Here is a 57671-nt window from a genome sequence, read left to right on the forward strand (position 1 = left end):
TTGAATACCCCATTTTCAACCCTAAACTGTTTCAATGCACCTAATTTCTGTTGATTCTACTTGCTCGTCTAAAAGATATCAAATGGGTTCTATAAATCTGTTATGGAAAAAACCGAAAAACAGAAAATGCTCGCAGGCGAATTATATCTTGCCGAAGATCCAGAATTGGCTGCCGAGAGTAAGCGAGCTAGTCATCTGTTGCGAAGATACAATTCTACAACTGAAGAACAGCAAGAGCAACGACAGCAAATTTTGCAAGCATTATTTGGAAAGATAGGCGACAAAGTATCAATTGTGCCACCCTTTCACTGTGACTATGGGAGTAATATTTTCGCTGGCGATAAATTGTATATGAACTATGGCTGTGTAATTTTAGATTGTAATCCAGTTCACATTGGTGAAAATGTCTTATGCGCTCCTTATGTGCAAATTTATACTGCTTATCATCCTGTAGAGCCGGAAATTCGTCTTTCTGGTAGAGAATTAGCTGCCCCAATTAACATTGGTAATAATGTCTGGATTGGTGGCAGTGCAATTATTTGTCCAGGTGTAACTATTGCTGATAACACAACTATTGGTGCTGGCAGTGTAGTTGTCAAAGATATACCTGAGAATGTTGTCGCTGCTGGCAATCCCTGCCGCGTCATTCGGTATCTGTCCTAGAAATTTAAAACTTATAACCTCTAGCAATCCAATAAAGCCAGTCTGCGATCGCTTCTTGAGTTTCACTGTCAGCATCAATGGCTGCTATTTCAGACAATTTTGCAGAATATACATCTTCATCCTTACCATTAATATAAGCCACTTCTACAAACATATCTTTTAAGCACTCCTCATCTGGGGCCATTCCCAGCACTTCCACTTGCTTCTCTTCGACAGAACCTGATTTGCGTCCCTTCTTAGTCCATTTAGCCACAAAGGGAAAATTCAGAGTTTCTTCGAGGTAGTAGTACCAACCCATAGCGCGGTCTTCTTTGTCTTCAGCATCTACAATAATCTCTGTTTTAATGCGATGCTCTCGGTTTTCGTCGGCTTCAACACTAGGCATAAGATAACGCTTTACGTATAATGCATTTTGATAATATTACCAAAGTCTAGGCTAGGAATTATTTTTCTAAAACATAGTTAAGTATATCTAAGATCGCGTCTGCTTGATTGCTTATTAAAACTGGAGAACCCCAAAGAGCCGAAGCTACGCTTTGTCTCCCTTAAGAGCTTGTAGGAAGGGAATTAAGAGGTGGAGTGTAATGAGTGTGGAAATCATAGCCAATTATTTGGAGATGATATCAACTCTACAAAAAACCGCTTGTCATTGACAAGCGGTTTTTTAGTTATTGCACTCAAGAGATAACTTATTTATTGCACCGAGACGCAAAGTTTTTTCTTAGTGCTTTAACGCGAAATTTTTTAAAGATCAAACAAGTCTCAAATCAGGATAATTTGCCAACACATCATCAGATGTCAGGGTATCATTTTCAGCTTGCGGAGTCCAAAGAACTTCAATTGCCAGAAGTTTCTCACTGGGGATACTACCAATTTGCCGCAAAGCTTGACGCAAATCATCAGCACTGTTAATCGCTGTGGGGATTTCAAATTTACCTAGTGTCGCCGCCAGCAAGGTAACGATAATGTATTCACCAGGGCCTTCGGTAAATAGGCGGGTGGGGTTGTCGAGTTCACCAGGCGCAGGTAAAGCATCTTTAGCAAGGGCTGCTTTTAGCTGGTTGTTGACATTAGAAAGAGTTTCTTCGCTAAACTTACTGCGTTCTGCCAGTGACAACCGATTAAACTGACCTTCAGCTGAATTCAAACTGGCTTGTTGAGTGCCACCACCTGCATATACAAAGTATTCAGGATGGCGGAGTAAAGCTAAGCTGGCTTCTTGGAGGATTTCTGCTCTCCCCTCTGGGGTGTTAGTATCAGCAGTTTCAGCAATGTGATTGAGTTCATTTTGCAATTCACGGGCTTGAGCTAACAAACCTACTTGCAAACGAGTTACAGAAACAGGAGAGTTACTGCTGTAATCTGCTTCTCCAGTTTCACCGCTAGAGACACGGCGGAAAGTTTGCAATAAGAAATTAGCGATCGCCAAGAAAATTAAGATGGAAAATATACCACCAAATCCTCCCCCAATACCCCAGAAGGGAATTAGGAAGGGAAAGCCAAAGCCACCACCAAAACCACCACCAGGATAGTATCCGCCCCCGCCAGGAGGTGCATAGGTGCGCGGTGTATAGGTGCGGCTGGAAGGTGCTCTAAAGGAGCCACCACCAATGCGACCTCCACTGCGGGCTGCTAATGCGCCATCGGCGTGACCAAGAGCCAAAGCTAACACCAAGGTTAGGGCTAAGAAGGTTTTTAACAGCGGTTTGATGGTTTGTTGTAGTTTTTTACGCATAAGACAATCGCTTGAAAAACAGAATTATTTATGATTTTTTCCCATGCTCTTAGGGGTGTTGCGGTATCTCCCTAACGCCAGCCCATAACAAGCAAGCGAGTTTCTAGCATTCACGTAGCATTTTTTTTGAGAGGCTACATATTCAATTTACCGCGTCTTATCTTTGGTTAGCAGCGATCGCAGGGGGGATTTCTCGACTGGGGAACCGTACCTGAAGACATGTTCATCATTACAGAAATTTGCGAAGGAGCAATTCTTGCTAGGTCATTGGACTAGCACTATCAGACTACAGTTTTGAATTATACAGACGATTTGATTTTTTAGTGATTATTTTGACTAATTTTTTTAATACTTCACTGAAATAGTGCTGAGTGGGAATATTTATAAGTACTACTCCTTAATCAGTATCCAACACTCCTAAACCTATTTGTTTTGTTACAATATGAGAGAATATTTCTTTAATATGAACAGTATTTACTACATCTAGCGGCTTTAAATTTACGTATACATAGCCAGCTAGTAAGTCTCCGTAATGCCTATCAGTAGAGCCAGCCAGACACAAGATAACCATCAACTACTTATCCAAGGTTCTGGCATTTTGGCACAACAGTAGAGAATATTTAATATATTCTATTGAAGGTAGTCAAATTTCGTAATTTTTGTCACAGTTGTTCACTGAGTAATTTGGCTACAAGTGCCAACTTTTATTTATTGTTCATCATGCACAGAAATTCTCAACTAGTGAGAATTTTTCAGCAAAAATCAAATCAACACAATAAAAAAATCATCTGGCTGGCTAATCTTCTAAAATAAGCTTCAAATTTGTCTACACATTCGTTTTAAAAGAAATAAAATAATAATTATGGCTTTGAAAGTAATCCTAATTGTAAATAAATTAAAAATTATTTGAAATATAGTTATCAAATTTATTATGGAACATATTTCTCAATTAACAGCCGAAATCAGAGACAAAGCTGCATACCCAGATATCCTAGTCATATCCCGGATATTTCTCCCGAAAGAAGCTGTAATTGGGGAATATATCTACAATCGCTGTCTCCAAGATCCAGAACGAGTTATTGTGCTGGCGGCTAGTTGCTCAGGAGATAAAGTATTTGATGAAGGTCAAAAATTTCCTGTATATCGTTGGTCTTATCCTAGATACTGGCAAAGTGGTTGTCTGGGAAATATCCTGAAGCCTTTCCTCAATATCGTCTGCTCATTTGTCCTAGCAATTAAACTCTATTTTCGCTATCACTACCGTTATATAGAGTGGGGCCACGGCTATGATTTTCCTTCACTGTTGCTATTGAGCTATTTCTTACCTATTCGCTTTTTTATCTATCTGCACGGCAACGATCTTCTTTGTACTTTACACAATCCCGTGCTGCGATCGCTATTTAAATTAACACTCAAACGCGCTGAAGGCATTGTTTGTAACAGTTCTTATACACGAGACTATCTTAGAACTGCTTTCCGATTAGATACTCCTACCCACGTCATTAACCCAGTAATCAGACCAGAAAAATTTGGTAATAATGTAGCGAGTCCCAGTAGTCTTGATGATTTACGTGTTCGCGTGCGTCAGACGTACAACATTCCCGAATCAGCAATAGTTATTCTCTCCATCGGTAGGCTAGTAAAACATAAAGGTTTCGACCGAGTAATTGATAACATCCCACTATTACTAACTTTTGGCGTCGATGTTCACTATATAGTCTGCGGCCAAGGGCCAAGTGAATCGGAACTGAAATCTCTGGCGCATCGTTTGCGGGTAGATAAGTGCGTCCACTTTGCCGGATATGTGCCAGAGCGGGAATTAGCAGGTTATTATGCAGCTTGTGACATATTTGCTATGCTGACTTTATTAGATACTAAACCTAATAGTATGGAAGGTTTTGGTGTCGTTTACCTAGAAGCAAGTTACTTCGGGAAGCCTGTAATTGCCCCTCGTTTAGGCGGTGTTTTAGACACAGTTCAGCATGAGGAAAATGGCATACTGGTTAATCCTAATTCTGGTTATGAAGTTTTTCAAGCTTTCAATCGGTTGTGCAAAGATCAGCAACTACGTGAGCAACTCGGACGCAAAGGTAAAGAATTAGCCAAGCGTAGAACCCTTCATCGATCGCTTTACAAATCAGAGGGAAAAAACGCAATTTTGTGAGATGAATGCAAATCTAGTAATTGCCAAAAGCTAATGCCATTAATATATCGCAATCCTAAATGATGAGATTCAAAAAATACTAATAATGGCAATTTATTATCAGTCCTATTTTTCAATAGCCTTTAATATCAAGTTCGGGTGATTACTGATAATAAAACTTATTAATGTAGGTTGGGTTGAACGGTAGTGAAACCCAACATGAACAAGGATCAAGCGTTGGGTTTCGTTCCTCAACCCAACCGATAGATGTTATAAGTATTTAACCGAACCTGACATAACAAATGGCTTCGTAAATGAGCAAGATTGCAGTGTACAATCTCGCTTGTGATGTGATGAAATGTGTAATGGAAACTATCTGGTTTGACATAGGGCAATTCTTTCGGCATTACGCGAAGCGCCGAATACAATCTTTTGTATTTACAGTCATTGGATGTCTTGCTGTAGTGAGCGTGATTACCTTTGGGACAATGTATGTTTTGGCTCAACCTGCTTCAACCTCATCGGAACGTCCTGCTGTTAAAGCGCCAAATTTGGGGCGACACTTTCAGGAATTTGGGCGTGAAGGCTCTATCTTGATTTACGACTCAAAAAACAACCGCATCTATGAACACAATCCTCAACGTAATGTAACTGCAATTGCTCCAGCTTCAACATTCAAGATTTTTAACGCGCTGGTGGCACTAGAAACAGGTGTAATTCCTGATGATGTGGCGGTTCTCACTTGGGATGGAATTCACCGAGAAATTGATGCTTGGAATCATGATACAAATTTGCGTCAAGCCTTTAAGGATTCAACTGTTTGGTTCTATCAAGTACTGGCACGTAGAGCTGGATATGAACGAATGCAGCAATTTATTAACAAAGTAGGCTACGGAAACCGTCAGATTGGCACTGCCGCAGACATTGATCGTTTTTGGCTACAACAGCAGCTATTACAAATTACACCCAAAGAGCAAATTAAGTTTTTGCAACGATTATATCAAGGCGATTTGCCTTTCTCGCAACGGACAATAAATCTTGTCAAAGACATTATGGTACGTGAACAAACTCCAGAATACACATTACGGGGAAAGACGGGATGGTTAACGAGTACTAAACCAAATATTGGTTGGTTCGTGGGTTATTTAGAGCAAAACAAAAACGTCTACTTTTTCGCTACAACTCTTGATATGCAAAAACCAGAAGATGCACCTACCCGCATCGAGATTACACGACGCAGCCTTACAGATTTGGGCTTGCTGACTCATATCAACTAACCACCGCCAACAATAGTTACCACTTCTAATTGATCGCCTGGTTGCACTTTTGTTTCCGACCAAAACTGGCGGTGTAAAATTTCGCCATTATACTCCACAGCCACCAATCGAGGGTTAAAACCCAACTGTTGCAGTAAGTCGGGTAAAGAAGTTTGCAACGAACAGCTATGGGTTTCCCCATTTACCTGAATCGTAATCTCATTAGACATAATATATGTGTGGGGCATTGGGAATTGGAAATTGGGTATTGGTTACTCTACTTTGGGCAAATGACTAATGACTAATGACTCTTTTAAGGTTCTGGTTTAATGCGATTGAGTTGGGAGAGCAAATATTGTGTTACAAGGGTAGGCTGTTCGGCTTGCATGAGCGATCGCACCACTGCTACACGTTCGGCTCCAGCATCGATCACATCATTGATATTGTTGGCATCGATTCCCCCAATGGCAAACCAGGGAATTGAGCAATTTTTGGCAGCATACCTGACATATTCTAGCCCTGTTGCTGCTTTACCTACTTTCGTAGGAGTTTCATAAACTGGCCCCACACCAATGTAATCGACACCTTCAGCAATTGCTACTTGCATTTCTTCTTTATTTGTGGTAGAGAGACCGATCAGACGCTGGGAACCCAGTAATTGCCGAACGATGGCAATAGGCATATCTTGTTGTCCCAGATGCACCCCATCTGCATCGACAGCCAAGGCTAGATCCACGCGATCGTTAACGATGAACAAAGCGCCGTAGATGTGGCATAACTGCCGTAATTTTCTAGCTTGTTCCAGACGCAAAGAATCATCTGTGGTTTTGTCGCGGTATTGTAAAAGCGTTAATCCCCCTTTGAGTGCAGCTTCGACATTGTTCAACAAAGTTTCACTAGGGGAAGTAACAAGATACAAACGCGATCGCCATAACAATTGATGGCGCTGATGTCCCATTAAACTACTTTCTAGGGTATAAACTTGATAGCGCATCTGCTTACAAGCTTTAGCCATATTTGGCTGGTAAAGCTTACTGTATTCTTCCAACACCCGTAATGCTTCTTCTATGCGGCAAAAGTTAGCTTGCAACACCGATTTGATACTAGCTCGTTCTTCTTCCTGAGGATGGGTTAACTCAGTCCCCGGATCGCCTGGTGTATCTCGCGCCGCCCGCAATTCAGAGGTATGCCACTTGGCTACATCTTGTCGCAAGCGCTTGCATTCAAGAGCCAACTGGGCATTATTCAATCCAAACCGACACCATTCCTCGATAATTCGCAAGCCCTCACGAGCCCGATCTAAATTGGCATCTAAAATGCGGTAAACAACTTGCTGTATTTGCTCTTTTTGGCTGTATGGCTCGACCATTACAACAACCCCATTAGTGCTTTCATCAAAGTGTGAATTATCATAAGTCCTAGTAACCATAGTTAAATAATTTGCTTTTTTTTACTAGATTTTTGCTGAATCTACGCAAAACAACGTAGTAGTGAGGGTTACGGTAAATTATCCCATGTTCCTATAGACAGTGATAAGGGTAGTTTGAGGCTACAGTTTCCCACTAAGCTTAGTCAAGTATTTTACGGTAAACGACAAGCTGACAAAGGACTGAGAAGAGGAAATCCACAATAGAGATATGAGTGAAAAATGAATGTAGAGATGTAGCACTGCTACGTCTCTACAAGGGTTCTGGATAACGCATATTTAATTTCATTCCTACATCTAATAGATATAGGCGTGAAAATGACGTAGGCACAATTCATCAATTGTACTTACCAAGGATTTTGGGCAACACATAATTAATTTCTGAAGAAGTCTAATATCATTTATTACTCTGTATGAAATATCGCCAATCAGTCAATATGTGAGTAATATTATCGACATAATCCTCTCTAAGAGTATAAGAATTTATTATTACTTCTAAGGAGTCGTGTTAAATATGATTCTCCCTCGTGTTTTTCCTAAGTACAGTAAAGTAGATGTTTTGCTTGCAAAGCTGAAGTTTCTGAAATCAGCAAGGCTTTTATTATTTAGTTTGTCAGTATTATCTTTTACCCTAGGTATAGGATTGGCAAGTATAGCGTTCCTGGATAGTGCGTTAGCGCAGCTCGCCGTTGGCATTCGCGTTAGCGTCTCTGAAAGAGAAGCCTCTCGCATCGCTCAGATTCCATCGACACCAGATTCAGCACCTCTGAATGAGAAAACACCTTCTCTGGCTAACGTGTTATTTGTCAACCCTAATGTTGGAGATGACAAGGCAGGCAACGGCAGCGAATCTGCTCCTGTAAAAACGATTACCCAAGCGTTGCGATTAGCTAACGCCAACACTGTGATTATGCTCTCCACAGGCACTTATAGCGCTGAGACAGGAGAAGAATTTCCCTTAATGCTGAAATCGGGTGTTTCAATTCAAGGCAACCCTAGCAATCAAGGTAAGGACATTATTATTCAAGGAGGCGGTGATTACCTGAGTCGGAGTTTTGCCGGTCAAAACGTGACAATTGTGGGGGCAAACCAAGCGGTACTGACTGGTGTGACGGTGACAAACCCTAATCGCCGTGGTTACGGTTTATGGATTGAATCTAGCAATCCGGTAGTCGCAGAAAATACATTTAGTGGCAGTACCCAAGATGGGATTTCTGTCAGTGGTAATGCTACACCCACCATTAGCAAGAATTACTTCGATCGCAATGGAGCCAATGGCATCACAATTGCTGGTAACTCCAGTCCCCAAGTGAAGGAAAACGTCTTTCACCAAACGGGTTTTGGGATTAATATTGCCCAAAATTCCACTCCTATAGTCATCGGCAATCAAATTCAGAACAATAGATCGGGAATTGTGGTACAAGCAAATGCCCGCCCGATTTTGCGGAATAATTCTATTCAAGATAATAAAGAAGATGGTTTAGTTGCGATCGCTCAAGCAATGCCAGATTTGGGTAGTGCATCCGAACCTGGGGGTAATACATTTCAAAATAATGGCCGCTACGACATTAACGCCAGCGCTGCTAAACAGGTAATTTCTGCTGCTGGTAACAATCTTGTGAGCGATCGCATCACTGGCAAAGTAGACATTAACGGGACAACAGCACTAGCAACCCAAAATTCTCAATCTGTTCCTGCTTCCAATAATGTTTTACGAGAAATCCCAGCAAACGCCGAAATCACCTTTTCAGCTCCCGAAATCTCTGAAACTACCAATAGGCAAACCAGCAACAGTATTTCAGCAAATAATCCTGTTTCTACACAATTAAACAGTCAATTGCTGCCATTAGTACCAGCCAATGTACAACTTTCCCCACCTATATCCAATCAACAACTGTCCACCCCTAGAGTCGCTGGATTTCCGACTCCTAGCAGTTTGTCTGCTAGACAAATCCCAACTAACACTCAAGTTGCACAGTTGTCTAATACAGCACAGTTAAATTATGTGCGGATTGATCCTAATACGATTGAGTTTACTGCCCCTGAGTATCCATCCAATGCAGTTGTACAGCCACCAGTTCCAAGTATGAGGGAGCAAACACAGCAGTCATTACCAATATTAGAAGCTACTGCCCCAAATGCTTCAGCAGTTTTACCACTTCCTGATAATAATATCCCCATTGCTAATACTGGCAATATACGAACAAGTTCTGCAAGTATTCCATATCGTAGTAATGCAACACAGTTCGGTATCCGTTATCGCGTAGTAGTGACACTCTTCAGTGATAAGGATAAAGATTTAGTGCGATCGCTTGCTCCTGGTGCGTTTCCCACCGTTTGGGAAGGTCAAAGAGTTATGCAAGCAGGAGTATTTAGCAGTGAATATAACGCGAAAGAAATGCTAAAAACCCTTTCTAGTAAAGGTTTAAGAGCCATTATGGAGCCGTTGAATTAATTGGGCATTGGGCATTGGTTATTCTCCTTGCCCCCATCTCCCCACTCCTAAAAACCCTATACCGATTTATGATCCAAACGAGTCGCTTGCTCTAGGGCGGCTTTTTCTTTGGCTCGGCGGACATAGGGTTGTAATTGGGTGCGATCGCAGGCTGTGAAAATACTCAGGTTTTCTAAGGCGATCCCTCGCATTAACATTTCTACGCGCCAAGTTTGTTGTGCCTGGGCGATCGCTGGCGTTTGTCCTTGGGGAGTTAATAGTCCTTCACTCCATGCTTGCCAACGTGTCTCAAGTTCTGATTCTGAGATGGGTGTACCTATATCATTCAGAAACATGGCTGTTTGAGTATCTTTACGACTTTTCAGCCATTTGATTAAGGGATTATTGGTAAAAGAGCCGTAGCGTTTGCCCAAAATCCACTGATTCACCGGCACTTGACGGACAAATCCGGGGATTGTGATTTGTAGGAAGTGCCCTTGAGCATCGTAGATTTGGTGCGATCGCTGCAAGCTAATTATTTCTGTGACGGATAATCCAGCCCCAAATAACACGTAAGCCAAGGCATAATCTCGGATTCCCAATTTCCTAGCTTGTTGCAGAATTTCGTGAACTAAAGTAGCTGGTAAATCAGCTACTTCTGTGGTGATAAACCCTCCTTGTAAGCAGTTTGTTGCTGATTCTGCTGAGGATGACATCGCTCCATGTAAAAACAATTCCACCAAATTTTCCAGAAAATCATCTCGATCTTCCCAAAGTTCGTGAAATTCGCTGGTGAACTCAATTACGGCATATCCCAAGATCATCCCATTCAGCAAACTGGCTAATTTTTCTGCGGGTAAATAGGTATTTAAGTGTCCTTGCTGGATTACAGTAGCTAAATACTGAGCTACATAGCGGTTTGCCTCTGTTACTCCCCTGCCTAGTGCGCGGCGATTTTCTGCCGGGAATTGGTCGGCTTCACCGACCACAGACCGGACGAACTCTGGCACCCGTTCTAATGCATGTAAGCTATCACTTGCATAATCTTTAAGAGCTTGGTAAACATTGCCCGGAGGTGTTGCCCGCCGCACCAGCGATTCACCTAAATCCTTGAAGGCCGCGGACTCTTCCAGCACAGCCAAAAGCAGTCCATGCTTATTGCCAAAATTCCGAAATAGAGTCACTTCGTTGACTTCGGCTTTTTCAGCAATTTGGCGGGTTGTGGTAGCGCTAACTCCCTGAGCAGAAAACAACTCAAGTGCAGCTTGAATCAGGCGTTGACGAGTGGAAATGAGTTGAGATGACATAGAGAAATGCAAGTGGCACTTGCAGGAAGTATCAGAGTTCTGCTAGCATAACAAATGTAAGTGATACTTGCTTTATTCTACTGTAACGAACTAGTATACAGGGCGGGTAAATCCCTTGTGGGATGGCATCCGATAAAAGGCAAATCGCTTCATCATCCATCAACAGGAATTTTTATGACCGCAAATTTTGGGGCGATCGCCCCTGAGAGAGGCAACTCACCTCAACTCAGTTGGACAAATGTAGTATTTTTTGCTACATTTCATGCTTTAGCACTTCTGGCTCCTTGGTTTTTCTCCTGGCCAGCATTAGGTTTGCTAGTGTTTCTCCACTGGTTATTCGGGAGCATTGGTATTTGCTTGGGATATCACCGACTACTGAGCCATAAAAGTTTCCAGGTTCCTAAGTGGTTAGAGTATGCGATCGCCCTCATTGGAGCGTTGGCTTTGCAAGGGGGGCCAATTTTTTGGGTAGGTGGACACCGCCAGCATCACGCCCACACAGAAGATATCAATTTAGACCCCTACTCTGCTCAAAGAGGATTTTGGTGGAGCCATATATTGTGGATTTTTTACCCACGTCCAGAATTTTTTGACTATGACACCTATAAAAAATATGCCCCTGACTTAGCCAGACAACCCTTTTATTGCTGGCTGGATCGCTACTTCTTGCTATTACAAATACCCTTCGGGCTACTGCTATATGCTTTAGGAGGATGGTCTTTTGTATTCTACGGAGTGTTTCTCAGATGTGTCTTGCTTTGGCATTCAACCTGGTTTGTGAACTCAGCATCACACCTTTGGGGTTATCGCACCTTTGATGCCAATGATGGCGCTCGTAATCTTTGGTGGGTATCCCTCGTCACTTATGGAGAAGGATGGCACAACAACCATCATACTTATCCCCACATGGCAAAATCTGGGTTGTCTTGGTGGGAGATTGATGTTACTTGGTGGAGTATCTCAGTGTTGCAGACTTTGGGTTTAGCCAAAAAAGTTGTCTCGCGTCCTCCTCAAGGTGCAACTCACGGCTAAATTGCAACTAAATTATCATAAATTTGTTATGCCGATTGCTTCTCGTAGTCGGCTTACTAATTTTTACCAGTAGTATTTCACTGTAAAATCTAACGGTTAAAAATTAACCTACCCTACATTACACAGCAACTTTAAAAGACTTGTGTGTACACGGTGGCCCTTTGGGAGAAGACCGGACTACCTCATGAATTATCAATTACGAATTATTTTAAATGCCTACAAGAATTGAAATTTAAAATTCGCTGAATCAAATCGGCTTCTACAATTGGTTTTAAGATATAGTCATCTGCCCCCACAGCCAGGGCCCGGTGCAGGGTATCAGCATCGGCATGAGCCGAAAAGAAGAACACAGGTAGCCGACTCCAGCGCGGATCGCTCTTGACTACCTGGCACAATTCAATGCCGCTAAACACTGGCATAGCGACATCCAACAACAGCAGATCGGGAGTGGTGGCTTCCAATACTTGCCAAAACTGGCTTGAATCTGCCAAAGTTGTGACCTGAAAGCCCCACGGTTGCAGTTGGGCTTGTAACAGGGACAACAATACTAGATCGTCATCCACAATCAGCAGTCTGGCATTGATAGTGTCAATTCGGTAGAGGAGTTGGCTGACGGCTTGAAACACTTCGTTAGGCATGGCAGGTTTTTGCAGAAAGGCGTTGGCTCCTAAACGGCTGACTTCTAGGCGCTTGGTTAAATCGCCAAGTCCTGTCAGCACCAGCACGGGAATAGTGGGAAATTGGTGCTTCAATTGTGCCAGCAGGGTCAAGCCGCTTTCGGTAGTATTGGGAAAGGTAAGATCCAATACGATGGCATCGGGCGTGAGGTACTGAAGCCGTTGGCGGGCAAGAGTGAGGTCAGTGGCGGTTTCCAGGTGAATGCTCCAGTTTGGGGCATTTGCCTGCATTTGCTCAATCAAGTCAGTATCATCATCAATCAACAAAACCAGGCGATCGCTAGACTTCAGTACTAAAGTGGGCGATGTTGTAGCAAAAGTAGGTAACTGCTGGATAACTTGCCGGAGTTGCCCAAGCAGCGATTTTAGTTGAACCGCTTCCTCTGATTGCACAGCAGCCGTTGGTGTTTTGAAGGTGTGTTCTATCTGGCGGGCAAGTTCTGCTGCCTGCGGCATACCAAATGCCCCCAAAGAGCCAATCAGCCGATGGGCGAGGGTGTAGGCGAACTGCCGTCGGTCAGGGGTGAGAGTATTAGTAAAGAGGTGGGCGATCGCCTCCTCCAGCTTTGCTAGTTGGTTCTGCAATCGCTCCTGAGAATCCTGCCACATCTGCTGAATTGCCGCCACTGCCTCCACCTCTGCATCATATCGATTTGCATTCAGTGGGTAGGATAAGGAAGACGCAAGGATGGGAAGATGCTGTGAACCAGCACTTAAGATTGAGCCGCTTTGCGATGAGGAAGTTGGAGTATTAGATGCCACATTCTCCACTTGCAAAGACCCCATCGCCTTTGGCGTTTCCCCAACTCTTAGAGACGCTACGCGAAGGGAGAAGACCGGAGTAGCTCTGGTTCCCGTCGAGACTCCGACTTCCTCACCGTGTCCCCGCGTCCTTGCGTCCTCCGACCCCTGCTCCCGCTCTTCTGGCAAAGATTTCAGCCGATATCCCAGCCCATACAATGTTTCAATCGGATCGCAATTTAGCCCAGCCATCTGGAGTTTGCGCCGCAACCCCCGAATTTGAGTTGTTACAGCTTCTTCACCAGGACATTCATCAATCGAACAGATGCGATCGAGCAGAGTCCTTCGGTCAAAAATTCGCCGCGGATGTCGCAAAAATAGCTCCAGCAGTTTGTATTCTTTAGGTGTGAGATGCACGCCTTTTCCTTGACACATGACTTCGCAATTATTCGGATCAAGCTGCAACTGACCCCAGCAGAGTACTTTGGTTAAGACTGTGCTGCCTCGTCGCAGTAATGCCCGAATCCGAGCTAGCAGTTCTGATAGCTCATAGGGTTTGGTAATATAGTCATCTGCTCCTGCCTCAAAACCTGCTATCCTATCTGCCGGATCAATCTTCCCTGTGAGCAGCAAAATAGGCTCTTGCTGATTCTGCCTCCTTAGTTGACGACACAGGCGAATTCCATTGTCGTCGGGTAGCATGACATCTAGCACGATCAGGTCATACTCTGTTGCTTCGGCTAACTCCAGTGCCGATCGACTATCACTAGCGGTATCAACTGTAAACTGCTGTGCTACCAGAGAAGTGGTGAGAGCAGCCGCTGTATCTTTATCATCCTCAACGATAAGCAGTTTCATCTTTGAGACGGGCAAAGGATTGTCAAACTTACCTAATTAGGTAGCATCTCAGGTTAATGTAACGAAATTTTTCTGTTTATCTTTAAGTACAAAAATTTCAACACAACTACAGAAGATTAATCTTAATAACACAAAACAAGTATCCATCTGTAATACAATTAAGCTTAAATAAATTAATAGAAAGCTTCATCTATCCAATAGATTGAGAATAGTTTATGCCTAATGACATAAATTAATTCGTGTTAATTTCATTTGGATATATTCATCTGATTTAGGGTTTACTCCATTAAGTTTGTACTCATCAATGCCCGCCTATTACCCCTCTTCTGTCACTTTCTGGGTATTCTGAATAAAAGAATAAAAAAATAAAACCCTGAAAGGTAAGTAGGGCAATGGATGTAGAATTACAAATCTTGAAACATTTGGCAAGAGATGCTCACCCAACAGTTGCTACCATAGATGAATATTGTGCAGAGTATAAAGACCTGTTTAAAGAAGTAAGAAATTATGAATGCTTCAAATATTTACATCTGGGAATAATGTCACAAATTAAAAGAAAATCATTGCCAGAGATAGCGAAAGTTGTAAGTATAAACTCCGCCCAATCATTACATCATTTTCTAGCCAATTTAAATTGGTCATTAGATAAATTAAAACAACGAAGATTAAATAAACTCAAAAAAGTACTAGATGGAAATGCGATTACAGTAGTAATAGATGAAACAGGAGATAGAAAAAAAGGTAAAAAGACTGATTATGTAGCAAGACAATATCTAGGAAGTGTAGGGAAAATGGATAATGGGATAGTTTCAGTCAATGCTTATGGAGTTTACTCGAATATAACATTTCCTTTAACTGTAAAAGTATTCAAACCGAAAGGGACACTAAAAGCAGAGGATAAATATAAAACTAAAATAGAGTTGGCATCAGAAATTATTGCTGAGTTAATGGAATCAGGCTTTAATATTAAATTAGTACTAGCAGATAGCTTATATGGTGAAAGTAGCCAGTTTATTAGAAAACTAGCTGAATATAAATTAGATTATGTCGTAGCAATAAGAAGTAATCATGGAGTCTGGCTTCCAGCAGAGCAGAGCGTTAGGGCGAATAAGTGGTGTAAATTTAACAGAACATTTAGCAATGAAAAATCAGAAACTAGATACATTAGGGAAATAATTTATGGTAAAAAAAGAGCCATAACTTACTGGGAAATAACTACTGATCCAGAAACCATGCCAGAGAATTCTACTTCTTTTGTGATGACAAATCTTCAAGGTAATCTCAAGAAAATTTTAGGAGATTTATATGGATTAAGAACCTGGGTAGAATATGGTTTCCGACAGTGTAAACAGGAACTAGGTTGGACAGATTATCGTTTCACCAATTTTCAACATATTGAGAGATGGTGAGCCAGCGCGGTCTTGGGGGTTTCCCCCATCAGCGACTGGCGAACCCGAAGGGTGGGAAATTATTTTTTGTGTTTATACGATGATTAGTTTAAATTCTTCAGCCTTGTTAGGCTTAAATAAATCTCGTCAAATTGAAACTGAGGTACAAGAAAATAGTGATATTGATTTTTCTAATCATCAACAATGGAACCATGAATGCGGATGGAAGAATACCTTAAATAATCTGCGTCTCATTGCCCAACCACTCTTACTATTTTGGTTGATTTATCCCTGGATACATATTTTCCCAAATTCTAATTTATTGCTGGGATTCAATCAATTAATTAGTGAAATGAATCAATTTAAACCCTGTTATGCTTCTGGATAATTTCACTTAGTTACTACTTGCTAACACCGGAGAGTGACAGAAGAGGGTTAAACAAGAGCGATCGCGCAGTGATCAGAGTTTCTGTATGCCAAAGGTTGATATTGTGGCTCAGAGGTATAACCTGAGTATTAATCTACTTCCTACTTTTCCTAACTCGACTACTGACGATTAGCTCTTTCTTGGGGGATAATCTCCGTTACTACCCTACCGCTAGAACTGCCACCTTTGACAACAATATTTTCTGTTTGCAAATTACCAACGGCTGTTTCACCTGCAAAATTTAACGGTGGGTCAACTTGCTGATAAATCACATTTCCCTGAGCTTCAACTAACTTATTGTCTAGATACCAAGTTAGTGTATTGGATCTCAGAGACTGGCGACGCTGACCAATGGCGTTGACGTTACCTGTTAAATAAACCGTTTTTTGCGGTATTTTCATTTCACCTTGATTGGCGGTCACAGTAAGATTTTCGATCCGGTGGAACATCCGCACGGGGGAATTTGTAGTGGCAGTTTCTGCGTTCATGTTCCAGGTCATAGAGTTACTAGCTATTTGGACTGGTGGGTCTAGTAATTCTAATTGAGCATTCTTTTGAATAGTGGCAATTTTTGTTTTTAAGTTGACTTCGGCAGAATTTCCTTTGCCGCGATCGCTAATTTTATTATTTTTGTAGCGATCAATTTGTATGGGGCGATCGCCAATCAGTTTTTCTTGTTTAATATTCCAGATCAAATGCTCGGTTCTGACTTGTAACTGGGGATCAGCAGAATTTGCTACTACTCCTCCAGAAAATTCCATGCGCTGTTCGCGGGTTTTAACTCGCGCTTCCTGCGCCACTGCTTGTAGTTGTTTATGAGTACCGTTAATCTGGTTGCGGACAATCAATAAATCTTCTTTGGGACGCCATTCTAATTCATTACCTTGCAACACAATCCCATTACTAGGGTCTGTGGCAAATATCTTACCTTTAAGAAACAACTGTTTCCCATCCTGTTCAATATCTGCAACATCTGCCTTGATTTGGTAAACTACTTTGCCATCTTGGTATAGCTCACCATAAGGACTCTCAGCCTGACCAATTTGTTTTTCTTTGGTGTATTTTGCGGTTTTCGCCCTGACTTTCCAAATTGGTCGTCCCACTTCATCTGCTTGTTCTAGGGTGACATCAAAGAAAGTCAAATTGCTATCTTGATCGGATGAACCCGGAGTATTTTGTTGGGAAACTGGGGGGGATTTTCCCCCGCAGGCGACTAAACCAAATACCAATAAAAAGGTCAAAGGTAAAAGAAGGAAGGAGGGAGTGGAGGAGAAATTTTGAATTTTTCTCTTGCCCCATCTCCCTCTTTTATGAAATTGATACGCCATTATTCTTGGATTTCTAGGTGTCCATCACTAGTTCTGGGGTCTTCCAAAAAACCGATACCAGATAACGGTCGATACGGATAGCTTTGGCGAGGAGTTTTTTGAATATCTTCTTTGATGGCTTCTAAATCAATGTAGCGATCGCTTACATTAATTAAGCTGTCGCTGGTCATGGAACGCAAGCTCACCACTTCTACCCGCACGCCACGATAACTAACTGAATTTACCGCATAAGCTAAATCCCCATCACCGCTGACTAAAACTGCGGTATCATAAGAATCTACTAGCGCCATCATGTCTACCGCTATTTCTACATCCAGGTTAGCTTTTTTAGAGCCATCTGGTAGTTGGACTAAATCCTTAGCAATGACTCGATAACCATTGCGACGCATCCACAGCAAAAACCCCTGTTGCTTCTCGTTTGTCCGGTCTACACCAGTGTAGAAAAAAGAACGCAGTAGTCTAGAACCTCCAGTTAATCGACACAATAGCTTGGTGTAGTCGATTTCAATCCCTAGTTGCAGTGCAGCGTAAAATAGATTTGAGCCATCAATGAATATGGCGACTCTACCCCGATTCTCCAAAACCTGTTCTGGCGTAAAGATTGAATCGTTTTCCAAATTATGCAACATTGTTGTGATACCTCAATTTTTATCCCTGTTATTTTTGATACAAATTACCAACTTTTAGATGCTAGTCACAGCGGCTTATGATAATGTTCCGGGGCTAATTTAAGTTGAGCCACGATAAATTTTTTGAGAGAATAAGAAATTGAACAAAATCAGAGTTTGATAAGGACTAATCGTTTTTCGGGGGTTCTATTCGCTTAAAAATCGGTTGGGGTGTACCCAACTGTTGTTTGCTCGATAGTAGCCCCCATATAGCATGGGTGGCAAAAGGAGCGGTAACTGAAGTTTGTTTTTGATCGTTAAAGTTTATTCCAAAGCCTAGCTGCTGATAAATATCGCTACTAATTTTCGGAATAATTGGGGATAGCAGATAAGCTGCCAGTCTAACTGATTCTAGAACTGCGTAAAGAACCTTTTCCACCGACTCCTGCTGTCCCTGTTTATATAATGACCAAGGAGCTTGTTCATCAATAAACTTATTACTGGCTTGCACCAGTGAAAGGATTGCCCCGCAGGCTTGATTGAAAGCTAGCTCCTGGTATGCTTGTTTCACCTGTTCCCCTAGACGTAAACCAATTGCTTTCAAAGGATTTTCGTCAGGAATCGCTTCATTGCCGATTGATGGGAGATTATTCTCAGCGCAGTACTTCTTCACCATGTTCAAGGTGCGATTGAGCAAATTACCTAAATCATTTGCCAAATCTGCATTCAAAACATTAATGAACCTAACTTCATTAAAATCTCCATCCTTGCCAAATTCGATTTCCTTAAGGAAGTAATAACGAACGGCATCACTACCATAGCGCTGAACTAACGCCACAGGATCAAGGGTGTTACCCAGACTTTTGCCCATCTTTAGACCATCTTTGGTCAAAAAGCCATGCCCAAATACTCTTTCTGGCAATGGTAAACCAGCCGACAACAACATTGCCGGCCAGTAAACTGCATGGAAGCGCAGAATATCTTTACCAATTAGGTGCAAATTAATTGGCCACCATGTTTTTAAAGCATTTGCTAAAGTCGGTTCTGCATCTGGTTCTAATAATGCTGTGACATAACCTAGCAGCGCGTCAAACCAGACATAAAGGGTGTGCTTAGGATCAACTGGTACGGGAAAACCCCAATCTAGATTCACTCGCGAAATGGAAAAGTCTTGCAGCCCTTGATTTACAAAGCTGAGGACTTCATTCCGTCGACTTTCTGGTTGAATAAAATCTGGTCGAGATTGATAAAATTCTGTCAGCTTACTTTGATATTTAGATAAGCGGAAAAAATAGTTTTGCTCGTCTCGCCACTCGACTTCTTTGTTAGTATGAATCGGGCAACGGTGTCCTTCTAAGAGATCCCGTTCTTCTTTGAATTCTTCGCAGGATACGCAGTACCAACCTTGTTGTTGTCCCTGGTAGATATCACCAGATTCCCAGACTCGCTCAAAAAATTCTTTGACGATCGCTTCATGACGAGGTGCAGTAGTCCGACTAAAGCGATCGTATTGAATGTCTAGTAACTGCCATAAACTAACGAAGCTAGGGACAATTTCATCACAAAACTCTTGTGGCGCTTTCCCTAAACTTTCTGCCGATCGCTGAATTTTTTGTCCATGTTCATCTGTACCTGTAATTAGTAATACCTGATGCCCCAGTAGTCTCTGAAATCGCGCTACTACATCTGCTGCGATCGTTGTATAAGCACTGCCTATATGGGGGACATCGTTTACATAATATAGGGGTGTGGTTAGTGCAAATGTCAATTCTTTTTTATTCACTAGATTCATGCAAAATAAATATTAACTTATTAAAAGGTTTTACATCTTAGCTGTGTCAGCAAAACCACGCGATTATACAATATTATTACCATTTTTTCCATAATAACTTAATATAGCAAACTTTTCAGGTAGAAAATTGTTTTGTAATATGCATCAATTCAGTTCATTTTTACTTACAAAGATGGAAATTAACTAATCATAATTTTTTTGAATAGTTTCTATTAGAGATTCTTGTGTTCAAGAATACATAATCGTGAATGCGAAAAATCTAGCTGCTTTTGCAGATTAGATATTTCTATCTTAAGACGGTAATGGCAATAGTAAAGAAATGTAAAAATTAAATTAAGATAAATCGCCATATTTACCGGAAAAATATATTGATTAGGTATGAGTCGAAATAGCCCCCTAGAGATTTCTCACGCTTTGGTGGCGGCACTCTCAACGCAAATGTTCCGCTATTATGAGGATCGCATTCCCCAAGATGCCAGCGTGTTGGTAGTCAGCAATCACCGCAGCTTTATGGATGCACTGATTTTAATGGCGGCGTTATCGAGTCCGATTCGCTTTGCTTGCCATCACTATATGGGACAAGTGCCAATCATGCGGGAGATTGTCACCGAGCAATTGGGGTGTTTTCCTTTAGAGGAAACTCAAAAACGCCTGCAAAGCTTTTTTTCGCAGTCACAGATGCTATTGCAGTCTAAGCAGATGGTGGGAGTATTTCCAGAAGGGACTGAACCAATGGTGAAGTTTACTGTGCCAAACCAAGTGGGTGAATTTCAGCGAGGATTTGCTCATTTGGCATTGCGAGCTGATGTGCAGGATTTAGCTATTTTGCCGATCGCGATCGCTTCCTTAGAAGAGGTGAACACTTCTGGCTTTCCCTTAAAGCTTTTGAGTGTATTTGACCCTTCAGAACCTTTATTTAATCAAGGTGGTTGGCATCCTTTGGTAATTTATCGCCGGGTTGCCGTATTAATCGGTCGTCCTTATTGGATTACGCCCCAACATCATAAAAAATATCATGGCAAACAGGCCAGAACTGTTGTGGCTGAACTGACGGAACACTGTCACAGCGAAATTAGCAATTTACTGCGTCAAGGTTGCTATTAGAACCATTAGATTTTGGATTGTGAAATGTTGATTGTTCCGACAATCAACGTTTCAAAAGTTTTATACCATTAACAAATGACCATTGACTACTGACTAATGACCAATGACTATCCCAGAAGTTGAGCTAAATCCTTGTTTCCTGACTCCTGAACGAGTACAGCCAGAGTATCCGTTATTGGTATATTTGCCAGGAATGGATGGAACTGGTCAACTGTTGCGATCGCAAACCGTTGGATTAGAAGCTGGCTTTGATGTCCGCAGTTTGGCGATCCCCCGGAAAGACCTTAACACTTGGGATGTGCTAACTAAGAGTGTACTGGACTTGATCGACGCCGAATTAGAAAAAAGCCCTAACAGGCCAGTTTACCTGTGTGGTGAGTCCTTTGGTGGTTGCTTGGCAATGAAAGTGGCAATCCAAACACCTCACTTATTTAGGCGAATTATCCTAATTAACCCAGCTTCATCCTTTCGGCTTCGTCCTTGGTTAAGTTGGGCATCTCAACTAACTTACTTAGTGCCATCAGGATTGTATGATGTTGGCGCACTGGGGTTATTGCCGTTTTTAGCATCTTTGCCACGCATTTCTCGGAGCGATCGCCACGATCTGCTGAAAACTATGCGTTCTGTCCCGGTAGAAACCGTTCTTTGGCGATTGTCTTTACTGCGAGAGTTTCATGTTGATGAGGAACAGTTAAGTCGCTTAACTCAACCAGTTTTGTTGATTGCTGGGGCTAGCGATCGCCTTTTGCCTTCTGTCACTGAAGTGCAGCGGATCGCAAACATCATACCAAACAACAAGATTGTGGTGTTGCCCAATTGTGGACATGCTTGCTTGCTAGAGCAAGATACTAATCTCTATGAAATTCTTAAGGATAACGACTTTTTAGAAAGTAAAGCTGATATGGGTACAGGGCTAGAAGTGAGAGGATAGGGTGAGGAGCGAGCGATCACTCTTTTGCCAAAATGGGTAGGCTTGCTCTCAAAAGCCCGCTTGTTAGGTAGCCTCACATCTTTAGGCTAAGTAATACACTTTGCTAAATAGTTATTTCCTCTTCTATCATCTTATGAAAACGAGCAACAAAGTCGAAAGCTGCTTCGTTGTCCACTTCTATCCAATAGTCACGCTGTTTAAGCGGTAACTCAAGAAATACCTTCAGGGTATAATATTCGTCTTCAGGATTCAAGACAAGGTAATGCGTAGCAGCTAAACTGTGAAATTTTTGATGAGAGATTTCCTTTATAGTGAGTTGCTCAGAGTGTGATGAAAAAATGTGCTGGAGTGTTTCCCTGGCTTCCTCTGTTGTATCGGAAGATGGGACGAGAAATGTGTATCTTATTCCGTGCCCTATATTTTTCTGTACCACGTTTTTGACGCAGGTATTTTGTAAATCTTGGTAGGGAGAAGGAGTAACAACCCAAATTGACTTGCAATCAGCATTTACCTCAATTTTACCGAGGTCACCTGGAGTGTATAACCATTTATACCCAGTTTCAGTTTCACCCTCTTCACTCTCCTCAACTCTATCTAATGCTTCCTTAAGTTCAGGCCACCAAACATCGAAGGTTTTTCTGAGAATTTCATGCTCCAACCTTCTCTCAGTGCCCAACTTCTTGTTGATGCTGGATAGTAAGTTGAATACATCTTCTTTTTCATAAACTGTGGATTGAAACTGTGACAGAGGCCCTTGTAGTTCCGAAGGCTCAACATGAAATAGAAATGGTAACAAAAATGAGCGATCAATAGACTTTGATAATGCTCCTGCTTCAAAGTTTAGCCAAGGTGCTCTAACGTTATAGGGTGTTAAACAGATAATCCCAAATTCTGTATCTTCAAGCTCTTTAGCAAGCACATCACCCCAACGTTCGCCTTTGTTAATATCTCCAGAAGAGACAAAAGGGTTAACAGCCTGTATTACATAAGGCAGCCAGTCACGTAACACACTAGCAACCTTATGACTGACTCTACCAGACCAACTTATAAATACTTTCATGCGAAGACTCAAATGGATAATAGCTAAAATTCAATAAATTTGTTTTTATTAGACTTTATGAACTTATTACAAATACAAAACCGATTTAAGGTTTTCCGTATCTGTTATACAAAAATTTTGTTGTAGGGCTAATAGGTACGTCACATTCATACGGAGCAATATAAAAAATGATATTGCCTTACGAGCTTCCCTAAAAGCGTAACAGGAATTATTGCTCTAGTTTATGAAGTTGTGCTTTTCGGGAGATGTCAAGCCCCTCATCCTTTCGCTACAAGTTTAAAGAGAGAGGCTTTACAGGATGGTGTCAAGCAATGGCAGATAAACCCCAAGAAATAGAAGTGAATAAATTAGTTAATTCACCCAGAGAAACTTCAGAAGTAAAAATCCAGGCTCAATCATCAATAGAAAATGAACCTTCTGTATTAGAGTCTTTGATTAAAACTGTTGCTCAGACTGGTCAAGCAGTTTTAGACACAGCATTCGGAGTGGGAGAAGCGACGGCGAAAGAAACGCATAAGTTAATTGAGCAAACAACTCAAACCAGCGGTCAGGTTGTGAATCGCCTTAGCGAAAATTGGCTGATCAGAAAACTATCTGGAGTATTAAATCTCAATTGGTTAATTAGTGATACTGACCTTGTTGATTTGGAAAAAGCAGAAGCCTCGGTAAAGAAGCTCAAGCAAAAGTATCCCAATGAATCACCTAGCCAGATTGCTCACCGAATCATGGTGGAAAAAGCAACTCAAGCAGGTACAGTTGGACTAGCCACTAGTATTTTGCCAGGAGTAGCGGTGGCATTGTTGGCAATTGATTTAACAGCCACAACAAAATTGCAGTCAGAAATGCTTTATCAAATTGCATCTGACTATGGGCTAGATTTAAAAGATCCTGCCCGTAAAGGTGAAATTTTGGCAATTTTTGGGTTGGCCTTGGGGGGAGGGCGTCTTTTGAAAGCTGCGGGATTAGGCTTGCTGCGAAATGTGCCCTTGGCGGGTGCGGTGATTGGAGCTAGTTCAAATGCGACGATGATCTATTCATTGGGGTATGCTGCTTGTCGATTTTACGAAGCCAAACTAGATGAATCAACTTCCTTAGAATCGCCACAGACATTGGCAACATTAAAAGCCGAAAGTGAAAAGTATCTAGAAAGTGCGATCGCTCAACAAGCTCTCATGGATCAAATTTTAGTTCACATGATCCTAGCTAGTCATCCAGAAAAGACTTGGGAAGAAATTTTGCCAGAATTAAAAGCTGTAAACCTTAGTCCTAAATCGTTAGATGCTATTGCTCAAAATATCAAATCACCCCAGCCTTTAGATGTATTGCTCAATCAGCTAAATCGTGATTTTGCCATACCCTTGTTGGCTCAGTGTAACAAAATTGCCCAGCTTGACAATCAGATTACAGCAGTTGAGCAAGAAATAATAGAAGCGATCGCTAACAAATTTGACATTGACACAAATGCAATTGGGGCATAGGGAATAGGGGATTGGGCATTGCGTAGGAGATAAAAGAGTGAAGTGTATAGCTTCATTTACGAGTATCAAAGACTCATTAACGGAGTTCTGAGGTGGATTAATGAGTATCAAGGACTCGTTAACGAGTGCTATTTATAACCAAATCGCTAAATTATTATAGCTACTGATCTCTCCTCCCCAATGCCCAATGCCCCATGCCCCATAACCTATTCCAACTCCCCTCACCATGAAATAAGAATTTTGAGCAATACTGGTACAAGAAGGAATATTTACACAAAATCCCAAAATGACAATTCAACCTAGTGATAAGCCTTTGCTAGAGTGGGCAGGCGATAGTTTGGCAATTGGATTATTTGAAGATGCAGTAGAGTTAACCGGAGAACTGGCAACTTTAGATCAAAAATTTTCCGGGGTTTTAAAAGAACTAATTACCGAAGAAGAATTTAAAGGTAAAGCCAACAGTACAATCTTCACCCGTGTAAATGCTGGTAGCCCAGTGCGGAAATTGATTGTAGTAGGTTTAGGAAAACCAGAAGCACTAAAACTAGATACTCTGCGCCGCGCTGCTGCTGCTGTAGCCAGGGTAGGAAAAAAGCAAAAAAGTAAAATTCTAGGATTTAGTTTTCCATTATGGAACAACGATCCAGCGGCAAGTGCCCAAGCGATCACAGAAGGTGTCGAATTAGCACTTTACCAAGATATTCGCTTTAAATCAGAACCAGAGGAGAAAGGTTCACAAATCAAAACCATAGATTTACTAGGATTCGGTGGACAAGAAGCCGCTATCACCCGCGCCAATCAAATCGTTTCTGGGGTAAATTTGGCACGGCAGTTAGTAGCAGCGCCAGCCAACGCGGTAACACCAATTACTTTAGCCGAAACTGCTCAAGCGATCGCCAACGAGTACGGTTTACAACTGCAAATTCTAGAACGGGAAGACTGCGAAAAGTTAGGTATGGGTGCTTTTTTGGGAGTAGCTCAAGCTTCCGATTTGCCACCGAAATTCATTCACCTGACTTACAAGCCAGAAGGTACACCCAAAAAGAAACTAGCAATTATTGGTAAAGGTGTAACCTTCGATTCCGGCGGACTCAACATTAAAGGTGCTGGTAGCGGCATCGAAACCATGAAGATGGATATGGGCGGTGCAGCTGCCACCTTGGGCGCAGCAAAAGCAATTGCTCAACTCAAGCCAGATGTTGAAGTTCACTTTATTTCAGCGGCAGCCGAAAATATGATTAGCGGTCACGCCATGCACCCCGGAGACGTTCTCACCGCATCAAACGGCAAAACAATCGAAGTGAACAACACTGACGCTGAAGGACGTTTGACCCTAGCAGATGCCTTGGTGTATGCCGACAAATTGGGCTTAGATGCGATCGTTGATTTAGCCACCCTAACTGGTGCTAACGTCATTGCATTAGGTGATGATATTGCTGGTTTATACACTCCCGATGATGCTGTAGCCTCCCAGATCGACAAAGCTGCGGAAACTTCAGGGGAAAAGATTTGGCGGATGCCAATGGAAGAAAAATATTTTGAAGGGCTAAAGTCAGGTATTGCGGACATGAAAAATACAGGCCCGCGTCCAGGCGGTGCTATTACTGCTGCCCTTTTCCTCAAACAATTCGTCAAACAAACCTCTTGGGCGCACATAGATATTGCTGGCCCAGTTTGGACAGATAAAGAAAATGGCTACAACAGCGCAGGGGCAACTGGTTACGGCGTTCGGATGCTAGTTGATTGGGTGCTGGGAAGTGGGGAGTAGGGAGTAGGGGAATTGGGGACTGGGGAGATGAGGAAGTCGAGAGAAAATGACTGATACCCAATCTCCAATGCCCCATACCCCATGCCCAATACTCGACAATTCGTGCTATCTTGAGCTTGCCAGCAAAAATTGTTGCAATAGTAACAGAAATAAATTGGCAGTCAGAAAGTTAAGCTTTTTCGGCAAAGCCATCTGGTAAAATTTGTAAGGTTTCTAGAAGCTGTGAGCAATGGGATCGACTCGCGTACGGATCGCAATTGACGCAATGGGAGGGGATCACGCACCCGGTGAAATCGTTGCTGGCGCATTGCGAGCACGGGAAGAATTGGGTGTAGATATATTGTTGGTTGGTGATCCCCAACAAATAGAAGCTGCCTTGCCATCAAAAACAAGTTTAGGGCAGGTAGAGATCGTGACTGCTGAGGAAGCGATCGCTATGGATGAGGAGCCTTTAAATGCAGTTAGACGCAAACGCAAGGCTTCTATTAATGTGGCGATGGATTTAGTCAAGCAGCAAAAGGCAGATGCCGTGTTTTCTGCTGGCCACTCTGGGGCAGCTATGGCATCAGCTTTGCTCCGCTTAGGACGATTGCCGGGAATTGACCGCCCAGCCATAGGGACTGTTTTTCCCACGATTATTGCTGGTAAGCCAGTGCTGGTACTTGATGTGGGCGCAAATGTAGATTGCCGTCCCAAGTTTTTAGAACAGTTTGGTGTCATGGGATCGGCTTACAGTGAGTATGTCTTGGGTACAACTGAACCGAAGGTGGGTTTGCTGAATATCGGTGAAGAAGACTCTAAAGGCAATGATGCAGCCGTCCGCGCCCACCAACTGCTACGCGAAAATTCCCAAATTAATTTTATTGGCAATGCTGAAGGGCGTGATGTACTTTCCGGTCGCTTTGATGTAATTGTCTGCGATGGCTTTGTGGGCAATGTATTATTAAAATTTGCCGAGGCCGTCGGAGAAGTGATTCTGCAAATTCTGCGGGAAGAATTACCCCAAGGATTGCATGGTCAAATCGGTTCAGCACTCTTAAAACCAAACCTGAAGCGGATTAAGCAGCGAATGGATCATGCAGAACATGGTGGTGCTTTGCTGTTAGGCGTGGCAGGAGTCTGTTTTATCGGTCACGGTAGCTCACAAGCACCTTCAATCTTTAATGCAATTCGCATGGCAAAAGAAGCTGTTGACAACCAGGTGATACAACGAATTCAGTCCCAATATATCCTAGAGCGCGAGAGCGGTTAGTCATTAGTCATTGGTCATTAGTCATTAGTCATTGGTCATTAGTCATTTGTAAAGCACAAAGGACAACTGACATAGACGCGCCAGCGGCTTCCCGAAGGGCAGGACAAATGACAAAAGACAAAGGACAAAAGACAAAGGACAAAAAGCTGATAGCTTGGGAGATTAGGAGTGCAAAACTTAGGCATAGCAATTACCGGAAGTGGCTCGGCAGTACCAGTAACTTCCTTACACAACCAGATATTAAGTGAACTAGTTGAAACATCAGACGAATGGATTACCACAAGAACGGGAATTTGTCAACGGCGATTAGCGCTGCCGTCTGAGTCCTTGAGTGTACTCGCTACTGCTGCCAGCAATCAGGCGATCGCAGCTTCGGGGATTAAACCAGAAGACCTAGACCTGATTCTGCTGGCGACTTCCACCCCTGATGATTTGTTTGGTAGTGCTTGTCAAGTACAGGCTCAATTGGGAGCTACCAACGCAGTAGCCTTTGACTTGACAGCTGCCTGCTCTGGCTTTGTGTTTGGTCTGGTTACAGCAGCCCAATACATTAGAACAGGTGTCTATAAAAATGTACTGTTGATAGGGGCAGATATCCTCTCTCGCTGGGTAGATTGGCAAGATCGGCGCACTTGTGTATTGTTCGGTGATGGTGCAGGGGCAGTAGTATTGCAGGCTAACAAAAGCGATCGCTTATTAGGATTTGCACTTAAAAGTGATGGCACTCAAAACCATCACCTCAACCTTGCTTATGCAGGCGCTTCCCAAGAAATACTCCCAGGTGTAAATATCACCAAAGGCACTTACCAACCGATTACGATGAACGGCAAAGAAGTCTACCGCTTTGCTGTGCAAAAAGTGCCAGAAATCATAGATAAAGCCTTGTTTCAAGCTAATCTCAGCGTTGATCAAATAGATTGGCTACTGTTGCATCAAGCTAATCAGCGGATTATCGATGCCGTTGCCCAACGCCTAAATATCCCAGAACATAAAGTTATCAGTAATCTCGCCCAGTATGGCAATACCTCAGCTGCTTCTATCCCCTTAGCTTTAGATGAAGCAGTCCGGCAAGGCAAAATTAAACCTAATGACATCGTTGCTGCATCCGGTTTTGGTGCCGGTCTTACCTGGGGTGCGGCAATCTTTCAATGGGGAAGATAAATTATTTTGTCCTTTGTCATTAGTCATTTGTCCTTTGTTAATGACCAATGACCAATGACCAATGACAAATGACCACTGACCACTGACAAATGACCAATGACAAAAACTGCATGGGTGTTTCCCGGACAAGGTTCCCAAGCGCTGGGAATGGGAATGGACTTATTAGATATACCATCCGCTAAAGACAAGCTTGCCAAAGCTGAGGAGATTTTGGGTTGGTCTGTAACTGAAATTTGCCAAAGCGAAGAAGAAAAGTTATCACAGACGGTGTATACCCAGCCAAGTCTTTATGTGGTTGAAAGCATTCTTGCTGATCTGCTTCTAGAACGTGGACACCAGCCAGATTTAGTTGCTGGCCACAGTTTGGGAGAATATACTGCCCTTTATATAGCGGGTGTCTTTGAGTGGTCAACTGGTTTATATTTGGTGAAGCGTCGTGCAGAACTCATGGATAGTGCCGTCGTTGGGATGATGGCAGCTTTGATGAACTTTGACCGCGAACAGTTAGAAAAAGTCATTGCCCAAACGCCTGATGTGGTAGTAGCAAATGATAATAGTTCAGCTCAGGTGGTAATTTCAGGTACAACTGAAGCTGTACAAGCGGTGATGACTCAAGTTAAAGCCAAGCGTGCGATTCCACTCAAAGTTTCTGGAGCATTTCATTCACATTTAATAGCACCAGCGGCTGCGGAATTCCAAGACATTTTAGAATCTGTGGAATTTCAGCCAGCTATTGTGCCAGTGTTGTCTAATGTAGAACCAATTGCATCTATTGATGCCAAGATTTTAAAGCAGCGCCTGAACAAACAAATGACTGGTTCTGTAAGATGGCGAGAAATCTCTCTGCAATTATCAGCTAACGGTATCCAGCGAGTGCTCGAAATTGGCCCTGGTAAAGTACTAACTGGCTTGATTAAACGTAATACCCCTGACTTAATATTACAAAATATCCAGAGTGCAGCTGATTTACCTGTTTAATTTTTTTACAACTTTATTTCAATTACAAATTCTGTACCTTTATCGAAAACAGAGTTAAAACTTAATTACCACTATGGGTTTATTCGATGATTTGAGGAGCGATAAGTAATCCTAATCCCATCCCTTTACCCACAGTTTTTGTAGTAAATAAATGGTTAAAAATCTTTTGTTTCACTTCTTCATTTATTCCTTTATCAGTATCAGCAATAGAAATTTTCACACCTTTATTTTCGGTTTTAATTATAATTCGGTTAGGACTGGTCTTAATTTCCTCAGGCACGATAAACTAGCGTTCGAGAACCATTGTAGAGTTATTCGCTAACTTTATATCCAAGAATACTGACTGTAGTGCTAACCATAATGCTAAATCCTAAAGATTTCTAGATTTAGTGTTCCCAGATGGGTGAAGCAATTTATATCAACAGCTTTTTGCGTTTGCTCTGGGCCTTGCGATCGCTTATGCTAAATTCAGTTGATTTGCATTATCTTTTGTGGACAAAAACCGCGAACCGTTTATCAGTCTGGCACTTTACCACGCCTTTAAATGGTCAGTCGTCAGCCCCATGCTTCACGCTTACTTTCGGGGCCAGATTTATGGTACGGAAAATGTCCCCCAATCAGGGCCGCTACTGATAGTGAGTAATCACGCTAGTTACTTTGACCCGCCGATTGTCTCCAATTGTGTACGTCGTCCAGTGGCGTACATGGCTAAGGAAGAGTTATTTAATATCCCCATTTTGGCGCAAGCGATTAAATTGTATGGTGCTTACCCCGTGAGTCGGGGAAGTGCCGATCGCAATGCCATCCGTTCCGCCCTAGAATATCTGAATAACGGTTGGGCTGTCGGTGTTTTCTTGCAAGGGACTCGCACCCCAGATGGTCGAATTACAGACCCGAAAAGAGGCGCATTGCTGCTGGCGGCGAAAGCAAAAGCCCCAATATTACCGGTGAGTGTGTGGGGTACTGAGGAGATTTTACAAAAAGGATCGTCTCTACCTCGCACAGTTCCCATCACAGTGAGAATTGGTAACTTGCTTGATGCCCCCACTTCCAGTAATAAAGAGGAATTAGAGGCGTTGACACAAAAATGTGCCACGGTAATTAACGAGATGCATGATTTAGGACGATGAATTAGACAAGCTCAGATATATGCTTTAGGGAGGTAGCGATCGCTCCTTAGCCTCTATATATTGAAGGTCAACGCGCTCTAGCGATGAAGTGATCCTATTTCACATTAATAAGGAACAGTGCCTATTGATATCAAGTTAATATAAGGCAAATTTGAGAGAGATAGGAACCCTAAATTGTTTTTCAAAAATCTCAGTAGTCTTCTAGGCTATATTAGCGGAGCTTAACGCACCATTCCAAGCTTATGGTATTGGTGATGTCCTCTCGGTGATAACACACACTATGTATATTTGAAAAATTAAATACTAGTCCTATAGTATTATTTTTCTGTGAACAGCTTTTTAGTAAATGCTTTTTATCCAAAATCTAAAATACAAAATACAAAATACAAAATTGATATGAGCGGCTTTGAAGCCAAAAATTTTTGGGAGCGATTAAATAATCTGGCGTTAGTCCGCTTTTTGCTTTTGGTTGCTTCTGGTTGGGCAATTATACAACTTTTAGCTTACTTTGAAGCGGTCATTGTTATTTTTACATTTGCGGCAATTTTAGCTTTTTTGCTCAGTTATCCTGTACAGTGGCTGCGGCGTTTTTTGCCCCACAGTGTAGCTGTTGCTGTGGTTTTTTTGCTCAGTATTGTGATTATTGGCAGTATGATAATTACCGTGAGTGTAACGGTTTTATCTCAAGGACAACAATTAATTGATAGTATAACTAGGTTTTTAAATTCTCTAGTACCTTTATTAGAGCGACTAGAAGGAATTTTACAAAGCCGTAATTTGCAGATAGATTTAAGTTTTATTGAAGAACAATTGCGGAATCAGGCTGTATCAACTCTTGTAACTAGTTTAGCTATTTTACAAGGGTTCATGACCAACTTTGTAACGTTTATATTGATTGCAGTTGTGGCTTTCTTCATGTTACTAGATGGAGACAAGTTGTGGAATTTTATCATAAAGATAGTACCCAAGCAGCGCCGCCATAGATTTACAAATATAATCAGACGTTCTTTTTTAGGATTTTTTCGAGGTCAGTTATTATTAAGCGCATTTCTCACAACTTCGACTTTCCTCGTTTTCTTAATACTAAAAGTACCTTTTGCTTTGATATTGTCAATAATAGTCGGAATTGTTGATATCATTCCTGGAATAGGAGCGACATTAGGAGTAAGCACAGTTACTTTATTTGTATTGTCTCAAGGTGTTTGGTTAGCATTGAAAGTATTGATAGCTTGTATTGTCCTCCAGCAGATACAAGACAACTTGATTGCGCCCCGAATTATGCAAGGTGCGCTGAATCTTAATCCTGTAGTGGTATTTTTTGCTTTGCTAGTAGGCGCTAGAGTAGCAGGGTTGTTAGGTGTTTTTATATCTATTCCCATTGCTGGAGTAATTGTATCTTTATTTGAAATTGATGAAATGAAATCTGAAGTTTAGTTATTAGTCATTAATCATTTGTCATGGGTCATTTGTCAGGAACTAGGAACTAGTGAATAATGTAAAAATAGCCATCTAAAAATAAACATTGGGAAGTAATGTCGGATTTAAGAGCGGAATTAACAGAAATTTTGGATGAGGCAGAGTGGGAATGGCTAATTCCTCATGTACAACGAGATGCAGTAATTTTGGTGGCACTTGAGTTAAACTTGCTGGATGTTGGAGTAGCGATCGCCAGCGATAATATTCCATCAGTGGAACAGTGGATTGATGAGCTATTGATTACCAAACCCACGACAGTACAGGTGGGAGAATGGAATCTTGAGCGTAGTAAGCGATTTAATACTCTCATCGTCCAGCCTTATGTTCTGGCACAAGAAATAGTCGCTGCTTAACTAAATTCCGCGGATTCTGGTCAAGAGAGCTAATAAAAGCAGTCAACCGGAACCCATTGCTCAGTTTCCAAGAGTGATTTTGGATTCGGGGCGTTGGCATCCGAATCCAAAATTGACAGACTATTGACTGAAGCAAAATTTTCTCCTTTAAGATTTATCCATCTAGGAGCTAGAATTGTTACGATAATTTCAGATTAGATGTTGAAACCTTGATCCAATCTGAAACCTTAGAACTATTAGAATGGCATCGCCTTTGCCAGCACCTCGCCACTTTTGCGGCAACTAAGCTGGGGGCGACAGCTGCGCGTCATCTGAAAATACCCGATTCTCAGATCCAAAGCGAACAGTTGTTAGAGCAAACCAAAGAAGTCTACCAACTGGAAACTCGCCTAACTACGGGACTGTCATTTGAGGGAATTCAAGATATTGGCGATTCCCTAGAACGGGCAGAACGCAGTGGAATTTTGACAGGGGATGAACTGTTAGCGATCGCCACCACCCTCGCTGGTGCCAGAAATTTGCGCCGTGTCATTGACAATCAAGAAGATTTGCCGATATTGACTGATTTGGTTGCCGATTTGCGGACTTATCCAGAACTAGAACAGGAAATTCACCGCTGTATTGATGAACGGGCCCAGGTAACTGACCGCGCGAGTCAAAAACTGGGAGAAATTCGCACAGACTTGCGGCGATTACGCAGCCAAATTACTCAAAAGCTGCAAAATATCTTACAGGCAAAATCTGGCGCAGTTCAAGAACAGCTAATTACGCAACGCAGCGATCGCTTTGTTATCCCCGTAAAAGCACCCCAAAAAGATGCCATCCCCGGTATAGTCCACGATACCTCTACCAGTGGTGCCACTCTGTATGTGGAACCTAATTCAGTAGTGCCTCTAGGCAACCAACTGCGGCAGATCATCAGGAGAGAGCAAGCCGAAGAAGAAGCGATTCGCCGCATTTTGACAGAACTTGTAGCCGCAGTCAAACCAGATTTGGAGAGGTTGTTAGCGATCGCTACCACTTTGGATCTGGCAACCGCTAGATCGCGATATAGTTACTGGCTAGGAGCAAATCCCCCGCGATTTATCCAGCGGGAAGACAGTGAAATCATTACCTTGCGGAATTTACGACATCCTCTGTTAGTGTGGCAGCAACAGCACGAACAAGGGCAACCAGTAGTTCCTGTAGATTTGCTGATAAACCCGCTAATTCGGGTAGTGACGATTACCGGGCCAAATACTGGCGGTAAAACTGTAACCTTAAAAACTTTGGGATTAGCAGCATTAATGGCCAAAGTGGGTTTATTTGTCCCCGCCCGCGAACCAGTAGAAATACCTTGGTTTGATCAGGTGTTGGCAGACATTGGCGATGAACAATCATTGCAGCAAAGTTTATCCACATTCTCTGGACACATCCGCCGGATTAGTCGGATTTTAGAAGCATTAGGAGATGGGGAATGGGGAATTGGGACTGGGGACTTGGGACTGGGGACTGAGGAAAAGGAAATTCCTAATCCCCAATCCCTAATCCCCATTACCCCTTATCCCCAGAGGGGGCCCCACCTTCCCCAATCACTCGTTTTACTTGATGAAGTTGGCGCAGGCACCGATCCAGTAGAAGGTAGTGCCTTAGCGATCGCCTTGTTGAAATATCTCGCCAACCACTCCCAGCTAACTATTGCCACCACTCACTTCGGCGAACTAAAAGCCCTAAAATACGAAGATGAGCGGTTTGAAAATGCTTCTGTAGAATTTGACGAAAGTACTCTGTCGCCTACTTATCGTCTGCTGTGGGGCATACCTGGACGTTCTAATGCTTTAACCATTGCCCTCCGTTTGGGATTAAAACCAGAAGTGGTAGAAGAGGCAAAAACCCAAGTGGGAGAGGCCACAGATGAGGTTAACCAGGTGATTGCTGGCTTAGAAGCACAACGCCGCCGCCAGGAAACCAAAGCTGCGGAAGCCCAAAGTTTGTTGCAGCAAGCAGAACGTTTATATAAAGAAGTATCGGCAAAAGCCTCAAGTTTAGAGGAGAGGGAAAGCAGTTTGCGGGCTTCACAGGAAGTAGCAGTGCAACAAGCGATCGCTCAGGCAAAAGGTGAAATTGCCCAAGTAATCCGTCGTTTGCAGAAAGGTACGCCCACAGCCCAAGAGGCGCAGCAAGCTACTAATGCTTTGAATCAAATTGGCCAGCAATATCAACCAGCAACGCCAGCAAAACCAAAAGTTGGGTTTATGCCCAAAATAGGCGATCGCGTCCGCATTCCAAAATTAGGACAGATAGCGGATGTGATCACAGCCCCTGATGAAGATGGCGAGTTAAGCGTTCGCTTTGGGCTAATGAAGATGAACGTGAAGTTGCAAGATGTAGAATCTCTAGATGGTCAAAAACCCGAACCAGTTGTTAAAGCCAAACCAGCCCCAGCAGCAGTAACCCCCCCACCGCCAGCTGTCCCAGAAATTCGGACTTCCAAAAATACCATCGATTTGCGTGGAAAACGAGTAGCTGATGCCGAATATATTTTAGATAAAGCTATTTCGGAAGCTACAGGCCCAGTCTGGATTATTCACGGGTATGGTACTGGGAAACTGCGACAAGGAGTTCACGCATTTTTGCAACAGCATCCCAGAGTGAAGACCTACGAACCAGCAGAACAAGCAGATGGTGGCAGTGGTGTTACCGTTGCTCATATAAAATAAAGTTCACTTGCAAATGGTAATCCTCAGAATCTTTTGGGAAAATACCAACTAATCTTTACTGTTTGCAAGTTTCTTTATTAAGAAGTTGGTACATTATTCTTTACGACTGGCTACTTATTGTATATTTGTACATTTCCCATTTTTACTCTTAATTGTAAATTCGGAGAATTCTTGTTCTATAAATTCTCGTGTTAACCCAGACGGGCCAAATCGCGTTTCTAACGGAATCCCATATTTCTCGTTAAAAGATTCAGCTACTTCTGTAAGGCTATCCCGCAAACTACCAGCACCATATAGCTTAACCGCGAATGCCTGAGTTGGCAGAATCACACTGATAGCACAAGCTATCAGTGAAAAGGCGAAAAAATGCTTTTTCATAGTTGTTATATTTATTGGGCTGCTATTTATACTCAGTAAGTTATCTCAAACCAATACTTAAGTATGGATTGCAGTAACCGTCTCAACTATTACATCTACACATCAAGTTTATAAATGAGTTCTGAATATGTGCGTAGTTTGCGGCTAGAGTCATAGTACCAACTAAGTTGGAAAAAATCAATTGGTCAACATCTTCAAACGCTGACTTTATCAAATTTTTAAGTTTGTCATCAGTTTTATAGAGGCATCAATCGTCCTGATGTTGCCCAGCCTGTCCTGAAATAACAGGCTGCATATAAGCGAAAATGGGGTGGTATTTGTCCAGCAGCAACAGCATCTTTAGCAAACAGGCAAAAGATTTGTATAGTAATTATGTATACATAAAGACCAAATAATAAACATCAAGAAACTTCAAAATTTAAAACCGCAAACAAATTAGGAGGTATTCTACATAATTAATTAGCGATAATTAGCGGTTAGCATTCAAAACAATAGTTTATTTATACTCTTGTACGGAGCTAGCAGCGAAAGTTGGGTAAACCTTAACTAGAATTGATAATTTTCTACTTTGTCGAAAATAAATTTTCATCTAGAGTAGGACAAAGATACCTGCTGTTTACCACATAGAAAAAAGCTAGCTGAAGCTTCTGGCTCATAGCTAGAGGAAACCAAGCTTGATGCTTAAGAGTCTGGTTTCAAAATGGGTAACAGCAACATCCCCTATCAGCTTGATCACCTATGCTAAAAGTTATGCACTCGGCCGCCAACTCAGCCACTCCAAATTCCCAGTGGGAGGATTTAATCAAGCTTCCAGCCCCAAACACAGTCCAATGGGACAATATTAAAACCCAATTAGACTTAGTGCTGTTGGCGCTAGAAACCTTAACTGGGATTGGTTCAGAGGCTATGCTTTCGGCGGCAACTGATCTGAATTTAGAGTCAAGAGTGCCAGACCGCGTAGCTTTATGGCGATTGCGCCAATCAAATCCCCTACGCAAAGGTCAAGGAGGGCGAAAAAAGCTAGATGTTGAAGAAGCGCGATCACTTGTTCTGATCATCTGCTACTTAGCCAAACAGCACCAGGAATTGATTCGCCGCGCTGTCGGTCTGTTGGAACAAATGGCAGAAAATAACCGGGAACCTCACCAGGCTGCTTTACTTGGAGATTATATTGATGCTTTTTGCAACACCTACCAAGAGCGGATGGAAGAGGATGAGCAAATCTCAACGGATTTACTAACAAACCTGGCACTAAAACTGCTTGTAGATTTACTTTTTTACAGTGCTCCTGGTGGGCATCGCCGTCTCTGGCTAGCACTTATAGACCGTTCAACAAAATTTTAAATTTTAGATTTGAAATTCCTCAACCAAAATTCGCTTGTGATTTGTTTGCTCGGTCAGGAAACTCTTTTGATGGTCGTTAGCTCTTGGGCGATGCGCTATCAGCACTGCTTCCTCCTTGCACGCCAGTTTGCATAAGGGAAGGAACTTTACAAAGTTCTGAGTGGAGGAATCCGCCGTTTCAACTTTTCTTTGCAAGCAAGTGGCTCAATTTTTTGCAAAATCCCAAATAGTCTTCCTCGCAGTTCCTGCCATGCCTCTATCAAATTCTGTCATTCGTCGCTACACACCCCCGACTTGCACGCTAGAAGTATTCGCGCAAAGCTCACCTCTGTCCCGTTGGATGGGGAAAACAGTCCTTAAACACCTGAGCTTTGAGCTACGTTTTGATGATCCCCGACTCCCAGAAGAACACAGAATTCCAATTCGGGGCGATCGCGAGCAACTCGAAGCTTTATGTGATGCTGTCACAAGCTATGTACAGCAGTTTCTCCAACAGTCTCCAGAAAGCTTTTGGGTCAGTTTCTCCGGTACTCAGCAGTCAAGCACAGCACTGGATGAGCCGGAATTAAAGTCTTCAACAAAAACATTAAATGCCTTTAATGCCCAGATTTCAGGGGCAAATATCCACTTAGAACCAAGCAGCTATTTAACTCATAACCTATTTCTTGGTTCTCTTGCCAACTACTCATCTGGCCCCGTAATTCAACTCAGTTTGCTGCAACTATTTGATTTGGCAAGTGCTTTAGATGAATACTCGACTGATGTCATGGCACTCCCAACTCTCAACAACACAAGTTCGAGTCTGAGGTTCCCGGCTTGGGCACCTATTGCCGCAGTATTAGTTATAGGTGTAGGTTTTTTACCAGTTACTTGGCAATATGCTAACAACATTAGAGAAAAGCAGCAGACAGCCAAAACATCAGATTCAGCAGCGGTAAAGACTGCTCTACAACCCTCACCTTCATTAAACTTTCCCACACCTGAACCTGGACTCAGCCCTCCATCAGATAATTTGCTAGGTTCGACCCCTCCAATTTCCACATCAACTTTACCCCAAGCACCTCTAACAGCCCCTAGTTCCAGTTTCTCTACACCGCCACCTCTATTTCCACCAAATAATGCACTGACAATACCTCAAGGGAAGACAGCAAACCTTCCCAGGAATCGAGCGATGCCTCCGGCGAGCTTCGCTAACGCACCATCTACCAAAATCCCAGGCCAGGAAATTGCCATATTACCAAATCTTGGACAGAACCCTACAGGATTAAATTCCCAAAGTGGTGCTCTCCCTCAGCTGCGGAATTTGCCACCTAGACTATCTTCTAACGCAGGCAGCTTACCAACTAATATCTCACCAATCCTCCCCCCGTCTCTTGACACTGTACCCAATAATAATCGTGGCAATACCCCTACCCAACCCTCCTCACTAAACTCACAACAATTAGACGAAAGAATCAATTCCCTACAGCAACCTTCTCCAGGAGAGAAACCTGCTTCACAAGTTCCCTCCTCTAGAACTGCGGAAAATAATCCTTTTATCGATCAATTAGGGGACGGACGAAAACCCACCAGATCCACAGAAGTGGCTACTGGCACATTATTTGATACACCTCAAGTAGCAGAAGCGAGAGAATACTTAACAAAGCGTTGGCAACCACCCACTGGACTAGGACAAACATTAGAGTACAGTTTGATAGTCAGCGTTGACGGCACAGTTGAACGAATTTTTCCCCTTAATAAGGCAGCAAGAGAATTCGTTGATAGCACTGGGATGCCTGAAGTTGGTAAACCTTTTGTTTCCGCTAATAGAGGCGGACAAAATGTCAGAATTCGAGTTGTTCTCAGTCCTGATGGCAAGGTACAGACTTTTCCAGATGAATAAGTAAACTAATCTGTTCAATGCCACTTGTAAAACTGGTACAAATCTTGTGCCAGTTTCTATTTACTGCAATTGCTCTTGGGCTTACCTTTTGAAGTCCAGTTAACAAACTGATCTTACTATTGATACCAGTAAACCTAGCATTCAATACAATTACTGTTAACACCAATTCTCCAAAATTAAACTTTAGATACAAGTCTGGAAACCCAGATTATAATCTTACGCATATAAAACGAAAAACAAAAGGACTGGATATACCAGTCCTTTATTATATTGATTTAAAGTTTTTATCTTAATAACGGGATTTTTTGGTCTTCAACTTTTGCTTTTTACGCCGACGTTCGCTAGCAGCAACTGCATGTTCCACCGGATAACCCACTACAGGAATTACCTGATATTTGCGCTCGTCTTCTAACTTTCTTAGTTCAGTGTAATCAACCCAATGAATGCAATCAACCGGACAAGTGTCAATTGCTTCTTGAATAATTTCCTCAGCGTCTCCATCTTGCCGAACCACGCGCGATCGCCCGTAATCTGGTTCAATATAAAAGGTGTTACGGGCAACATGAGCGCAATGCTTACAACCAATACAGGTGATTTCGTCAACATAAACACCATTTTGGCGCAGCACACCACCCAATTCCGGTTCTAAACCAGAACGTTCTGGGGCATCCCGTAAAAAACCCCCTAGTTCTGGTTCAAAACCGGAACGGTTATCTTCTTGTTCTTCCGGCGACGGCAGAAAATCAGCCATTACGCACTCCAGCGCTGTACTACCAGGCGAATTGAACCATCTTCATTTTTTTGTTGTTCAGAGACTTGAAAACCAACACGAGCGGTTTCTTTCACAACTGTTTGATAAGCATAGCGCTGTGTTACTTGGCGCAAAAATCCATCTACAGACAAATCTTGCTGCCAATATTGCAAGTCAGCCACCAGTTCATATTCTTTGCCATTCCATCTAAAACCGATGTCATAGCCATTTTCCTGCTCAATACTAACTTCCGCAGGATGGGTTTGACCGCGATAGCCACGGACTTCGCGTGGGCCGGGTTTCCAGTCTACGCCCAATTCAGTCAGAGCATCTTTCAAAGAATCAAGGTTACGGATTTGAGTCTTAATTTGGCTAAAGTGTGACATGGTGGTTGTGAATTAATAACACTAAACTACTGTGAAAACTTACCAATCGCTGTAAGTGGTGTGTGTATTCGCCAGATTAGATTGCTGCACCTTAGCGGCGAAATATTCTGAGGTTGGCTCATGATTAAGTACTTGCCCCAACTGTGCCTCTATTGCTGCTGTAACCTCAGCGCAAGAAGCACCCACAATGCCAGTAACTTTCTCTTGTACCCGACCGTCTGGATAGATTATGAACTCTAATGTCTCCATGCTTTTGGCCAACCAGGATAAGTACGCTTGAATTGTACTGCCTTAGCAGAAGGCTACAAATATAGCCGTAGGAACATTTTTACTTAGATATTAGATACAAACTTGCTATTTGTTAACTAATGTTCCATCTTTCAACATATATATCTCAGAATCTTTACAAAACTTATTAGTATTATAAGCACATACATCAGTATTTAGTTAGTTTCTCTTAACCTCATTGATTAGTCAAGGTAACTACTGGAGGTAGTTCAGTAAGCTGGAAAAGTCCTAAAAACAAGCATTAGAGGTAGTATAACCAGCAAGACAATTCACAAAAATATAAAATTTCTTGAAAAACTTTATTATTACCATTTGATTTACTTTATTATCTTCCGGGTAGGTTGGACACAGTGCAGTGTAAGCCGACACCAAACAATAGTGCGTACGTACGTGAATATCGTATTAGACCTTTGATATAGTGACTTTAGCTAGTATTAATTGTGAAGGGATTTTTAGACTGCGTTCACTGAAAGTGTTGGCGCAGCTATCGCTATTTTCTGCTATTGGTGAAATTTACCAACCTTGACTCTAGACAGTTAAATATGTACAAGTTTGCCCCAGCTTGCGAGAAAGAGCAAATAGTCTTTGGTGCTGCGCGACCTGGATACACTGACAAGAATGTTCAGGATTGGATAGAATTCATGAAGCACCAAAATATCAAGCGTGTTTGCTGTCTTCTTGATGAACAACAGCTAGCTTCTTACTCCAATCTTCTAAACACATACAAACAGGAATTTGGGAATCAGTTAGTTTGTTGGGCAGCAATTGCCGATTTTCATTTATCTGATTTAGAAAACCTCATACACAAAATACTTCCTTTTTTAATAGAAGCAGATAAAGAAAATGAGAAAGTTGTTGTACACTGCTCTGGTGGAATTGGACGTACTGGGCATGTGTTAGCGGCATGGCTAGTTAGTGTTCGAGGATTATCAAATCAAGCTGCAATAAATGCTGTCAAAAGAACAGGTAGAAATCCTTATGAAGCTGCGATCGCTGCTATATTTATAGGTAGAAATCCCTTGAAAGTTGTAAAAGAACTTAACGTGCTTCTGAATGATTGCCGTCTAGCAGTGGATAAAATATTTTGAGTTTACTATTATCTTATTTAATCAGTCCTTTGCGAGGGAAATTATATGGCAATGGTTCTAGATAAAGTAGTTCCTTTTGGGAGGTCAATGGATGAATATATAAAAATATTCAATTTAACAAATGCAGATTTAAATAAAAGAATCATTGGGATTGGGGATGGGCCAGCAAGCTTCAATGCAGAAATGACACATCAGGGTAAAAGTGTAGTTTCTGTTGATCCACTGTACCAATTCTCCAGTGATGAAATATTGCAAAGATTTAATGAAGTAGTAGATAATATTATTAATCAAGTTAAGGCTACATCAAATGATTGGGTATGGAGCTATCATAAATCTCCAGATGATTTGCGGCACAATCGAGTCAAAGTTATTCGAGAATTTCTGTCTGATTATGAAACTGGCAAAAAAAGCAACAGATACACAGTCGGGGAATTGCCAAAATTGGCTTATGATAATCAAGAGTTTGATATAGCTCTTTGTTCGCATTTATTATTTTTATATTCAGACCATCTCGATTACGATTTTCACTTAAATTCAGTAGGTGAGATGTTGCGTATTGCTAAAGAAGTTAGAATATTTCCTCTCATAACTTTAATGTGGAAACATTCACCACATTTAGATGAAATAGTTAAATATTACACTTCAATGGGTTATAAAATAGATATTGAAAAGGTTGAATACGAATTACAGCCTGGTGGAAATAAAATGTTGAAGATAACCAGAGATGTTATATAAATCGTATCCATAAAGAATTGGTATAACCATGCGGTTTATAGAATTATTAGGCATATTATTCAGCAAACATTTCAGCCAAGGTATCTATTCTGCTTGAGCAACACTAGAGATATCAATGCGGTATTTCATGAATCGGCTGGCAGATTATACTTGCGACGCTGCTCGTCAGCAAAATCATCAAATGAACGGAATCTATCCATTTCAAAGTCTTCTAATCCCTGCTGAATACCCTTAATAGCTGCTTCTGAGTCTTGCACCTCCCACTCTAGGACAGCCTCTAGCAATTGGGTTGCAACAAAACTAACATCTTGTCCTTGCTGTGCAGCTTTCTCGCGCAGTCGTACTTCTAATTCTGGGCTAAGGGAAACAACGATCACCATAATTCAGATATTTTGCAGAAGGTTTATAGATATGATTTTATTTCAGAATATCTGATAAAGCTGCGTAGGCGTAGCCAGGCATAGCCAGCCGTAGGCATCGCTCTGGCCACAATCACTCATGCTGTCACCATTGACCGTACTGAATCAGGGGATGTTGGCTCAAAATGTAACACCATAATTTGCTCTGGACGTAAACCGACAGATTCGTAAGTGCCATCGTTGCATGGGTGTAGTCTGATGAAGGCATCGCACTGTCCCAAGCAAACTTCATGGGTTTTGACAACTTTGAGAATAATCTGTGTGTTAGTCTGCATTTTAGTGTTGGAAACTATCTAGCAACGACTTGAGGCTGTTCATAAGCAGCTACAATTGCCTTGAATTTATCAGCGTACTGATAGATTTCATTGAGGTTATCGATAGAAACTTTATCCGAAATTCTATTGCCATTTACCTCTTTCGAGAAGATTTCTAACTTCTTAGACTTTGATTCATTAAAATACAAACGAACAATGGGTTTCCAAGTATTCCCATCAAGCAGAATATTACAGTAGCTAGCTGTATCTCTATATGTTATTCTTGCTGGATCTAATACCTGACGTAAAATCGACTTAAGTATGTAATATCCTTCACGCTCGTCATCTGTAAACTCAGATTGTTTTATGAGCGGTTCTGGTTTTATTTCTGGTTCGGGGTTTACAACCTCTGATTTCGTTTTTGAGCGTCCTGCTGCTTCATCTAAAAGGGTTTCAATTTCCTCACGAATAAATTCTTTAATAGCCCTTTGTGTATATCCAGTAAACTCATTTTTTAATTGCCCTACAAAATTATTACCAGGGCATAATTCTTTGAAAAAATATTTAACAAATTCATCACTGGGCGCTTCAATTTGCTTTTTAAGCAGAGTCTTAATACCACCTACGTACTTTAACTCTGAGGCGGCTGTAATAGCTTCATCAATATTAAATGCGGATTTTGTTAATTTACAGAGTTCGCGGATTGCTGACTCATTTAAATTAAGTAGGTCTAATTCCAAAAATGGAGTTTTATCCATTTTATTAGGTTTTTCTAAGTCAGCATATAACTTGTAATTTACCCCATCTGTTAGTATACCAATGCGAGCTTCAGTTGCCATGAAGTATGCAAACAACTGGCTCCACTCATAATCATTCTTAAAATCTGTACCGTAGCGTTTGCATTCAATTAAAATTGTGGGCTGACTATTTTGGAATATTGCATAGTCTAGTTTGTACTTTGTAGCAGCTCCCACATTTGCATCATACTCAGGCATAACTTCATTTGGGTTAAAGGCATCATATCCCAAGATTTGCTGAATAAAAGGCATAATTAGGAAGTGCTTTGTAGCTTCTTCAGTCTTGATACTACTTAATTTTGTAGGGATTGTAGATGCAAAAGCTTTGACTTGATCAACGAAATCCATGATGTGATGCTCCAAGACATTTGATTATGGCTATGTAGCCTATAAAGCTATAATTCACAAAAAATCTGAATAAATAACAGGGTTTTGAAGTAAAACACTGATAGTGCAAACGCATCTTATTTTTATAATGCTTACTAGACAAAGGTTTTAGCCATTATTTAATTTAGTTACTAAAATTTAGACCCTTATTGCACATGGTTTTCAGAATTTAAATGCGTTTCCCCTAACACCACTGATTTACATCCATTGCAGGGATGAATCGTATAGTATTTCAGCATCTATCCGCAAATCGTCAAATTTCAGTGCATTACGGGGTCGAGGATTTTAAACAAGACATAAAGAATTTGCGGACGATGGGTAGACTACGATCGCTGTCAGTGACACTTTGCCCATCAATAACCTTGTCACCACTCTACTGAGTTTCCTTTTATTCTGATTCAAATTCCCGCCAGAAGTCTATTGACTTCTGGTAAATCTATTGAGAAGCTAATAGTTAGATTTACTAATTAATAGAAGTGCATCAAACTTGTGACAATACTGACGGGAAAAATAAATCGATCGCAACCTGCTAGCGAACCAAAACCCTTGATTCTGGAAACTCAGGGACTCACACGCCGTTTTGGTAAGTTAACCGCAGTTAATAACCTGAGCATATCTGTGGAACAAGGCGAAGTGTTTGGTCTGCTTGGCCCCAATGGAGCAGGGAAAAGTACAGTTATTAAAATGTTGACAACCTTGCTGCCTATCAGTGCAGGGAAAGCAACCTTAGCTGGCTATGACGTGGCTCGTGAATCTAATCCTGTGAGACGGGCTATCGGCTATGTACCCCAGGCGCTCTCTGCTGATGGTAGTCTCACTGGTTACGAAAATCTCTTAATCTTCGCCAAGCTGTATGGAATACCTGCCAAAGGCCGCGATCGCCGCATTTATGAAATTTTAGAATACATGGGTTTGCAAGATGCGGCGAAACGCTTGGTACGAAACTACTCTGGTGGGATGATTCGCAAGCTGGAAATCGGCATATCAGTTCTGCATCAACCGCAAATTTTGTTTCTTGATGAGCCGACTGTCGGACTAGATCCCATCGCTCGAACTCAAGTATGGCAGCTTGTACTACAACTCTGTGCTGATTACGGCACAACTATATTTTTAACAACCCACTTTTTAGAAGAAGCGGATAGCTTATGTAACCGAGTGGCAATTATGCAGCAAGGTGAAGTCGTTACCACAGGCACACCAACTGACTTAAAAGCTTCTTTAGATAACCCAAATGCAACTTTGGATGATGTCTTTATTCACTATACAGGCGACCAGTTAACATCAGGAGTCAACTACCGTGACACAGCAAGAACCAGACGTACTGCTCAACGGTTGGGTTAAATCACCACCCACTGTCCGAGTAAATTTGATCTCTGCAATTAAAGAGCTAGTTACGAAAACCCTGGCGATCGCAGAATTAGAAATCCGTAAACTCCGCCACGATCCCACTGATTTAGTCGTTCGGGCTGTGCAACCAGCTTTATGGCTGCTAATTTTTGGGCAAGTTTTTTCCCGCACTCGCGCGATTCCTACAGGGAACTTACCCTATTTGGACTTCATTTCTGCTGGCATTTTGGCTCAGAGTATTCTGTTTGTGGCAATTTTTAGTGGTGGAATGACGCTAATCTGGGAGCGAGATTTAGGCATTGTCCATAAATTTTTAGCTAGTCCTACGCCTCGCGTGGCGATGGTGTTGGGCAAAGCCCTAGCGTGTGGGGTGAGGTGCTTATCTCAGGTAATATTCATTTACGGATTAGCATTTTTATTAGGTGTCAAACTAAATCTTCATCCTTTAGCTATTCTCCAAGTACTGCTGCTAGTCATACTGGGAGCGGGTTCTTTTTGTATTTTCTCATTAATTATTGGCTGTTTGGTGAAAAGCCGAGAAAGGATGACGGGTATTGGACAATTGTTAACCATGCCGTTATTTTTTGCGAGCAATGCCATCTATCCGATCTCGTTGATGCCCAGTTGGTTAAAGTTCATTTCCCATTTAAATCCGTTGACTTATCTGGTTGACGGGTTACGTAGCACCATGCTGTTGAATGGCACTAGCATCTATGGCTTTGGTCTGGATTGTACAATTCTCTTATTCACATTAATCATTTTGGCCATCCTTGGTGGAAAACTTTATCCACGGGTGGCCATGTAACTAGGAGAACAACAAGCCCATGACCGTGGATAAACCTAATCAAGGTGCAACTTCCGAAGAATGTGCCGCTAGAGTAATGGAGACAGTTCCATTAGTGATGCGGTTTATCCGAGCGGATATGCGTGCCCATAGTGCCGCTTTTTTATCTATACCTCAATTGCGATCGCTAGCATTTATCAACCGCAATCCTGGGGCTTCATTATCTGACTTGGCAGAGCATTTAGGTGTCACCTCTGCCACGGCATCAGCAACCATAGAACGCTTAGTACAACGCGACTTCGTGAAACGGATTGCTCATCCTCAAGAGCGGCGGCGGGTGTTGCTCAATTTAACTGAAGATGGAAAACACCATCTTAAGCAATCCCAAGATCAAACTCGCGCTCATATTACCGACTTGCTAAAAGGTCTTTCAGAAGACCAAATTTCCAACATTGAAGAAGGCTTAACTCTACTAAAAAATGTCTTCGAGAAAACAGAACTCAAAGCCCCATAACTTTGAGGTTGCACAACACGATCCCTTTGCAGCCTTTAAGTTTCGAGACTATCGGCTATTTACCATTGGACGGCTAGTGCTGTTCGTGGGGTCGCAAATGCAAACTGTAGCGATTGGCTGGGAACTCTATGAGCGGACAAACTCAGCGATCGCTTTAGGTGGTGTAGGACTGGCCCAAGTCTTGCCGATGATTGCTCTCACCTTGATTGTCGGACATGTAGCCGATCGCCGCGATCGCAAACTCATCATGTTATTCTCGGTGATGTTGCTGGCTCTCTGCTCGCTGGCTTTGGCAGTGCTTTCCTATACTCAAGGTGCAATTTTTCTAATTTACGCTTGCTTGTTATTAACAGGTGTCGCTAGGGCATTCCTCAAACCAGCCAGTGATGCTCTCATGTGGCAGTTGATACCTATCAGTGCGTTTACCAATGCAGCAACTTGGAATAGTAGTAGTTTTCAGTTAGCCGCAGTCATTGGCCCAGCCTTTGGAGGATTTGGGATTGCGCTGTTGGGAAGTGCTACAGGAGTTTATGTATTAGCAGCGATCGCCGCGTTGCTATGTTTCATTTTAACGCTGGCGATCAAAGAGCAAAAAGTCATCCGCGCAACTGAGCCAATCTCACTCAAAGCGCTATCAGCCGGTGCTAAATTTGTTTGGCAGAATCAGTTAATTTTAGCCGCGATTACATTGGATATGTTTGCTGTATTGTTGGGTGGTGCGATCGCGCTCCTCCCGATCTTTGCCAAAGATATTTTACACGTGGGGCCAGTGGAATTGGGATATCTACAAGCAGCCCATTCCATCGGTGCTTTGACTATGGCCATTACCCTAGCCTATTTACCACCGTTACGTAAAGCAGGCCCAGCCTTATTGTGGTCAGTAGTTGGCTTTGGGGTTGTCACAATTATCTTTGGACTTTCTCGTTCGTTTTGGCTGTCTATGTTAATGCTGACCCTTGGTGGCGCACTAGATAGTATTAGCGTTGTGATTCGCCATACATTAGTTCAAATCAGAACACCGGATCATTTACGTGGTCGGGTTGCTGCTATCAATAGCGTGTTTATTAGTGCCTCGAATGAATTGGGAGGCTTTGAGTCAGGCTTAACTGCGGCTTTATTTGGCCCAGTGATTTCTGTTGTGGGTGGTGGAATCGGCACAATTGTAGTAGTGATTGCTACAGCCATGATTTGGCCGGGAATTCGGAAGTTAGGGGCTTTGCAGGAGTATAAATAAATGAAAATGTGAGTATTAGATGATCAAGTGATAGCCACTACTAAGTCTTCCATAAATAACAAAAATCCCACCTTATGCAAAAGCTACAAGATAGTGATTCTTATTTCTTGCTGGGGTAGGATTTTTGTTTAGCACAAGTAGTACATCGCGTAATTAGAAGGTAGACAAATCTAGAGTTTTAGGATGATGTCTAACTTCAATTCGCCCTTAAATTTATGTAATTGGTACTAAGCAATTGGGAAACTGCCACCACTAGCACCAAAATTTGGTATACTGCCAGACGTTAAAATTCCATACTTAGCAAAGTCAAAGCTGTCATCAGTTGGAATTCCATATTTAGCAAAGTTGAAGCTGCCAGCCGTTGGTATGCCAGAGCTACCCAAATTAAAGTTGCCATCAGTTGGAATTCCATACTTGGCAAAGTCAAAGTTGCCATCAATTGGAATTCCATACTTGGCAAAGTCGAATGTGTCAGCCGTTGGTATGCCAAATGCGCCTCCAGGTGCGAACGGATCGCTGAGGTTGCCAGGATAAAGGCTATCAGAGGCGTTATCAAAAAAAGAACTTGCATCAAATGCCATTACAGTTAATCCTTCTATTAGGACATAAATTTTGCTTAATCAAAAAATGTCAATAAGGCACAATGAAGCTTCCTTCGTAAATTTATTATTGTTTTTTTATTGCTAATTTTGAGTGTTTTGGACTAAATTACAGAGTATTTTCATGAAATTTACTAGCCAAAAAAACCTGTTAGTAACGCTATTTATACAGATAAATATATAAAAGCTAACTTATTTTTACAATGAAAAATCTTTAGATGCTTGTGTCAAATCTTTAGATAATTTTCCTAATTAAACGAACTGCATACTCCTACGCAGAAGCAAGCTATACGTAGTGTCTCTTATAGAAGGCAGTTCGATAATTTACATGATGGCTACAATTATTACCCAAAATCAACTTCAAAAGTTGCATCCAGGCGATCGCACAGATATTAAGCTGTCGATTGGGATATAGAAGATTCTGGCTGACGACAGAATAGGCCAGAAAGAACTCCTAGCAATGCGTTGTAGGAGTTCTTTGATTGGTTTATATAATTTCCAGTCTGCAATTGTCAATTCCCCGAAAAATTTATGCTTCTAGGATTTTAGAGATTTTTAACTCGCAATTATATACAAATGTTCTCAAGTAAGTTATTATTCTCATGATGATTTGATAGTAATTATAATTAATAAGGTTATCCATGCTTTTTCCCTTCTTGATCATGTTCCGAGAGGGCGTTGAAGCTGCACTTGTCGTGGGTATCATTGCCAGTTATCTGAAGCAAACCGGGCGTACCTATTTGATGAAGTCAGTGTGGGTTGGCATTGCGCTAGCAACCTTTTTTTGTCTAGTTGCTGCAATTATTTTGCAAATAACCAGTCAGGATTTTCCGCAACAAGAACAGGAATTATTTGCAGCTGTAATTTCTATCGTTGCAGTTGGGGTTCTCACCTGGATGGTTTTCTGGATGCGCCGTGCTGCTCGTTCTCTTAAAGGCGAGTTACAGTCTCAAATTGAAACTGCCATTCAGTCAGGGGATAAATGGGGACTGGCGCTGGTGGGGATGGCATTCTTTGCCGTCCTGCGGGAAGGTTTGGAAACTGTAGTGTTTCTCCTGGCAACATTCCAGCAAAATTTGGGAATTCAAGCTCCCGTGGGAGCATTGTTTGGATATGCAGCCGCAGTAGCCGTCGGTATAGGCATTTATCAAGGTGGTATCCGCATCAATCTAAGGCGATTTTTTAAATGGACAGGAGCCTTCATTATCCTGGTTGCTGCTGGACTGTTAGCAAGTGGCGTGAGAGCTTTCCATGAAGCCGGAGTGTGGAATTTACTGCAAACAGTAGTATTCGATGCTAGCGGGGTACTTCCCAATAATGGGTTTCTAGGTTCACTTCTGGTGGGATTTTTTGGATATAACGATGCTCCCACCATTAGCGAGGCGATCGCCTATTTTGGCTATCTAATTCCTACCATGTTGTTGTTCTTCTTGGGAGAGAACGCCCGACAGAAGAATATAGCTAGGCATTCCTAGTAACTTCAATAATTTTTAGGACAATACAACCATGAAAAATTTTTTAAAGCACTCAACAATTATCTGTTTGATTGTCTTGACAGTCGCTGCCTGTGAATCCAACAAATCAAGCGATACTTCTGGGAGTAATTCTCCAGAAGCTAAAGTAGCCAGTGATACTTCTAGCAGCAATTCTGCGGAAACTGCTTTGACTGTGACAGATAAAGGTTGCGAACCTAATCAGCTGACACTGACATCTGGGCAAAACAGTTTTGTAATTACCAATAAAAGCAGCCAACCTTTAGAGTGGGAAATTCTGTCTGGGGTGAAAGTGATTGAGGAACGGGAAAATATTGCTCCTAGCTTCGTTCAAAAACTTAAAACCAATCTAGAACCAGGTGAGTATGATATGGCTTGCGGTTTACGCAGCAATCCCAAAGGTAAAATCACAGTGAAGGCAGGAGGAGATTCTCAAGCCAAAGGGACTGTAGATCAGGGTAAATTAGTAGGTGCGATCGCAGAGTATAAAGTCTACGTCACCAAAGAAGTTGACCAACTGGTGGCAGACAACAAGACCTTCACAGATGCCGTAATTGCTGGCGACCTTGCCAAGTCTCAGAAACTCTATGCCTCTACCCATGTTCACTGGGAACGCGCAGAACCAATAGCTGAATTGTTCTCCGACCTCGATAAAACGATGGATTCCCGTGCTGATGACTTTGCAAAAAAAGAGGCTGACCCACAATTCACTGGATATCATCGCATAGAGAAAGCTTTATTCCAAGATAAAACCACAAAAGGCATGAAACCTTTTGCCGAAAAGCTACAGAAAGATGGACTAGAGCTACAAAAGCGTATTGCCTCCTTGACCATTGAACCGAAAAATATGGTTGGCGGTGCTGCTGGTTTGATTGAAGAAGTGGCTGCTACCAAAATTTCTGGGGAAGAAGACCGTTATAGCCATACTGACCTCTGGGACTTCAGCGCTAATGTAGAGGGTTCTCAAAAGATTGTGGAGTTATTGCGCCCCGTCATCCAAAAAGCTAACCCAGAACTACTGACACGTGTGGATACAAATTTCACCAAAGTTAACCAAGGACTTGCTAAATATAAAACCCCTGATGGTGGTTTTGCTACCTACGACAAGGTGAGTGAAACAGACAAGAAAGAGATGAAAACAGCGATCGCTGCCCTTTCGGAAGATTTGTCTCAGCTGCGTGGCACTCTAGGCGTGAACTAATTTTTGAATAATTCCTAGAGGAGTAAACTATGTCTAGTTCGGAGCAACCAAGTTTACGCATTACTCCCCGCATCAGCCGTCGTGACTTGCTCATTGGGATGGCAGCAGCAGGTGGAGTAGCTGCTTTGACCAGTTTGGGTTATCGCACTCTTTTGGAACCTACCGAAGACCCATCTGAAGAGACTGTGCCATTTTTTGGGATTCACCAAGCAGGTATTATTACCCCTGCCCCGGCTTCTGCCTTAATGGTGGCATTTGACACAACTGCGAAAACTAAAGCGGATTTGGTGCGGTTATTTCAAACCTTGAGCGATCGCATTCAGTTTCTCATGGCAGGGGGAACACCCAAGCTACGCGACCCCAAATTTCCACCCAGTGATTCGGGAATTCTTGGGTCTGTAGTGGTTCCCGATAACCTCACTATCACCCTAGCGGTGGGTGACTCGCTGTTCGATAACCGTTTTGGACTTGGGAAATTAAAACCTAAGCGGTTAAACACCATGCCAGGTTTTCCCAATGACCAACTTGACCCAAATTTGTGTCATGGGGATATACTGCTGCAATTTTGTGCCAACACTGAGGAAGCGAACATCCACGCTTTGCGGGATATTATCAAGAATCTGCCTGACTTGATAACTTTGCGTTGGCAAATAGATGGGTTTCTACCACCGAATACTCATAAAAAGCTTGGCAAAACCACGGTGCGGAACCTACTTGGTTTCAAAGACGGGACGGCAAATCTAGATGCTAGCAATGAAAAGTTGATGAACCGGATTGTCTGGGTACAGCCAAACAACGACGAACCAGCTTGGACAGTAGGAGGAAGCTATCAAGTGGTGCGAACGATCCGCAACTTAGTCGAACGCTGGGATCGTACACCACTACAGGAGCAAGAGACAATTATTGGGCGCAATAAAGATTCTGGCGCACCTTTGGGGATGAACCACGAGAAAGATATTCCCAATTATGCCAAAGACCCCAAGGGTCAACAAATCCCCCTAGATGCTCATATCCGCCTTGCTAATCCCCGCAAATCAGAGTTGGGTTTGATTCTGCGGCGTGGTTTCAATTATTCACGCGGGTTTGACAAAGCTGGACAGTTAGATATGGGTTTGTTGTTTGTCTGTTTTCAGGCTGACCTAGAAAAAGGCTTTGTAACGGTGCAAAATCGCTTGATTGGGGAACCTTTGGAGGAGTATATTCGCCCCATTGGCGGTGGATATTTCTTCGCTTTACCTGGTGTTAAAGCTGTTGGAGGTTATCTTGGTGAGTCATTACTAGAAGCTTAATTTTTAATTTTTTGACGATGGTTAGCCGCTTGCGATCGCAAAGATTCGGCAAAAGCGATCGCGTCCTTGCAGATTTATCACTTGCGATCGCTGGTGCTTGAGATTAGCTCAAAACAATCTTGGTTATGATGGTAGATATCAACCTTGTTTCTAATCCACAATATTGAATACTAGATCGTTTTGATCGGTGAGCATTATGAGCAATAACCTTGCGGTAGACGCTGTAAAGTCTTTTAACTTAGGAGACTTCGATGAATAAGGAGTCGCCTTTTGTAGAAACTGACGGATTGCTCTTGTATAAACAAGAGTGCAAGACTCCAGAATTCTTAAACTCATCCTTCTGCATACATCTATTTGGTGAACTAGTTGTCGTAGATCACTATGTACTGTTGTTTCCTAATTCAGAAACTCTCACAGACTACGCTAAAACTCTGATCAACTATGATGCCAAAATCACGGAAGGACCAGGAAAATGGCCCGATGATTTTTGTCCAGAGCAAAGCTTATTACCCGAAGATGCTAGCATGTACTTTCTCTCAGCCTTAATGCCATCAGGTATGATTTTGGTACTGCTTGCGCCTAACGCCCCAGATGAACAGATCGCTAGCTTATTCCAGGAGCAAGGTTTTAATACTCTCCATCACGTCGCCATTATTGTTGATGATATCTATGCAGCAGCAGAGGTGTGGCAGAACAAAGGCTTTATTCCTCTGTCTATGACTCCTCAAGAGGATGGTTCCTTATGCCAATGGTTTTTTCGCAACTGGGCAGGTCAAATTATAGAGCTAATCTGCCGCCAATGGATGGGTAAAGAGACTTTTTCCTGTGAGAATATCGCTGGTTTACGCCTTTCAGAATTGGCAGCCTAAATTTATAATTCGTAATTCGTAATACTCGCCTCCGGTGAGAAGCAAGCTACGTAATTCGTAATTATTTGGTCAAGTATCCTCTTTGCGACGGTGGTTAGCAGCTTGTAATAATAGAGACTCTGCAAAAGCGATCGCGTCACTTGCAGATTTACCACCAGCTAACTGCGCTAGTTCTTCCCGACGAGTGTTTAAATTATCCAAGGTAGTAACTCTGACAACTGTACGCTGTTCGGCATTGTCATTGTTGGCTTTTTTACCTTTGCCTTGATTAATAGTTTGCTTATCTACACGAAAATGCCGATCGGCCATTGCCGCAACTAAAGGTTGATGCGTAACACATAACACTTGGTTACGTTGACTTAGCTGGTATAATTTTTCCGCGATCGCTTGGGCTACTCTTCCCGAAACCCCAACATCAATTTCATCAAATACCATAGTTCCAGCAACATCAACCTGAGAAAAACAAGCTTTTAAAGCCAGTAAAAAGCGGCTCATTTCGCCACCAGAGGCAACTTCTGTTAAAGGTTGCAGTGGTTCTCCAGGGTTGGAACTAAATGTAAAGGTAATTTTATCTGCTCCCATCGCAGTTGGGAAAGCTGGTAATATTTCAACCAGAAACTTCACTTTTTCCATCGCTAGGGGTTTGAGTTCAGCTATTAAACGTGATTCTAAATTAGCAGCCGCCTTACTCCGCAATTGAGTTAACTGATTACTTGCTTGGGTAAGTTTCTCAAAACACGCCTTTTCTTGCTGTTCCAGACTTTCGATAGATTGTTCGCTGTCATTAAGTTGGGCTAATTCCCCTTGAATACGTTGGTAATAAGCGATCGCTTCTGTAAGTGTCGGCCCATACTTGCGGCAAATTTGCTTTAACTCCTGAATTCGTTCTTCCACCTCTTCCAACCGTTGCGGATCGGCTTCCAAACCGTCCCCATAAGCATTAATTTGCCTTCCCACTTCCATTACCGCAGCTTGCGCGTCCCTGACCAATTCCAACAGGTGTTGTAGTTGGGTATCGTATTCCACCATGTCATTTAATATCGCCTCACTGTCTCCCAATAAATCACCTGCGGCGGGAGTTTCATGATCGTTTTGATACAAAGCTTGATAAACTTTGTAACTCATTTGTTGCAAATCGACGACATGATTCAGGCGTTCCCGTTCTTGTCCCAACTGTTCCAATTCATTAGGCTCAGTCAGATTGGCTGTTCCCAGTTCTTGTACTTGATAAGTAAGCAAGTCTAATTGTTGCAGCCGTTCCCGTTCTGATGTCCGGCGTTTTTCTAGAGCTAAATGCGCTTGTTGGTAACTACTAAAGCTCGTGGCGACTTTATGACGCTGCTGCATTAGAGAGTCGCCGCCATACAAATCTAACCAGTCGCGCACTTGAGCAGATTGTCCCACTTGTACCGTTTGCCCTTGGGCGGTAATTTCCACCAGGCGATCGCGCATTCCTCCCATTATCTGCCGATTTACCAACACACCATTCACCCGCGATCGACTACGGACATTACTCGCAGTGGCTGTGATTTCTCGGCTAATGACTACAGAACTTTCATCAAGCAAATCTATTTCTTGTTCAGTCAACCAAGCGGCTAGGGGGGCATTTGAGGTGAAAGTAGCTTCTACCATCGCCCGACTTGTTCCGGTGCGAATGACTCGACTAGAGACTTTACCGCCTAAAGCGGCATCAATGGCATCCAAGATAATTGATTTTCCAGCGCCGGTTTCACCTGTTAACACATTTAGTCCCGCGCCAAACTCCAATTCCAGTTGGTCAATTAGGGCAAAGTTTTCGATTCGCAGGCAAAGCAACATCAAGCCAAATTCTCCATGAGGGCAGATGCCAGATACTTTTAACTTACAAGATAATAAGTATGATCTTTCAGCAACTAGCAATACCTACTACTATTGAACTAGTATGCCCGTTTAAGTGTAGCAGACCTATTAGTACTAGGGAGCAGGGGGAGATGAGGAAGAAATAACCAATCCCCAATGCCCCATTTCCAATTCCCAATTTCTAAACATATTGTTACAATACTTAATGTGATCGTTCTGACTGGTGGCCTTTTTCATGATTGTTAAGACACTTCCCCCTAGTTCCCGACCGATTCAGGAGGACAGTCGCAACGGCACAAATCGCCGAGGCGAACTGGACGTTATTGATATAGTGCCAGAAGATGGTACATCAAGCTTAGTTGTACGCTCACCAAGCCTCTTAGCAGCGCAAAAAGTGAGGACAGCAGCCCAACCTGAGACGCTTTACGATCCCGTGGGCATAGCAGCGCATTACCAAAATAAAAAAGTGCAAGTTTTACGGCGAATTTTTGCCGTGTTGGGGCCGACTCTATCCTTTGTTTTTGGATTGTGGTCTGATAGTAAACGGGGAATTGTCGTCAAAAATGACCGCCGCCGAGCCACTCAGCTACGAGTATTGCTGACCCAATTAGGGCCTGCTTACATCAAAATTGGACAAGCTTTGTCCACCAGACCGGATCTAGTTCCTCCCGTATACCTAGAAGAATTAACTAAACTACAAGACCAATTACCGCCTTTTCCCAACGAAATTGCTTACCAGTTTATCAAAGAAGAATTAGGCGCACCTCCAGAAGAGGTTTACGCCGAACTCTCAGCGCAGCCAATTGCTGCGGCTTCATTGGGGCAAGTGTATAAAGGTAAGTTAAAAACTGGCGAAGAAGTCGCTGTTAAAGTTCAACGCCCCGACTTAAGAGAGGGGATTACCATTGACTTGTATATCTTGCGTAACCTCGCCGCCTGGGTGCAGAAAAAGGTTAAACGGGTAAGAAGTGACTTAGTTGGGATTCTCGATGAATTAGGCGATCGCATCTTTGAAGAGATGGACTACATCCATGAGGGTGCAAATGCTGAACGTTTTTTTGAACTATACGGTCACATAAAAGACATATACGTACCGAAAATTTACTGGGAATATACCAATCGTCGCGTCTTGACGATGGAGTGGATTAACGGCACCAAATTAACCCAGACAGAAGAAATTAGTGCCCAAGGGATAGATGCTCGTTATCTAATTGAAGTGGGTGTGCAGTGTTCCCTACGCCAGCTGCTAGAACATGGATTTTTCCATGCAGATCCTCACCCTGGTAATCTGTTGGCAACAACCGATGGCAAATTAGCTTATCTTGACTTTGGGATGATGAGCGAGATTAAACCACCGCAACGTTATGGTTTAATTGAAGCGATCGTCCACGTTGTCAACCGCGACTTTGAAGGATTAGCAAAAGACTACGTTAAGTTAGATTTCTTATCACCAGAAACCGATTTAACACCAATAATCCCAGCTTTTGCAAGAGTCTTTGCTGATGCCGAAGGAGCCAGTGTTGCCGATCTTAATATTAAAAGCATCACTGATGAACTATCGGCTTTGATGTATGAGTATCCTTTCCGCGTACCGCCCTACTACGCCTTAATTATTCGCTCCCTCGTGACACTCGAAGGTATTGCAATATATATAGATCCCAACTTTAAAGTTCTCAGCGAAGCTTATCCCTACGTTTCTAAACGCCTGTTAACAGATCCAGCACCGCAATTAAGAGCATCATTACAAGATTTGTTATTTAAAGATGGCAGATTTCGCTGGAATCGCCTAGAAAACTTGTTAAAAAATGCGCGTAACAGTCAAGACTACGACTTTAATTTAGTGCTGAATCAAGGCATAGAATTTCTGTCATCTGAACGCGGTGCTTTTATTCGTGACAAGCTAGTAGATGAATCTGTTAATGGACTCGATGCTTTAGGTAAAAATGTTTTGCATAACTTTACCTCCTTATTGCGAGAACGGGTAGGATTGACAGCAGTGAATAAAACTCCAGCGGCCACAGTTGAACAACAACAAACTTTGGAGCATATCAAACGTATATTAGGTATTCTCCGAGAAACTAGAGGCTTTGACCCAGTGCAACTGACATCCCAAATTGCCCAGTTATTGGTAAACTCAGATGTACAACGTTTAGGTCAACAAATTGCCAACCGCTTCACGCAGAAAGCTATAGCCAGGTTAATTCGGCAATTATTGGCATCCTAGTAAAAGTTATGAGTTAAAAACTTTATTTAACTCATAAGTCATTTATTTTAGCAATTATATAATCCAACTCTTCTAGCTTGTTGTTTCATCCTACTTTCACCGTACATTTTAAATAGCACACCAAAAAAGCTTTTTTAAGTAATTTTGTGTCAAATAACAATTTGATTTTTATAATCCTTTTCTAGCGGTAATTTTAGCCATTCCAAGGCAGTCCTTGTCAGCCTTGCTACTTTTAATTATCTCTAATGATTATAGAGTGAATGAATCGCATAACTATACGTATTTAGGCTAAATATTTAATACAGACAATGGCAATGTATACGACGGGCTACACCTACGCATTTTATTAAGCCTAACAACGTAA

The 57671-nt window shown here is 42.2% G+C and carries 50 protein-coding genes and 1 pseudogene; 31 read left to right on the forward strand and 20 right to left on the reverse strand.

Annotated elements, in window-relative coordinates; translation table 11 throughout:
- Positions 1 to 102: 102 nt before the first annotated feature.
- Complete coding sequence (locus HWQ44_RS04190) at positions 103 to 663, forward strand: sugar O-acetyltransferase (RefSeq protein WP_292715261.1); 561 nt, start codon at positions 103 to 105, stop codon at positions 661 to 663.
- A 4-nt stretch (positions 664 to 667) separates the two neighbouring features.
- Here HWQ44_RS04190 and HWQ44_RS04195 read toward each other — a convergent pair whose 3' ends face one another.
- Positions 668 to 1048 carry a calcium-binding protein gene (locus HWQ44_RS04195; protein ID WP_292715264.1) on the reverse strand — a complete coding sequence of 127 codons (381 nt, stop codon included), beginning with the start codon at positions 1046 to 1048 and terminating at the stop codon, positions 668 to 670.
- A 366-nt stretch (positions 1049 to 1414) separates the two neighbouring features.
- Positions 1415 to 2398 carry a DUF1517 domain-containing protein gene (locus HWQ44_RS04200; RefSeq protein ID WP_292715266.1) on the reverse strand — a complete coding sequence of 328 codons (984 nt, stop codon included), beginning with the start codon at positions 2396 to 2398 and terminating at the stop codon, positions 1415 to 1417.
- A 931-nt stretch (positions 2399 to 3329) separates the two neighbouring features.
- On the opposite strand from HWQ44_RS04200, the gene HWQ44_RS04205 reads away from it, so the two are divergent.
- Both HWQ44_RS04205 and blaOXA read left to right on the forward strand, forming a co-directional pair.
- Positions 3330 to 4562, forward strand: coding sequence for a glycosyltransferase family 4 protein (locus HWQ44_RS04205; protein WP_292715269.1), 1233 nt, complete (start codon positions 3330 to 3332; stop codon positions 4560 to 4562).
- 344 nt (positions 4563 to 4906) lie between these two features.
- A complete protein-coding gene (gene blaOXA, locus HWQ44_RS04210; RefSeq protein ID WP_292715403.1) occupies positions 4907 to 5818 on the forward strand; it encodes a class D beta-lactamase in 912 nt (303 codons plus the stop codon).
- Here the strand turns inward: blaOXA and thiS are convergent.
- Positions 5815 to 6027: a sulfur carrier protein ThiS gene (gene thiS / locus HWQ44_RS04215; RefSeq protein WP_292715272.1), complete on the reverse strand. Its 213-nt coding sequence runs from the start codon at positions 6025 to 6027 to the stop codon at positions 5815 to 5817. The two genes, blaOXA and thiS, sit on opposite strands and share 4 nt — an antisense overlap.
- Before the next feature lie 83 nt (positions 6028 to 6110).
- Positions 6111 to 7226: a thiamine phosphate synthase gene (locus tag HWQ44_RS04220; protein WP_292715274.1), complete on the reverse strand. Its 1116-nt coding sequence runs from the start codon at positions 7224 to 7226 to the stop codon at positions 6111 to 6113.
- 511 nt (positions 7227 to 7737) lie between these two features.
- Between HWQ44_RS04220 and HWQ44_RS04225 the strand changes: the two genes are divergently transcribed.
- Complete coding sequence (locus HWQ44_RS04225) at positions 7738 to 9678, forward strand: DUF1565 domain-containing protein (RefSeq protein WP_292715277.1); 1941 nt, start codon at positions 7738 to 7740, stop codon at positions 9676 to 9678.
- Between the two features lie 56 nt (positions 9679 to 9734).
- Here the strand turns inward: HWQ44_RS04225 and HWQ44_RS04230 are convergent, their stop codons facing one another.
- Positions 9735 to 10964, reverse strand: coding sequence for a TetR family transcriptional regulator (locus HWQ44_RS04230; protein WP_292715280.1), 1230 nt, complete (start codon positions 10962 to 10964; stop codon positions 9735 to 9737).
- Positions 10965 to 11138: 174 nt separating this feature from the next.
- Here HWQ44_RS04230 and HWQ44_RS04235 point away from each other — a divergent pair, with 174 nt between their 5' ends.
- Entirely contained in the window at positions 11139 to 11996 is an 858-nt protein-coding gene (locus HWQ44_RS04235; protein WP_292715283.1) for a fatty acid desaturase, read from the forward strand.
- A 203-nt stretch (positions 11997 to 12199) separates the two neighbouring features.
- On the opposite strand, the gene HWQ44_RS04240 is transcribed toward HWQ44_RS04235, so the two are convergent.
- Positions 12200 to 14272, reverse strand: a complete 2073-nt coding sequence (locus HWQ44_RS04240) for a response regulator (protein ID WP_292715286.1) — start codon at positions 14270 to 14272, stop codon at positions 12200 to 12202.
- A 392-nt stretch (positions 14273 to 14664) separates the two neighbouring features.
- Here HWQ44_RS04240 and HWQ44_RS04245 point away from each other — a divergent pair.
- Positions 14665 to 16048, forward strand: a pseudogene (locus HWQ44_RS04245) (IS701 family transposase).
- 158 nt (positions 16049 to 16206) lie between these two features.
- Here HWQ44_RS04245 and lptC read toward each other — a convergent pair.
- The 3 genes from lptC to metG form a co-directional block, all read right to left on the reverse strand.
- Positions 16207 to 17415, reverse strand: a complete 1209-nt coding sequence (gene lptC / locus HWQ44_RS04250; protein WP_292715288.1) for an LPS export ABC transporter periplasmic protein LptC — start codon at positions 17413 to 17415, stop codon at positions 16207 to 16209.
- The gene (locus HWQ44_RS04255) at positions 17415 to 18044 is read right to left on the reverse strand and encodes an NYN domain-containing protein (protein WP_292715291.1); all 630 of its coding nucleotides are present in this window, start codon (positions 18042 to 18044) and stop codon (positions 17415 to 17417) included. Before HWQ44_RS04255 ends, lptC begins: the two co-directional genes overlap by 1 nt.
- Positions 18045 to 18210: 166 nt before the next feature.
- The gene (metG, locus tag HWQ44_RS04260) at positions 18211 to 19815 is read right to left on the reverse strand and encodes a methionine--tRNA ligase (RefSeq protein WP_292715294.1); all 1605 of its coding nucleotides are present in this window, start codon (positions 19813 to 19815) and stop codon (positions 18211 to 18213) included.
- 378 nt (positions 19816 to 20193) lie between these two features.
- On the opposite strand from metG, the gene HWQ44_RS04265 reads away from it, so the two are divergent.
- Together HWQ44_RS04265 and HWQ44_RS04270 are read left to right on the forward strand one after the other, a co-directional pair.
- Entirely contained in the window at positions 20194 to 20919 is a 726-nt protein-coding gene (locus tag HWQ44_RS04265; RefSeq protein ID WP_292715297.1) for a 1-acyl-sn-glycerol-3-phosphate acyltransferase, read from the forward strand.
- A gap of 103 nt (positions 20920 to 21022) precedes the next feature.
- Positions 21023 to 21850: an alpha/beta fold hydrolase gene (locus HWQ44_RS04270; RefSeq protein ID WP_292715299.1), complete on the forward strand. Its 828-nt coding sequence runs from the start codon at positions 21023 to 21025 to the stop codon at positions 21848 to 21850.
- A gap of 103 nt (positions 21851 to 21953) precedes the next feature.
- Here the strand turns inward: HWQ44_RS04270 and HWQ44_RS04275 are convergent, their stop codons facing one another.
- A complete protein-coding gene (locus tag HWQ44_RS04275) occupies positions 21954 to 22859 on the reverse strand; it encodes a hypothetical protein (protein WP_335202608.1) in 906 nt (301 codons plus the stop codon).
- Positions 22860 to 23221: 362 nt separating this feature from the next.
- On the opposite strand from HWQ44_RS04275, the gene HWQ44_RS04280 reads away from it, so the two are divergent.
- From HWQ44_RS04280 to fabD, 5 genes are all read left to right on the forward strand, one after another.
- Positions 23222 to 24388 (forward strand): EcsC family protein, encoded by a 1167-nt coding sequence (locus tag HWQ44_RS04280; protein WP_292715406.1) that lies wholly within the window; start codon positions 23222 to 23224, stop codon positions 24386 to 24388.
- A 286-nt stretch (positions 24389 to 24674) separates the two neighbouring features.
- A complete protein-coding gene (locus HWQ44_RS04285; RefSeq protein WP_292715305.1) occupies positions 24675 to 26156 on the forward strand; it encodes a leucyl aminopeptidase in 1482 nt (493 codons plus the stop codon).
- 229 nt (positions 26157 to 26385) lie between these two features.
- Positions 26386 to 27408, forward strand: coding sequence for a phosphate acyltransferase PlsX (gene plsX / locus HWQ44_RS04290; protein WP_292715308.1), 1023 nt, complete (start codon positions 26386 to 26388; stop codon positions 27406 to 27408).
- A 168-nt stretch (positions 27409 to 27576) separates the two neighbouring features.
- Positions 27577 to 28569 (forward strand): beta-ketoacyl-ACP synthase III, encoded by a 993-nt coding sequence (locus HWQ44_RS04295; RefSeq protein ID WP_292715310.1) that lies wholly within the window; start codon positions 27577 to 27579, stop codon positions 28567 to 28569.
- A gap of 96 nt (positions 28570 to 28665) precedes the next feature.
- Entirely contained in the window at positions 28666 to 29547 is an 882-nt protein-coding gene (gene fabD, locus HWQ44_RS04300; protein ID WP_292715312.1) for an ACP S-malonyltransferase, read from the forward strand.
- A gap of 79 nt (positions 29548 to 29626) precedes the next feature.
- On the opposite strand, the gene HWQ44_RS04305 is transcribed toward fabD, so the two are convergent.
- Positions 29627 to 29827 (reverse strand): ATP-binding protein, encoded by a 201-nt coding sequence (locus HWQ44_RS04305; protein WP_292715315.1) that lies wholly within the window; start codon positions 29825 to 29827, stop codon positions 29627 to 29629.
- Positions 29828 to 30038: 211 nt separating this feature from the next.
- Here HWQ44_RS04305 and HWQ44_RS04310 point away from each other — a divergent pair, with 211 nt between their 5' ends.
- The 4 genes from HWQ44_RS04310 (at position 30039) to HWQ44_RS04325 (ending at position 35205) form a co-directional block, all read left to right on the forward strand.
- Positions 30039 to 30677 carry a 1-acyl-sn-glycerol-3-phosphate acyltransferase gene (locus HWQ44_RS04310; RefSeq protein ID WP_292715318.1) on the forward strand — a complete coding sequence of 213 codons (639 nt, stop codon included), beginning with the start codon at positions 30039 to 30041 and terminating at the stop codon, positions 30675 to 30677.
- A 396-nt stretch (positions 30678 to 31073) separates the two neighbouring features.
- Positions 31074 to 32111, forward strand: a complete 1038-nt coding sequence (locus HWQ44_RS04315) for an AI-2E family transporter (RefSeq protein WP_292715320.1) — start codon at positions 31074 to 31076, stop codon at positions 32109 to 32111.
- 98 nt (positions 32112 to 32209) lie between these two features.
- Positions 32210 to 32506 (forward strand): DUF2288 domain-containing protein, encoded by a 297-nt coding sequence (locus HWQ44_RS04320; RefSeq protein ID WP_292715322.1) that lies wholly within the window; start codon positions 32210 to 32212, stop codon positions 32504 to 32506.
- A 209-nt stretch (positions 32507 to 32715) separates the two neighbouring features.
- A complete protein-coding gene (locus HWQ44_RS04325) occupies positions 32716 to 35205 on the forward strand; it encodes an endonuclease MutS2 (RefSeq protein ID WP_292715324.1) in 2490 nt (829 codons plus the stop codon).
- A 114-nt stretch (positions 35206 to 35319) separates the two neighbouring features.
- On the opposite strand, the gene HWQ44_RS04330 is transcribed toward HWQ44_RS04325, so the two are convergent.
- Positions 35320 to 35583 (reverse strand): hypothetical protein, encoded by a 264-nt coding sequence (locus tag HWQ44_RS04330; protein ID WP_292715327.1) that lies wholly within the window; start codon positions 35581 to 35583, stop codon positions 35320 to 35322.
- Positions 35584 to 36321: 738 nt separating this feature from the next.
- Between HWQ44_RS04330 and HWQ44_RS04335 the strand changes: the two genes are divergently transcribed.
- The gene (locus HWQ44_RS04335; RefSeq protein WP_069069205.1) at positions 36322 to 36927 is read left to right on the forward strand and encodes a DUF3038 domain-containing protein; all 606 of its coding nucleotides are present in this window, start codon (positions 36322 to 36324) and stop codon (positions 36925 to 36927) included.
- 250 nt (positions 36928 to 37177) lie between these two features.
- Positions 37178 to 38809: a DUF4335 domain-containing protein gene (locus tag HWQ44_RS04340; protein WP_292715331.1), complete on the forward strand. Its 1632-nt coding sequence runs from the start codon at positions 37178 to 37180 to the stop codon at positions 38807 to 38809.
- Between the two features lie 289 nt (positions 38810 to 39098).
- On the opposite strand, the gene HWQ44_RS04345 is transcribed toward HWQ44_RS04340, so the two are convergent.
- The 3 genes from HWQ44_RS04345 to HWQ44_RS04355 are packed head-to-tail and all read right to left on the reverse strand — an operon-like array spanning position 39099 to position 40195.
- Positions 39099 to 39560, reverse strand: coding sequence for a ferredoxin (locus HWQ44_RS04345; RefSeq protein ID WP_292715334.1), 462 nt, complete (start codon positions 39558 to 39560; stop codon positions 39099 to 39101).
- Positions 39560 to 39946 (reverse strand): DUF1257 domain-containing protein, encoded by a 387-nt coding sequence (locus tag HWQ44_RS04350; RefSeq protein ID WP_012406942.1) that lies wholly within the window; start codon positions 39944 to 39946, stop codon positions 39560 to 39562. The genes HWQ44_RS04345 and HWQ44_RS04350 overlap by 1 nt, the downstream gene beginning before the upstream one ends.
- A 39-nt stretch (positions 39947 to 39985) precedes the next feature.
- Positions 39986 to 40195, reverse strand: a complete 210-nt coding sequence (locus tag HWQ44_RS04355; RefSeq protein WP_179067273.1) for a DUF2997 domain-containing protein — start codon at positions 40193 to 40195, stop codon at positions 39986 to 39988.
- A 581-nt stretch (positions 40196 to 40776) separates the two neighbouring features.
- Between HWQ44_RS04355 and HWQ44_RS04360 the strand changes: the two genes are divergently transcribed.
- Both HWQ44_RS04360 and HWQ44_RS04365 read left to right on the forward strand, forming a co-directional pair.
- Positions 40777 to 41322: a dual specificity protein phosphatase family protein gene (locus HWQ44_RS04360; RefSeq protein ID WP_292715339.1), complete on the forward strand. Its 546-nt coding sequence runs from the start codon at positions 40777 to 40779 to the stop codon at positions 41320 to 41322.
- A gap of 45 nt (positions 41323 to 41367) precedes the next feature.
- Positions 41368 to 42057: an SAM-dependent methyltransferase gene (locus HWQ44_RS04365; protein WP_292715342.1), complete on the forward strand. Its 690-nt coding sequence runs from the start codon at positions 41368 to 41370 to the stop codon at positions 42055 to 42057.
- A gap of 125 nt (positions 42058 to 42182) precedes the next feature.
- Here the strand turns inward: HWQ44_RS04365 and HWQ44_RS04370 are convergent, their stop codons facing one another.
- The 3 genes from HWQ44_RS04370 to HWQ44_RS04380 form a co-directional block, all read right to left on the reverse strand.
- Complete coding sequence (locus HWQ44_RS04370; RefSeq protein WP_292715345.1) at positions 42183 to 42437, reverse strand: hypothetical protein; 255 nt, start codon at positions 42435 to 42437, stop codon at positions 42183 to 42185.
- Between the two features lie 116 nt (positions 42438 to 42553).
- Positions 42554 to 42751 carry a hypothetical protein gene (locus HWQ44_RS04375; RefSeq protein WP_292715347.1) on the reverse strand — a complete coding sequence of 66 codons (198 nt, stop codon included), beginning with the start codon at positions 42749 to 42751 and terminating at the stop codon, positions 42554 to 42556.
- A gap of 14 nt (positions 42752 to 42765) precedes the next feature.
- Positions 42766 to 43875, reverse strand: coding sequence for a type I restriction endonuclease (locus tag HWQ44_RS04380; RefSeq protein WP_292715349.1), 1110 nt, complete (start codon positions 43873 to 43875; stop codon positions 42766 to 42768).
- A gap of 254 nt (positions 43876 to 44129) precedes the next feature.
- On the opposite strand from HWQ44_RS04380, the gene HWQ44_RS04385 reads away from it, so the two are divergent.
- The 5 genes from HWQ44_RS04385 to HWQ44_RS04405 all read left to right on the forward strand — a co-directional run bounded on the left by HWQ44_RS04385 (position 44130) and on the right by HWQ44_RS04405 (position 47793).
- The gene (locus tag HWQ44_RS04385; protein WP_292715352.1) at positions 44130 to 44294 is read left to right on the forward strand and encodes a hypothetical protein; all 165 of its coding nucleotides are present in this window, start codon (positions 44130 to 44132) and stop codon (positions 44292 to 44294) included.
- A 109-nt stretch (positions 44295 to 44403) separates the two neighbouring features.
- Entirely contained in the window at positions 44404 to 45255 is an 852-nt protein-coding gene (locus HWQ44_RS04390; RefSeq protein WP_292715355.1) for an ATP-binding cassette domain-containing protein, read from the forward strand.
- Positions 45212 to 46066 (forward strand): ABC transporter permease, encoded by an 855-nt coding sequence (locus HWQ44_RS04395; protein WP_292715358.1) that lies wholly within the window; start codon positions 45212 to 45214, stop codon positions 46064 to 46066. The genes HWQ44_RS04390 and HWQ44_RS04395 overlap by 44 nt, the downstream gene beginning before the upstream one ends.
- Positions 46067 to 46085: 19 nt before the next feature.
- A complete protein-coding gene (locus HWQ44_RS04400) occupies positions 46086 to 46559 on the forward strand; it encodes a MarR family transcriptional regulator (RefSeq protein ID WP_174713352.1) in 474 nt (157 codons plus the stop codon).
- Entirely contained in the window at positions 46525 to 47793 is a 1269-nt protein-coding gene (locus HWQ44_RS04405; RefSeq protein WP_292715362.1) for an MFS transporter, read from the forward strand. The genes HWQ44_RS04400 and HWQ44_RS04405 overlap by 35 nt, the downstream gene beginning before the upstream one ends.
- A gap of 227 nt (positions 47794 to 48020) precedes the next feature.
- Here HWQ44_RS04405 and HWQ44_RS04410 read toward each other — a convergent pair whose 3' ends face one another.
- Positions 48021 to 48374, reverse strand: a complete 354-nt coding sequence (locus HWQ44_RS04410) for a hypothetical protein (protein WP_292715365.1) — start codon at positions 48372 to 48374, stop codon at positions 48021 to 48023.
- 659 nt (positions 48375 to 49033) lie between these two features.
- On the opposite strand from HWQ44_RS04410, the gene efeU reads away from it, so the two are divergent.
- The 4 genes from efeU (at position 49034) to HWQ44_RS04430 (ending at position 53244) form a co-directional block, all read left to right on the forward strand.
- Positions 49034 to 49867, forward strand: coding sequence for an iron uptake transporter permease EfeU (gene efeU / locus HWQ44_RS04415; RefSeq protein WP_292715367.1), 834 nt, complete (start codon positions 49034 to 49036; stop codon positions 49865 to 49867).
- Between the two features lie 31 nt (positions 49868 to 49898).
- A complete protein-coding gene (gene efeO, locus HWQ44_RS04420; protein ID WP_292715370.1) occupies positions 49899 to 51086 on the forward strand; it encodes an iron uptake system protein EfeO in 1188 nt (395 codons plus the stop codon).
- Positions 51087 to 51115: 29 nt separating this feature from the next.
- Positions 51116 to 52375, forward strand: coding sequence for an iron uptake transporter deferrochelatase/peroxidase subunit (efeB, locus tag HWQ44_RS04425; protein WP_292715373.1), 1260 nt, complete (start codon positions 51116 to 51118; stop codon positions 52373 to 52375).
- Positions 52376 to 52626: 251 nt separating this feature from the next.
- Positions 52627 to 53244, forward strand: a complete 618-nt coding sequence (locus HWQ44_RS04430; RefSeq protein WP_292715376.1) for a VOC family protein — start codon at positions 52627 to 52629, stop codon at positions 53242 to 53244.
- 69 nt (positions 53245 to 53313) lie between these two features.
- Here HWQ44_RS04430 and recN read toward each other — a convergent pair whose 3' ends face one another.
- Positions 53314 to 55062 carry a DNA repair protein RecN gene (gene recN, locus HWQ44_RS04435; protein WP_292715379.1) on the reverse strand — a complete coding sequence of 583 codons (1749 nt, stop codon included), beginning with the start codon at positions 55060 to 55062 and terminating at the stop codon, positions 53314 to 53316.
- 256 nt (positions 55063 to 55318) lie between these two features.
- On the opposite strand from recN, the gene HWQ44_RS04440 reads away from it, so the two are divergent.
- Complete coding sequence (locus tag HWQ44_RS04440; protein WP_292715382.1) at positions 55319 to 57307, forward strand: AarF/ABC1/UbiB kinase family protein; 1989 nt, start codon at positions 55319 to 55321, stop codon at positions 57305 to 57307.
- Positions 57308 to 57671: the final 364 nt, after the last annotated feature.

Origin of the sequence: Nostoc sp. JL34 (assembly GCF_017114945.1) — a bacterium.
Classification (GTDB): domain Bacteria; phylum Cyanobacteriota; class Cyanobacteriia; order Cyanobacteriales; family Nostocaceae; genus Nostoc.

What these genes read in the sequence shown, in the direction of transcription:
- HWQ44_RS04350 (WP_012406942.1), bottom strand. Translation starts at nt 39,946, where the DNA reads ATGTCACACTTTAGCCAAATTAAGACTCAAATCCGTAACCTTGATTCT.
- recN (WP_292715379.1), bottom strand. Translation starts at nt 55,062, where the DNA reads ATGTTGCTTTGCCTGCGAATCGAAAACTTTGCCCTAATTGACCAACTG.
- HWQ44_RS04430 (WP_292715376.1), top strand. Translation starts at nt 52,627, where the DNA reads ATGAATAAGGAGTCGCCTTTTGTAGAAACTGACGGATTGCTCTTGTAT.
- HWQ44_RS04240 (WP_292715286.1), bottom strand. Translation starts at nt 14,272, where the DNA reads ATGAAACTGCTTATCGTTGAGGATGATAAAGATACAGCGGCTGCTCTC.
- HWQ44_RS04225 (WP_292715277.1), top strand. Translation starts at nt 7,738, where the DNA reads ATGATTCTCCCTCGTGTTTTTCCTAAGTACAGTAAAGTAGATGTTTTG.
- HWQ44_RS04330 (WP_292715327.1), bottom strand. Translation starts at nt 35,583, where the DNA reads ATGAAAAAGCATTTTTTCGCCTTTTCACTGATAGCTTGTGCTATCAGT.
- HWQ44_RS04190 (WP_292715261.1), top strand. Translation starts at nt 103, where the DNA reads ATGGAAAAAACCGAAAAACAGAAAATGCTCGCAGGCGAATTATATCTT.
- HWQ44_RS04380 (WP_292715349.1), bottom strand. Translation starts at nt 43,875, where the DNA reads ATGGATTTCGTTGATCAAGTCAAAGCTTTTGCATCTACAATCCCTACA.
- HWQ44_RS04230 (WP_292715280.1), bottom strand. Translation starts at nt 10,964, where the DNA reads ATGTCATCTCAACTCATTTCCACTCGTCAACGCCTGATTCAAGCTGCA.
- efeU (WP_292715367.1), top strand. Translation starts at nt 49,034, where the DNA reads ATGCTTTTTCCCTTCTTGATCATGTTCCGAGAGGGCGTTGAAGCTGCA.
- HWQ44_RS04400 (WP_174713352.1), top strand. Translation starts at nt 46,086, where the DNA reads ATGACCGTGGATAAACCTAATCAAGGTGCAACTTCCGAAGAATGTGCC.
- thiS (WP_292715272.1), bottom strand. Translation starts at nt 6,027, where the DNA reads ATGTCTAATGAGATTACGATTCAGGTAAATGGGGAAACCCATAGCTGT.
- HWQ44_RS04440 (WP_292715382.1), top strand. Translation starts at nt 55,319, where the DNA reads ATGATTGTTAAGACACTTCCCCCTAGTTCCCGACCGATTCAGGAGGAC.
- HWQ44_RS04235 (WP_292715283.1), top strand. Translation starts at nt 11,139, where the DNA reads ATGACCGCAAATTTTGGGGCGATCGCCCCTGAGAGAGGCAACTCACCT.
- HWQ44_RS04360 (WP_292715339.1), top strand. Translation starts at nt 40,777, where the DNA reads ATGTACAAGTTTGCCCCAGCTTGCGAGAAAGAGCAAATAGTCTTTGGT.
- HWQ44_RS04410 (WP_292715365.1), bottom strand. Translation starts at nt 48,374, where the DNA reads ATGGCATTTGATGCAAGTTCTTTTTTTGATAACGCCTCTGATAGCCTT.
- HWQ44_RS04345 (WP_292715334.1), bottom strand. Translation starts at nt 39,560, where the DNA reads ATGGCTGATTTTCTGCCGTCGCCGGAAGAACAAGAAGATAACCGTTCC.
- blaOXA (WP_292715403.1), top strand. Translation starts at nt 4,907, where the DNA reads ATGGAAACTATCTGGTTTGACATAGGGCAATTCTTTCGGCATTACGCG.
- HWQ44_RS04405 (WP_292715362.1), top strand. Translation starts at nt 46,525, where the DNA reads ATGTCTTCGAGAAAACAGAACTCAAAGCCCCATAACTTTGAGGTTGCA.
- HWQ44_RS04255 (WP_292715291.1), bottom strand. Translation starts at nt 18,044, where the DNA reads ATGTTGCATAATTTGGAAAACGATTCAATCTTTACGCCAGAACAGGTT.
- efeB (WP_292715373.1), top strand. Translation starts at nt 51,116, where the DNA reads ATGTCTAGTTCGGAGCAACCAAGTTTACGCATTACTCCCCGCATCAGC.
- HWQ44_RS04220 (WP_292715274.1), bottom strand. Translation starts at nt 7,226, where the DNA reads ATGGTTACTAGGACTTATGATAATTCACACTTTGATGAAAGCACTAAT.
- HWQ44_RS04335 (WP_069069205.1), top strand. Translation starts at nt 36,322, where the DNA reads ATGCTAAAAGTTATGCACTCGGCCGCCAACTCAGCCACTCCAAATTCC.
- fabD (WP_292715312.1), top strand. Translation starts at nt 28,666, where the DNA reads ATGACAAAAACTGCATGGGTGTTTCCCGGACAAGGTTCCCAAGCGCTG.
- HWQ44_RS04355 (WP_179067273.1), bottom strand. Translation starts at nt 40,195, where the DNA reads ATGGAGACATTAGAGTTCATAATCTATCCAGACGGTCGGGTACAAGAG.
- HWQ44_RS04195 (WP_292715264.1), bottom strand. Translation starts at nt 1,048, where the DNA reads ATGCCTAGTGTTGAAGCCGACGAAAACCGAGAGCATCGCATTAAAACA.
- HWQ44_RS04370 (WP_292715345.1), bottom strand. Translation starts at nt 42,437, where the DNA reads ATGGTGATCGTTGTTTCCCTTAGCCCAGAATTAGAAGTACGACTGCGC.
- HWQ44_RS04365 (WP_292715342.1), top strand. Translation starts at nt 41,368, where the DNA reads ATGGCAATGGTTCTAGATAAAGTAGTTCCTTTTGGGAGGTCAATGGAT.
- plsX (WP_292715308.1), top strand. Translation starts at nt 26,386, where the DNA reads ATGGGATCGACTCGCGTACGGATCGCAATTGACGCAATGGGAGGGGAT.
- HWQ44_RS04205 (WP_292715269.1), top strand. Translation starts at nt 3,330, where the DNA reads ATGGAACATATTTCTCAATTAACAGCCGAAATCAGAGACAAAGCTGCA.
- HWQ44_RS04270 (WP_292715299.1), top strand. Translation starts at nt 21,023, where the DNA reads ATGACTATCCCAGAAGTTGAGCTAAATCCTTGTTTCCTGACTCCTGAA.
- efeO (WP_292715370.1), top strand. Translation starts at nt 49,899, where the DNA reads ATGAAAAATTTTTTAAAGCACTCAACAATTATCTGTTTGATTGTCTTG.
- metG (WP_292715294.1), bottom strand. Translation starts at nt 19,815, where the DNA reads ATGAATCTAGTGAATAAAAAAGAATTGACATTTGCACTAACCACACCC.
- HWQ44_RS04265 (WP_292715297.1), top strand. Translation starts at nt 20,194, where the DNA reads ATGAGTCGAAATAGCCCCCTAGAGATTTCTCACGCTTTGGTGGCGGCA.
- HWQ44_RS04280 (WP_292715406.1), top strand. Translation starts at nt 23,222, where the DNA reads ATGGCAGATAAACCCCAAGAAATAGAAGTGAATAAATTAGTTAATTCA.
- HWQ44_RS04285 (WP_292715305.1), top strand. Translation starts at nt 24,675, where the DNA reads ATGACAATTCAACCTAGTGATAAGCCTTTGCTAGAGTGGGCAGGCGAT.
- lptC (WP_292715288.1), bottom strand. Translation starts at nt 17,415, where the DNA reads ATGGCGTATCAATTTCATAAAAGAGGGAGATGGGGCAAGAGAAAAATT.
- HWQ44_RS04200 (WP_292715266.1), bottom strand. Translation starts at nt 2,398, where the DNA reads ATGCGTAAAAAACTACAACAAACCATCAAACCGCTGTTAAAAACCTTC.
- HWQ44_RS04375 (WP_292715347.1), bottom strand. Translation starts at nt 42,751, where the DNA reads ATGCAGACTAACACACAGATTATTCTCAAAGTTGTCAAAACCCATGAA.
- HWQ44_RS04340 (WP_292715331.1), top strand. Translation starts at nt 37,178, where the DNA reads ATGCCTCTATCAAATTCTGTCATTCGTCGCTACACACCCCCGACTTGC.
- HWQ44_RS04320 (WP_292715322.1), top strand. Translation starts at nt 32,210, where the DNA reads ATGTCGGATTTAAGAGCGGAATTAACAGAAATTTTGGATGAGGCAGAG.
- HWQ44_RS04385 (WP_292715352.1), top strand. Translation starts at nt 44,130, where the DNA reads ATGAATCGTATAGTATTTCAGCATCTATCCGCAAATCGTCAAATTTCA.
- HWQ44_RS04315 (WP_292715320.1), top strand. Translation starts at nt 31,074, where the DNA reads ATGAGCGGCTTTGAAGCCAAAAATTTTTGGGAGCGATTAAATAATCTG.